The following is a 57671-nucleotide window of genomic DNA, read 5'->3' as shown; positions in this document are numbered from 1 at the left end:
AGATGGGGTTGTCGGTTTCTTGATTTAGAAGTTCCTGACCACTGTTCCTGATTAAATAGCCATTTTGGTCAAACTCAGGATTTAAAGTTCTTTCGTCTGACAGTATTCTGACACCATTAATGGTTTTATGTGTTACAATTTCCTTCTCTATACCTATGCGGTAGTCAAAAGCTTTTATTTTCGGAAATCCCTTAAAGGTAGGAAGGGCTGACTCTGGTAATCCGCTTTTTTGTAAAGTATAGTCCTGCTCAAAAATGAGCTCGTTTTTACTATACTTCTCGTATCTTTTTAAAAGCAAATCGCTGTCTAAAAAGGTATTCTCATTTTCTTTCGAGAAGGTAAACCCTTCATTTGTTTTAACATAATTTAGTGGGATATCATTGTTGTAGTCCACTATGGTTTTATTTCCGGAAAACTTGTTTGTGAAAATCGTTGTGCTGAGTTTTCCTTGGTTATCATAGCGATACTCCCGTACATTTTCATTAAAGTCTTCTAGTGATAATAATTCATTTTTATAGCTATAATTAACCTCGGCTTGGTCTACTAGTGTGATACTTTGGGCTTCGCTATATTTCCTTACCAAATAGCCTTCGGTGTTATAAAAGTATTCATGGGTTACCTTTACTGGGGTTATTTGTCCAGTGATATTAGAATAAGAAGTGTCGTTTTTTGCCTCTATTATTAGGTAGCCATTCTGGTCATAATTGTAAACTCCGGAGTAAATATCGGTTTTGTTTTCGTAAGTATAAACCTGTTTGTATCCTACCAGTCTTTGTCTTTCGGGTGTCGAAACTTCTGATTTCTCACAAGAGAAAAAGAAGAATGAAATTCCCAATAATGCTAAAAACTGTCTCATAGAAGTTTGAAATGACTCCAATGTACAGTTTTTAAGCAAAAGTATCTATTAGTTGACGCTTTAATAGTAATGAGCTAAACTATTATTTCTTTCTGAAAAGTACAGTAATAGTAGAGCCCTCAAAACCGAAACTTTCTCTCAGTTTGTTTCTCAAGAATCGTTCATAATCTTCACGAATATACTGCGGAAGATTACAGAAGAATACAAAAGTAGGCGAAGGTGTAGGTAGCTGCATGATGTATTTAATTCTGATATACTTACCTTTTACGGCAGGCGGAGGAGTGCGTTCAATGTGAGGAAGCATCACATCATTGATTTTTGATGTAGGTATTTTTAAGCTTCTATTCTCATAAACTTCCATGGCCTTTTCTATTACCTGAAATATCCTTTGCTTATGAAGTGCAGAAGCAAATATCATTGGCATGTAGTTCATAGGAGCTAGCCTTTCTAGAATCTCCTTCTTCATCTGGTCAGCTGTTTTAGAGCTTTTTTCCACTAAGTCCCACTTATTCATCATTAGCACAATTCCCTTCTTAGAATTATGAGCTTGAGCAATAATGTGCATATCCTGAGCCTCTAAACCCCTTTCTGCATCTAGTAAAACGATACATACTTGAGAGTTTTCCATGGCTTTAAGGCTACGTAAAACAGAGTAAAATTCTATACTTTCTTGAACCTTGGCTTTCTTTCTAATACCAGCGGTATCTGTTAAAATAAAGTGGTTCCCATAAAGTTTGTAGTGCGTGTCTATTGAGTCTCTAGTGGTGCCTGCTATGTCGGTTACTATACTTCTATCTTTACCTAAAAGTGCATTAAGGAAAGATGATTTACCTGCGTTTGGTCTTCCTAAAATTGATATTCTCGGTATACCATCATCAGGGTTTTCTATGCCATCGTCCTCAAAGTGTTTTACCACTTCGTCTAATAATTCACCAGTTCCAGAGCCATCCGTTGATGATATTGGGAAAACCTCACCCATTCCCAAGGAGTAAAACTCAGGAGCTACTAAAGATTGTCTTTCAAAAGTCTCCGCTTTGTTGGCAACCACTATTACTGGTTTTTTAGAACGACGAAGAATATTGGCAAAGTCGTTATCTAAATCAATTAGGCCTGTCATGGTATCCACTACAAAGAGCACAACGGTAGCTTCATCCAAAGCCATGGCTACTTGGTCTCTAATGGCACCCTCAAAAGTGTCTTCAGAGCCTACCACATATCCACCAGTGTCAATAACCGTAAAATATTTTTCTGTCCAGACAGACTCGCCATAGTGACGGTCACGGGTAACTCCAGAAACGTTGTCAGTTATGGCCATACGTTGCTCTATTAACCTATTAAATAAGGTTGATTTACCTACATTCGGGCGACCAACTATTGCTACTATATTTGCCATAATACTTTAATACTTTTCTAAAATTAATCCCTTTTTCTGAAAAGGGCTGCAAAGATACTGAAACAACGAGGATTATGCTTCGCTAAGTTCCTTTTTCACTGCACCTAGCGAATAAAGGTGCAGTGCTATCACGTAATAGTACAATTAAGGCTTAGCTTATTTCTCAAAACAAGCTAGAAAGCTCTTGGTAAGAGATTAGAAACAAGGCGACTATGGCCATTATAAAGCCTAATTTGTTTATTTTATTGAGCTTCTCCTGGAAAAAGATAGCGGCAACACTAGCTGAAAATATGATGACGCCAATGTTATAAATAGGGTAAACGAAAGCCCCACTATTACCAAAGGACGTAAGAGCCAGTATCAATAAATAGAATGACAGGAAGTTTGGAACGCCAAGAGAAATGGCCGCCAAAGCGTTTTTCCATGCCCAAGCTTCTTTGTTTTTAATTAAGCTGAAGCTCAAAAGAATAAGACCAGCTATTGCTGCTCCTAAAACCATGACCAATGTTACTGGAATAGTCAATTCAGGGTTTGGAATAAACTCCAGGTTCAGGTAATTAATAGCGGCATTGGTGATTCCATACATTAGAAACACACCTAATGGCAAATACCAGCTAGAAAGTGAAGAGTTTAGGCCATCTTCTGATTTTTGATAGGTGGCTATGCCTACCGCCAAAATAGCCAAGAAAAGACCTAGATAATTTAAGAAGTCAAAAGTTTTGCCTTGCGTTTCCAATAGTAGCAGACTTACAAGAACTGGAATGACCAGAGAAACATTATTTGCCAAAGAGGTAACGGTAATACCAGCTTTTTGGGTAGAGAGTCCTGATAAAACAAAAGTGATTATAAAGCCAACGCCTAAGGTCAAACAGTACCAAGTCCAGTTTTGAGATAAATCTAGAGCGAAAGATTGCCCTGCGGGCATCAAGAGCATTCCTGTAGCGAAACAAACTATATAGTTGAGAGAAATGGCATGAAGCGTATTAACACCAAACTTTGGGAATAACCTGAAGTTGACCAATAGTAAAACAGAGAAAAGAATGCTTGAAAGAAGGTAAATCATTTTGATAGATTAAAAGACTCTAGACATAAGACAAAAGTAGGGCCAATAAACACTAGGTATCAATCATCAAGCAACTGACACCCAACATCAGACACCCTAATACCCAAACCGCTTAACCTTATCTCTTTTTAATCGCCAATCTGCCTCCACCTTTATGTATTGCTGCAAGAAGACTTTCTTTTCAAAAAACGCCTCCATCTCCTCTCTAGCTTCTGTACCTACCTTCTTAATTCTTTCGCCTTTATGGCCTAAAAGTATGGCTCTTTGTGAGGAGCGTTCTACGTATATTTCAGCGTAAATCTTTATGATGTCATCATCTTCTTTAAACTCTGTCACCACCACCTCACAGCTATAAGGAATTTCCTTTTTATAGTTGGTGAAGATTTTCTCACGCAGCATTTCTGCTGCAAAAAAGCGTTCAGGCTTATCTGTTAGTTGGTCTTTTGGGAAATATGGTGGGTGTACGGGTAGAAGTTTGACAACAGTTTCAAGAAGCTCAGAAACCCCTAAATTCTGCAATGCAGAGATTGTCAATATCTCCCTAGGGTTTAAAACTGTTTTCCAGTGATTTATTTTTTCTTGTATTTGCTCTTCCGTAGCTAGGTCAATTTTATTGATAATTAACAAAAGTGGAGCGTCAGACTTTCCAAGTTTTTGGATAACGTCTTCTTCGTCGTATTTCTCAAAAATGTCTGTAACAAAAAGAACCACATCAGCATCTTCTAGCGAGCCATGAACAAACTCCATCATAGAGTTATGCAGCTCATACATCGGTTTTATAATACCAGGTGTGTCGGAGTAAACCAGTTGGAAATCATCACCATTCATTTCGCCATTTACTATTCCCATTATTCTATGACGGGTAGTTTGTGCCTTTGAAGTGATGATAGATAGTTTTTCGCCAACCAGTTGGTTCATCAAAGTAGATTTCCCCACGTTTGGTTTACCAATAATACTTATGAAGCCAGCTCTATGTGTTTTTTGCATGGGGCAAAGATAGGTAGTAGTTTAGAAAATAACTTGTAACTAATGACGATATGGTTTTTACTCCCTAAGTTGTTTCTAGTCTTTTACGAGGATATACTTGGGGTATTCCATAATCGAGAGTTGGAAAAGGTTTTTCGAGTTAATATTTATCTTGATTTGGTTGTGGCTTATTAACGAAAAAAATAATTTGGCCAAAATAATAGTTTTAGTTCTGTAATAAGGTTGGGCTTTGTCCGATAATAGAGTTGATATATATAACAATTCGAAGATGTTGAGATTATCTTTTTTTTACTTAATGATGCTTGGTATAAATCTTAGCAGTCAAGCTAAGTTTGAGTTTGTATATACCGGGGAGGATACATATAAGCAGGAACAAATTTGGTCTTTTGAAAATGGACAGGCAAAATTAAAAGTACTAGGTACTAAGTCAGAGTTAAATAGTCGCTCAGTTGATTGGTTTAAGTCTTTGCTAGAATATGGCTCAGAAGTTGATTTGGTAATTGTCACTAATGATTTTATACGAATAAAGAATGAATTTGAATTGCATTACTTGTACACTAAAAACTCATTAAGAAACTTTCCAGTAAAGCTTGAGTTTGACTTGCACTTTTCAGAAGATGAGATTATCATGAGTGTAGTTAGCTTTGGGACTAATTATCCAGAAGAGAGGTTAGATATGTTTTTTGCGAATGAAGATTTAATAAGACTAAAACCTTTTAAACTTGTTAGGAAGAAGCTAAAGAAAACTAATGAGTACAATCAAATGGTTCGGATACAAAAAATCATGAATGACTATTTTTTGTCATTAAAGAACTTTCTTTGACATCTTTTCGACTCGTAGATGGAGTATACTTCTATTCCTGCTTTCCTTAGGTCAAGGATAAAGGAATGATCTATATTCTCATCCGCAAGTATCATTAAACGGTAATAAGGATTTCTTCATTAGCCAAGCTATCAGCAGCATATGCCATCGCAGCTTGAATTTGTTTTAAATTCAAGCTAGGATACATTTCTAAAAGGGCATTCATGGTAGCACCTTGAGATAGTTTCCTTAAAATGAGTTCAACAGATATTCGTGTTCCTTTTATTACTGGCTTGCCAAGCAATATATTATGGTCAGAAGATATTAAGTCGATGTACTTTTTCATAAGCTCAATCAATATATTCAAATTTACTTAAAATATAGATTTGGCAGCAATAATTAAACACAAAAAAAGAGGCCAAATGACCTCTTTTCTGTTTTTAGTAGCGGGAGTAGGACTCGAACCTACGACCTTTGGGTTATGAGCCCAACGAGCTGCCAACTGCTCCATCCCGCGATATTGGACTGCAAAAGTACAAATTATTTTTGAAACTCCAAATTGTGGGTGATAAATAATTAATGTTTTTTTGTTTTTATAGCTAAAAGGGCTTCACGTACCTATATTGCTATCTAAACCTTTATTGAAACTCGATTTGATTAATATAGTAGAAAGAGCTCAGGCTCATTTAGAAAGAGTAGCTGTCCGCAGTGAAAACAAAGATTATACGTATCAAGACCTTTTAAATAGCTCAGAAAATATTTCGCTTGCTTTGTTGCAGGGTAGGAAAGACCTAAAAGAGGCTAGAATTGCTTTTATAGTAAACCCCGGTTTTGACTACGTAGCCATACAGTGGGGAATTTGGCGTGCTGGTGGCGTGGCAGTGCCGCTTTGCGTTAAGCACCCCTATGAGTCATTGAAATATGTGATTGAAGATACACAGGCCAAAACCATTATTCATTCAGATGAATATGAACCTTTGGTTTCCAAGTTTAACAAAGAGTTATTACTAAACAGAAAGAATGTTTTAGCCACTTCAGGTTATTTGCCAGATATAGATGAAAGCAGAAGAGCCATGATTCTCTATACCAGCGGCACCACGGGAAACCCGAAAGGTGTGGTGAGTACGCATGCAAACATTGAGGCTCAGGTTACCTCATTGGTAGAAGCCTGGGCATGGCAAAAAGAAGATAGAATATTGAACGTGCTACCGCTGCACCATGTGCATGGTATTATTAATGCTACTTGCTCTCCTTTATGGTCTGGGGCTTGTGTAGAGTTTATTCCTAAGTTTAATCCAGAAAGTATCTTTGAGGTTTTCTGTAAAGGTGAAGTCAATATTTTCATGGCGGTGCCTACTATCTATTTTAAACTCATAGCTCATTATAATACGATGGAAGAAGAGGCTCAAAAAGACGTTTCTGATGCACTGAATAAGTTTAGGTTCATGGTTTCAGGTTCGGCGGCTCTGCCAATATCTGTTTTAGAGCAATGGCGTGCCATAAGTGGTCAAACACTTTTAGAAAGGTACGGAATGACAGAAATGGGAATGGCCATTAGTAATCCTTATGAAGGAGAGCGTAAACCCGGTTATATAGGTCAGGCTTTGCCAAAAGTGACAGTTAGACTAGCTGACGAAGAGGAAAATGAAATTACAGACGGAAGTCAAGGGGAAATTCAAATAAAAGGGCCAAACGTCTTTAAAGAATATTGGCAGAAGCCAGAAGCTACCACAGAGACTTTTACGGTAGATGGTTGGTTCAAAACAGGAGATATTGCTGTTTTTGAAGAAGGAGCGTATAGAATCTTAGGTAGAAATTCGGTTGATATTATTAAGTCTGGTGGGTACAAAATTTCGGCATTAGAAATTGAAGAAGTACTTAGGAAATATCCCGGCATAAAAGACTGTGGTGTAGTAGGTGTTCCTGACGATGAGTGGGGAGAAATTATTGGAGCCAGCCTAATTGCAAAGGAGTCGGAGATTGACCTAAAGGCACTAAATACTTGGCTAAAAGAAAAGCTTCCAAACTATAAAATGCCGAGGAAATACATATTTCAGGAAGATTTACCAAGAAATGTCATGGGCAAAGTGACTAAGAAAGAATTGAAAAAACTACTCTAAATAAGACGAAGGATTATGAAAATTTATGGAGTAGCCTTATTGGCCTTTTGTTATTTAATAGGCAAACTTATTGGTACATTTTTAGGCGAAACCATTGGTGTAAATGGCGATGTTGGTGGTGTGGGTTTTGCAATGCTTTTGCTGATTTTGCTTAATGCCTATATGAAAAAGAAAGGCTGGTTAGAAGCCGAAACTGAGAAAGGAATATTATTCTGGAGCTCCATGTATATTCCTGTGGTGGTGGCTATGGCTTCCATTTTAAATGTAAAGGCTGCCCTTTCAGGTGGTTGGGTCGCTGTTATGGTAGGTGTTTTGGTGACTTTGGGTTCGTTCTTATTGGTTCCTGTCATTTCTAAAATTGGGAAACCTAAAGCCTAACCATGGAGTTACTAAAAACCCTTATTGATAAAAACGGACTAGTCTTCGCCTTTCTTCTAGTAGGTGTTATTATGTTATTTTCTTTCTGGTTTTCTGGAAAGTTCTTACGCAAAAAAATACCAGGAGTGGCCATAGCAGTATTAATTGGCTTATGGCTGGCCACTTTTGGCGGAGAAAAAGGAATTTCTAATGTGCCATATTTTGCAGGGATGGCATTGCTTGGAGGCTCTATGCTCAGAGATTTTACCGTGGTAGCCACAGCCATGGGAGCAGATTTAGATAAAATCAAACATGCAGGCTTGGCCGGTGTGGTCGCATTATTCGTGGGTGTAATCTTCTCATTCTTTTTTGGAGTAGTAATAGCCGCGGCTATGGGCTACACAGATGTAGTAAGTTTGACTACTATTGGGGCCGGAGCATGCACCTATATAGTAGGGCCAGTAACGGGGTCCGCACTAGGAGCCAGCTCTGATGTGATAGCCATAAGTATAGCTATAGGCGTAATAAAAACAGTGGTTACCACCATAATAACACCTTTAATAGCAAAACGAATAGGTTTAGATAATCCGCACTCGGCCATTGTTTTTGGTGGATTGATAGGTACTTCTAGCGGAGTGACAGCAGGATTAGCCGCAACAGACCCCAAATTAGTGCCTTATGGAGCCTTAACGGCTACTTTTTATACAGGCTTGGGTTGTTTGCTTTGCCCATCCTTGTTTTATATCATTTTGAATGCACTTGTTTAAGTCATTTGCCCTCATATTTCAATCACAAGCTTATATTTGTGGCAGATTTGAATTTTACCCTAACGCTATATAAATAATTTTATGAATTTTTCAACCTTAGATTACGTCATTTTTGCGGCTTACGCTGTTCTAATCCTTGGGGTTGGGCTGTGGGTTTCTCGTAAAGGCGAAAAAACATCTGAAGACTATTTTCTTGCCAGTAAATCACTTCCATGGTGGGCTATTGGAGCATCTTTAATTGCGGCGAATATCTCAGCCGAACAGTTTATTGGGATGTCTGGTTCTGGTTTTGCTGGTGGTTTGGCTATTGCTTCTTATGAGTGGATGGCAGCTATAACTTTGCTTTTGGTAGGTAAGTATTTCTTACCAATTTTTATCGAAAAGGGGCTTTATACTATTCCGGAGTTTGTTGAGAAGCGGTTTAGTACACAGTTAAAAACTATTTTGGCTGTTTTCTGGATAGGTCTTTATGTTTTTGTCAATCTTAGTTCAGTGCTTTATTTAGGTGCTTTGGCTTTAGAAACTATCATGGGTGTGCCTATGATGTACGGTGTGGCAGGTTTAGCACTTTTTGCAGCAGCATATTCGCTTTACGGTGGGCTTTCTGCCGTAGCTTGGACAGACGTGGTTCAGGTGGTATTTTTGGTTCTTGGTGGTTTGTGTACTACCTATTTGGCTTTAAATACACTTTCAGATGGTGCGGGTGTGATTACAGGTTTCAAGCAAGTGTTTGCAGCTGTGCCTGAAAATTTCCACATGATTTTAGACCAGTCAAATCCAGAGTATCAAAACTTGCCAGGTATTTGGGTTTTAGTTGGAGGACTTTGGGTGGCTAATCTTTACTATTGGGGTTTTAACCAATACATCATTCAAAGAACCTTGGCGGCAAAGTCGCTTCAAGAAGCTCAAAAAGGTATTGTTTTAGCAGCGGCTTTAAAATTGGTGATACCGTTTATAGTGGTAATTCCTGGTATTGCGGCATATGTTATGGTCAATGACCCTGAAGTAATGGCTAGGTTAGGGGATTTGGGTCAATCTAACCTTCCAAGTTTAGAGCAGGCAGATAAAGCTTATCCTTGGTTGTTACAACTATTGCCTTCGGGTCTTAAAGGAGTTGCGTTTGCGGCGTTAACAGCGGCTATCGTTTCCTCTTTAGCATCCATGCTTAACTCTACTTCTACCATTTTCACTATGGATATTTATAAAGAGTATATCAATAAAAATGCTTCAGAAGGGAAATTGGTTAACATTGGTAGAATCTCTGCTTTTGTAGCTTTAATCATTGCTTGTATCATGGCTCCACTTTTAGGAGGAATTGACCAAGCGTTCCAGTTTATTCAGAAATACACAGGAATGGTGAGTCCTGGTATTTTGGCGGTATTTATGTTAGGTCTTTTTTACAAGAAAACTACCAATAGAGGTGCTATTTGGGGAGCATTGCTTTCAATAGTTATAACGGCTTCTTTCAATATTTTCACAGACTTACCATTTATGCATCAAATGGGCTTGTCGGCCGTATTGGCTGCATTGGTAATTGTGATTATTAGTCACTTGGATAGCAATGGCGAAGAAGACCCTAAGGGTATTGAGTTATCAAAGAAAACGTTCGAAACAAATGCGACTTTCAATATCTCCGCTTTCGCTATCGGAATAGTGGTGATAGCATTATATGCTTTGTTTTGGTAGGTCAAATTAATTGACGGTCTATAATCCGTGTTCCATAAATCAATAAGAACACGGATTTTACGCCTGCCTGTCGGCAGACTAGGATTGGACATGGATTTTGTTTTAGGATAAGTAGGATTAGATTCCTATAAGAATTAGAACTATTCTCTAAATTGTCTGGAGTTCGTAATCTTAAACATTTATAATTAGTCCAGAATGAAACGAACTTTCAAATATTATGTATTGCTTATTTCAGGCATTTTACCTTTGGGATGTTTTGGGCAAAAGAAATTGACATTAGAAAATTATCGGTCTTTTGTCCCTCCAAATATGATTCAAGTAAATGATACTCTTTTTTGTGACCAAGTTGAGATGTCAAATATCGATTGGTTGCTTTATGACTATAATACTAAAGAGGTTAATGGAGATTCTTCAAAACAATACAACTCGCTAAAGTTAGATTGGGACGGAGTGATAGGGTTAGAAAAAGACTATTTAAGATATCCAGGTTATAGAGACTTTCCGCTTATTTCTGTTAGTCTAGATCAAGCCAAAGGATTTGCAGATTGGAGAACGGAAACACTCTTTAGTTATATTTTAAAGGAGTTAAAATTGGTTTCGGAGGACTTTTTTAAGAAAGGGGAGAGTACTAGTATTAATGAAATTTTTAAGTCTCATCCTGAACTGAAGGATAAGCTATACTATTTTGAATTTAGGATTCCCACAGAGAAAGAGTGGCGGGTTTCCCTAAAATATGCCGACGATATCGATGGGAGATATAAGAAAAAAAATAGGCACATATTGGCAGAGAATTACAATTTAGAAGGGAGTACTATTGAAAACGGCTTGTCTAATGTTTTTATAGGTTATCAAGTGACTAGGAATAGAAACCCAATACTTAAAATGAACGATAACGTCTCGGAAATAATCCTGGAAGAAGGTTATTCTATGGGTGGAAATTATTATGAGAAAGAACCTGAAAGTATTAAGAATAAATTTGAAGGTCCCAATGCGTGGACAGGTTTTAGATGCGTAGGTTCTTGGAAGAAATGGGGGGAATGAAAGTTTATTTATTTGTGATATAGCACACAGATTTTGCTTTTACGGCAAGTACGATTTTCCAGAAGAACTTGCCACCGTGTGTGCCGCTAGGCATCCGTGTCTAATCAAAAAAATCCGTGTTCTATAAATCAATAGGAACACGGATTTAATTTTAGTGGAAGTTAATCCCTACTAATCTCTTTCTTCAATATTTTTCCGGTAGCACTCATAGGAAGTGCATCCATAAACCTTACTTCTCTTGGGTATTTATAGGCGGCTATACGCTCCTTTGTCCAAGCTATTAAATCCTCTTCGCTGATGGTTTGACCAGGTTTTAAAACCACGCAGGCTCTTATTTCTTCGCCTCTCCTTTCGTTTGGTATGCCTATTACGGCCACCATAGAAACCATGTCATGCTGCATGATTACCTCTTCTACTTCTCTAGGATAAACATTTAAACCACCTCTGATAATCATTTCTTTGGTACGATCTACGATGAAAAAGAATCCATCTTCATCTTTGATAGCAACATCGCCAGAGTAAAGCCAGCCATTTTTAAGTGTTTTGGCGTTTGCGTCAGGCCTGTTTAAATAACCTTTCATCACATTGTGCCCACGGTAAATAAGTTCTCCTTTTTCGCCTACAGGTACTTCGTTATCTTCGGCATCCACTATTTTGACATCAACTCCCCAAACAGGTTTTCCTACGGAGCCAGGTTTTCTTCCAAGGTCTAATTGATTAAAAGTCACCACAGGTGAGCCTTCGGACATGCCATACCCTTCTATAATATCAACTTTAAAACGAGCTTCAAATTCCTCTAAAACATTTACAGGAAGAGCCGCACCACCGGACACACAAATCTTTAAATTTGAAGCTATTTGAGCATAATCGAAATTCTCTTCTTTATAGTTTAATAGCCCCCAATACATACTTGGTACACCGGCAAAAACGCTCACTTTGTGCTCTTGCATAAGAGAAAAAACAGATGCTGCATCAAACTTTGGCAATAAAACGGACTTTGCTCCTCTGTAGGTGGCTGCATTCATAAGTACAGTCATGGCGAAAATATGAAACAATGGAAGAACTATTAGCAGAGTGTCATCAGTGTTCATAGTAACCAAATCTGCCGAAAGAATGGCATTTTGAAGTAAGTTACTATGTGTTAATTCTGCACCTTTTGGCTTTCCTGTAGTACCCGAAGTATAAATTACCACAGCGGTGTCTTCTGCACCAGTTTGAACGGTGTCAAACAGTGGAGATTGTCCATTCATTAAGCTGCCTAAAGTTTGTGTGCCTTCTATGCTAGAGGGCATTTCTGGCTTTGGCATAATCATGAAGAAATGCTCACAAGAGTTTGCTTGTTGGAAGCCATCGTAACCCATTTTTCCCATCGGCAAATCTTCAGTACCTATAAAACAGAAATATGCCTTGGCACCACTATCAGACAAGTGATAAGCTATTTCGTCTTTTTTTAGTAGAACACTTAAAGGCACTACGGCTGCCCCAGCTTTTAAAATACCATAATAAATGATTGGAAAGTAAGGGAGGTTAAAACAGCTCAAGGCAACTTTGTCTCCTGGTTTTATCCCTTTGGCCACTAAGCCATTCGCTACTTGATTGGCAGCACCGTTTATTTGAGCAAAGTTCAATTCAGTTTCGCCAAAGATGTAGGCCGTGCGAGTAGGGTATTTTCTAGCACTTTCTTGGAGGCAGGTTGATAAATTAAGCATAGTCTTAAAAGTATTTTAATGTAAGGGCAATTAGTTTTCTTTTGAAGCCTGTGTAGGGAGGCATAATCATTTCAATAGCACCAGGGATAATTTGTTTGTAAACTCCTCTTGCATTTGAAAAGGCAAGGAATCCATAGTAGCCATGTGATTTCCCAATACCGCTATTATTAGAACCACCAAAAGGAAGGTTTCCGTTAAAAAACTGGACGTCGTTATTGTTGATACAAGTGGTGCCAGCTCTTGTGTTATTTAATATATAATCTGTGTTTTTATTACTGTTGCTATAGATATAAAGTGCCAGTGGTTTTTCTCCAGCGTTTATTTCACCTATGACTTCGTCAATATTTTGAAAGGTAAAAATGGGTAAAACGGGGCCAAATATTTCATTCAACATTAATGAGCTGTCTTTAGCCACATCTGTTATCAATGTAGGGGCAATGTATTTTTCATTTGACTGACCTCCTGCTATTACTTTGGCACCTTTAGCTACAGCATCTTTGACATAGCCCATTACTCTTTCGGCATGTTTGGTGTTGACCATTCTGCTGTAAGAATCAGAGTTTTCTGGGTTTTCTCCAAAAAACTTTACCAAGACATTTTTCATCTCAGCTATGAGTTCCTCCCTCTTATTTTCGTGTACATAGAGATAATCAGGAGCAATGCATATTTGACCCGTATTTAGGAATTTACCCCAAATAAGCCTTTTTGCCGTTGATTTAACGGAAGCGGTTTCGTCAACTATGGTTGGTGATTTTCCGCCCAGTTCTAGCGTAACAGAGCATAGGTTTTTGGCGGCAGCCTTCATCACTATTTTACCTACGGCAGGAGAGCCTGTGAAAAATATATGGTTAAATGGTAGCTCGAGCAAAGCCGTTGACGTTTCAACCGCCCCTTCAAAAACAGCAACCTCATTAGGGTCAAAAAGTTCTTCCACTATTTCTTTAATAATAGCAGAGCTGTTAGGTGTCATTTCTGAAGGTTTTATGATAACCGTGTTTCCTGCTGCAATGGCCGAAACCAGTGGGCCAAATGTCAGGTTAAAAGGGAAATTCCATGGAGAGATAATCAAGCAAACCCCTTTTGGTTCATACTTTATATATGATTTAGAGCCCAAAAGACTTATTGGAGTACTTACCGCTTGGTCTCTGGTCCACTGTCCTAAATGGTGAAGTGCTTCTTTAACCTCGTTTTTGATGATAAAAATTTCATTAAGGTCAACATCTTCTGCTGGCTTTTTGAAGTCCGCCATCATGGCTGCTCTAATTTTATCTCTATAGGTAAATTCTACGGCATTATTTAAAGCCTTAAGCTTTGCTTTTCTTTCCTTAATGGTGCAGTTGGCAATAACATACTGATTGGCTTTTTGAGCAGCAAAAGTGTCACGAATTTGTTCTGTCTTATTTGAGTCTGCTACTTTATCCATTTTTATGTTGTTTTTAAAACTTATAAACGAGGGCATTACAATGCATGCCAGCACCTACCGAAGCCATTACTACGGTCATTCCTTTTTTTATTTCGTAGTCGCCTAGCTGTTTTTTCAAAATCAAAGCGAGCATGGTTGGAACAGTAGCTACCGAAGTATTTCCGGTAAACTGAATGGTGGTTGGTATTTTACCTTCAAACGAAGTGCCTTCCATGCCATACATTTCAGCTAAATTGTTTGCAAAAGCATGCAGCATTTTACCGTTGGCTTGATGAAACAAAAACATATCTACGTCTGCAACGGTTAGTTTGGCTTTATCGAGAGCTTTTTTTATAACCCTTGGTACCCAAACGGTGGCATATCTATAAACATCCTTACCATTCATTTTGAATAGTGTAGGAAGGTCTAAGTCAGGATTATTTGATTTGTCTAAATAAATGCAGCCAAGGTCTTCTTGAGCATGAGAAAATGTGGCATATGATAAAATTCCTAAATCGGTTTCTTCTGAAGAGGATATTATGGCTGCACCACAGCCATCCGCCAAAATCATGGAATCTAAATCATGAGGGTCTAAGAGTCTAGAGGCCACTTCAATGCCGAGTACCAAAACGTTTGTGGCATCGCCAGCTTCTATCGCCTGTTTGGCTTGAATTATTCCTTGAATCCAGCCTGGGCAGCCAAAGAGAATGTCATAAGCAAAACACTCATGATTACTTATTGCGAGCTTGTTTTTCAAAATAGCAGCCATATTAGGCACGGTATGAAAACCAGCGGTGCCTTCTAGCATGTTACCAGCATTATGAGCCACTATGATACCGTCAATCTCGTTTTTGTTGAGCCCAGAATCTTGAATGGCTTTTTGGGCAGCAGCTACCATTAGTGGAGCTGAGTCTCCTTCTTTTGCAATGTAGTGCCTTTCTTTTATTCCTGTAATAGCTTCTAGTTTGGCTATTATTTCTGCTTGCGGTTTGGGATTTGGAACGCCATCAGGGCTCATGAATTGATGGTCAAGGAAGTAGTCGTTCTTTATGACTCTTTCTGGAAGTTCTGTTCCGGTACCTTTTATGACTATGCTCACGGTTTTTTATTATATTTTTCGTTTTCAGGATCTCGATATGCTTCAAAAGGAATTTTTAAGAGGGAGCCAATATGCTCGTTTTCCTCAGGAGACATGTAGGTATCTATTCCATAGATTAATTTATTTTTTTCTAAACTACTATACGTACCGAAAATTCTGTCCCAAATAGAAAAAATATTTCCATAGTTCGAGTCGGTATATGGTTGTGTGTAATGGTGATGCACATGGTGCATGTTAGGTGTTACTATAAAGTAGCTCAGTATTTTATGAACGTTATTTGGTAGGTTTATATTGGCATGATTAAACTGAGAAAGCACCACCGAGATAGATTGATACATGAAAACCATCCACATGGGTGCACCCGTTATCACTACTGCTATGGTAGTAAATACAAGCCTAAAAACGCTTTCGCCAGGATGGTGTCTATTTGCTGAAGTGGTGTCCACATTAAGGTCGGAATGATGAATTAAATGAAACATCCACATCCATTTTACTTGATGCTCTAGCCAGTGAATAAAGTATGCTCCTATTAAATCAAGAATCATTAAACCCAAAATGGCGTAGGCCCAAATGGGCATTTCTGGAAGCCAATTAATAATACCGAAGTCATTTTTTACTACCCAGTCTGATGATTTTACAAGGATAAAAGCAAGGGGAAAATTGACCAGAATGGTGGTTAGGGTAAAGAAAATGTTTAGACCAGCGTGTTTGACCTTTTTATACTTGAATTCAAACAAAGGAGATATTGACTCCAAAATCCAAAAGAAGGCTATTCCTCCTACAAGAATTATGGTTCTATGAAGGGGTGGAATGGTATCAAAGTAGTTTATGATGTTTTCCAATTTTTAGTTTAGCTTGATGAATGAATCAGAAAAGTACAAAATATTGTTTGAATAATTAAAGCTATGCCCTGTTTTGAAATTAATCCTTAAGAATAGCAGCTGCCCCTTTTTCAGCAATCATATAGATGGGAGCGTTGGTATTACCAGAAACTATGGTCGGCATAATGGAACCATCAATTACTCTCAAGTTTTCAATTCCTTTGACTCTTAATTTTTCGTCTACAACAGCCATGTCGTCAGCCCCCATTTTGCAAGTTCCTACAGGATGGTAGACCGTTTCTACTTGTTTTAAAATGTGGTCCATAAATGCTTCATCAGAACTATAATCTGGCGGAGTTAAATGGGCCTTCATGTGTTTTGAGAAGGCATTAGAATGTAAAATCGCTAAAGCTTTTTTGCCAGCGTTTAAAAGTAGAAGTCTGTCTGCTTCTTCTGAAAGGAAATTGGGTTGGATAAGTGCTTGGTCAAAAGGATTAGAACTCTTAAGGCTTATCTCCCCTCGACTTTTAGGTCTTAAAAGGGTTGGTAAAATGGTGAAGCCATCTTGCTTTGGAAGTGATTTGTGATTGTAAATATCCACGGTGTAGTCATTTCCAATGTTTATGGCTGCAAAGTGTAATTGATAATCAATTCTATTCGGACTAGCGGCGGTGCAGCCAAAAGCTACAGACTCTAATGGGCCAATGGTCAATGCTCCCTTTTTGGTAAAGAGGTATTGAATGAAATCTTTGGTTTGATTGAATAAAGATAAATGGTGGTTTTGACCTTCTTGTGTATTGGCAAGGCCACTCACACCATAAAAAAGGTGGTCTTGTAGGTTTTTTCCTACACCATCCAGTTCTTTAATGCATGTGATACCGTGTTTTTCTAATTGACTTTTTTCGCCAATTCCAGAAAGCATCAATAACTGAGGAGAAACAAAAGAGCCAGCCGAAAGAATAATCTCATTAGTAGCCTGAAAGGTTTGAATATTGTTTTTTCCAAGTTCTACTTCTACGCCTGTAGCTTTATCATTTTCTATAATGACCTTCCTAACAGTAGCTCTGGTAATTATGCGGAGGTTTTTTCTTTTAAAAGCGGGTTTAAGAAAAGCAGTAACTGCACTGTGCCTTTTACTGTCTTTTATGCTAAACTGAAATTTACCTACACCTTTTTGCGAAGCTCCATTATAATCAGGGTTTAGCTCAAAGCCCTGTTCTATGGCAGAATTTATAAACGCTTCTGAAAATGGCGTTCCGAAACTCTGATTAAAAGTAATATTCAGCTCACCGCCACTACCATGATATTGGTCTTGATGGTCTTCATTATGTTCTGACTTTTTAAAATATGGGAGTATATCTTTATAGCTCCAGCCTTTGTTCCCAGCGGCCGCCCAGTCATTATAATCTTCCTGGTTTCCTCGTACATATGCCATGGCGTTTGTAGAGCTACACCCTCCTAGCACTTTCCCTCTTGGGAGGTATATTTTTCTATTTAGTATATGCTCTTGCGGTTCTGTATAGTAGCCACCGTCCACTTTAGTTCGGTGAAGTTTTGCATATCCTGCTGGAATATGAATTTCTAGCTTTTTATCAGGTCCGCCGGCTTCTAAAAGCAAAACTTGATTCGCTGGGTTTTCAGAAAGCCTGTTGGCCAAAACGCATCCAGCACTTCCAGCTCCCACTATTATGTAGTCGTATTTCATCAATTTTAGGGTTTGTTGATTTATAGCGAAGTGTGGTAGGCTTTGAAGTTAGTCGTTTTTCTTCAATATTTCCCAAATTAGATTACTTTCATACCCTTTTTGCATGGCATATTTAGCTGCTTTCTGATTTTTGACAAAAGGGTTTGATTCCGTTCTTAAGGAGTGAAGCTTCTTGTGAAGCAATGCCTGTAACACAAGAAAATACTCTTCCTCGTCAATTTCGGACATTCCTTTTTTGATACAATAATCTGTAAGGCCACGTTTCTTTAGTTCTAGCAAGATTTTTCTTCGTCCCCACTTCTTAACTCTAAATTTGCTTCCAGCATAAACTTTAGAAAACCGTTCTTCATTCAGGAAATTTTCTTGAATCAATTCCGATATAATTTCTTCGGCAGGTTCGCCATAAGTGTGCCATTCTTGGAGTTTTTGACGCACTTCATCTTGGGTTCTTTCTTGATAAACACAAAAATTACAAGCTTTAAGGAATATTCCTCTGTCCATTAAAATTGTTGAAATAAGGTTTTTGGGTGTGCAAAATACCATTTATCAATAAAAACATGATACAATCTTAACCAATCTTACTTTTGTATCTCTATTTTTGATTTATCAAGATTCATAATAATAAAAGCACATGCTTCAATTTTTCAAATACGTTTTGGCCACAGTGGCAGGGTTGTTCGTCTTTTTTATCCTATCACTGATTCTTTTAGTAGGTATTGGTTCTATGTTTTCTAGTTCCGATTCTGTAGTCACAGTGAAAGAAAACTCGGTTTTAGAGCTTAATCTTAACCAACTTATAGTAGAGGACGCCCCTTCAGAGGATCCTTTAGCGGTGCTTTTTGAAAACGGGCCAAGTAAAGTAGGTTTAGTTAGTTTAAAGTCGGCTATTCTTAATGCTAAAGAAGATCCGAATATTAAAGGTATATTTTTAGATTCTGGATATCCTCAAGCGAGCTTTGGAACATTAGAAGAGCTTAGAAATGTACTGGAGGAGTTTAAAGAATCAGGTAAGTTTATCTATGCCTATTCGGAGGTGATGTCTGAACAGGCGGTTTATATCAATTCCGTGGCAGATAGAATATTCTTGAATACAGCTGGTGGTTTAGAGTTTAATGGCTTGTATGGAGAAGTGACATTCTTCAAAGGACTTTTTGATAAAATTGGTGTTAAGCCGCTTGTCTTCAAAGTAGGAGACTATAAAAGTGCAGTGGAGCCATTTATCAGAACTAATATGTCTGATGCTAATCGCGAGCAAGTAACTTCTTATATAACTTCAATAGCAGACCATATCTATCATCAAGTGGCGGAGTCTCGTGGAATGACAGATGAAGAAATAAAAGCGATACTTAACGATAATATTAGCTCCTCTAAAGACGCTTTAGAAAGAAAGTTAATTACGGATGTAGGGTATTTTGATGAATTTGAAGCTGCTTTAAGAGAAGCTTTGGAAATAGAAAAAGATGATAAAATCAATTTCATTTCAGCCGAGAAATATGGTAAGGCTAAGAAAATGATTAAAAGTGGGGATAGAAATCAAAGAATTGCGGTAATAGTAGGACAAGGAAGCATAGTTTCTGGTGAAGGAACCAATGAGGTGATAGCATCGGAAAGTTGGATAAAGGAGCTTAGAAAAGCCGCAAAAGATAAAAAAGTAAAAGCCATAGTATTAAGGATTAACTCTGGCGGAGGAAGTGCTTTAGCTTCTGATATTATGTGGAGAGAAGTTCAACTTGCTAAAAAAGAGAAGCCAGTATATGCCAGTATGGGAGACTATGCTGCATCAGGGGGTTATTATATGGCAATGGGCTGTGATACCATTTTTGCAAACCCAACAACCATTACTGGTTCAATTGGTATTTTTGGAATGCTGGTTAATACAGAAGAGCTGCTGAATAACAAATTGGGTATAACTTTTGACGGAGTGGAGTCTCATGAACATTCAAATTTCCCTTCTCTGGTGGGAGATATGTCTGATGTAGAGAAAATGATGATTCAGAAGAGTGTAAATGAAGGTTACGAAGAGTTTACCTCAAAGGCAGCTGAAGGCAGAAATATGTCAATTGAAGATTTAAAGTCTGTAGCGAGTGGACGTGTTTGGACGGGTTTGCAGGCAAAAGAAAATGGTTTAGTTGATGTGCTTGGAAGCTTAGAAGATGCTATTCAATTGGCTGCCGAAAATGTAGGTATACAAGACGATTTTCAGGTTAGATATTACCCAAAAGCGAAAAGTGAGATAGAGTTTTTAATGGAAAAACTGTCGGAGCAAAGTTCTCTTAAATTAGATCAGAAATTAGGCATTTTAGCACCCTATCTTAAAGAGATAAATGAGCTGCAGAAAATGGAGAAACTACAAGCCAGAATGCCTTATGAGATTAAAATCAAGTGATTTTCTTTTATTAAGGTTTGTCCTTAATGTCAAACCTTAATGAAAATTTTCTTTTGATACATCCATCTTAATAGAAGCCATTCCATTATCAAAATAACAGTTCCCGAAACTAATGTTTCATAAGGCATCCCAAGAAAGCTAGTATAGTTTTGTCCAATATGTATTTGAAAGCTTTTGTGTATAAAACTGTCAATGGTATGAGCCATGACATAGGCTGCTAAAGAGTTCATGCCTATTATTTTAAGCCAGTTAAACGGCTTGATAATTTCTTTTTTATCAGCTAACCAATGGAAGAATGCTAAAATAAAAAAGCATAAGCCACCACTAAATAAAGTCCAAGATGGCGTCCAGATTCTTTTTACAATGGGGTTTATTCCTGCAAAATGAAGGATTAGGCTGATAGCAATTAAGCTGCCACCAATTTTCAAGAAACTTATTACTTTATCAGAACTATCTTCCAGTAGTATCCTTCCAGCAAATAGCCCAAGAATCATGGTGCTAAGTGTCGGTATAAAACTTAAGGTAGCATAACCACCACCATTAAAATTAAAAACGGATTCTCTTGAAAAGAGGTTGAGAAACCAACGGTCAAAAGCCCATGCTAGATTAGTGTTCTTGTTCCAATGTGAAGCTAGTCCTGAATAATTATTTTGCCAGTCTGCAGGAACACCTGTATTAGCAATAGTGTTAAGCGATGGAGGTATTTCATATATAAAGAATGCGAGCCAATAAGCAGCTAGAAGAATTGAAAATATAATCCAAAGTTTTCTGTTTTTGGTGGAGCCCAAAAGGAAAAGGATTGGGTATCCAAGTCCAATTTGCGACAAGGTATCTTCAAAAGTCCAGTTTGTAATAGAGCTATACATTGATCTTAAAAACACTCCTAAGAGAACTAATATAGCCGCACGTTTGATTACATGTAACCACAAATTTTTAGAGTCATCTCCTTTACTAATTCTTCGTGACACAGAAAATGGCAGGGCAACACCTACTAAAAATGTAAAGGAAGGCTGGATTAGGTCATGTAAAGAACAGCCAGCCCATGCTACGTGAGATTGGTTAAAGGCTAAAAAGCTCCAAAAGCTACTTTGGGGTAAGTTTGAAGAGACCTTACTCAAGTGCCAAACCTCTGCCATCATCAAAAACATGACCAGGCCTCTATAAATGTCAACAGAGAGGATTCTTTTTGAACTTGCCATTCGTTTTTTCATTTCATGAATTAATGGGGGAAATTACTTATTTTCTGCGACTTTAGTTTTTGCCGATTTGTCATAAAAATTGACTATTTTTACGTGGTAAAACAAGAGCCCATTTTTATGGGCTTTTTAGTACGAGAAAATTAATCTAAACTACAAAAATAAACCCTTTAGAGTATGTCTGACGGAGCAGAGAATAGGAAGGATTATTCAGCTAATAATATTCAAGTTTTAGAAGGTCTGGAAGCCGTGCGTAAGCGTCCAGCCATGTATATAGGTGATGTAGGGGCTAAAGGTCTTCATCATCTAATCTGGGAGGTAGTGGATAACTCTATTGATGAAGCCATGGCCGGCCACTGTGATACCATAGGTGTAACTATTGAAGAAGATAATTCTATCACGGTTCAAGATAATGGAAGGGGAATTCCTACAGGTTATCACGACAAAGAAAAAAAATCTGCTTTAGAGGTAGTAATGACAGTCTTACATGCCGGTGGTAAGTTTGATAAAGATACTTACAAAGTTTCTGGTGGACTTCACGGTGTGGGTGTTTCCTGTGTAAATGCTGTATCTAAATTATTGAGAGCGGAGGTTCATAGAGAAGGCAAAGTTTTTGAACAGGAGTATAAAGCTGGAAAACCTCAGTATGACGTTAGAGAAATAGGAACCACAGAAAAGAGAGGTACTTTTATTCAGTTTTGGCCAGATGAACTCATCTTTGAAACCACAGAGTATAAGTATGAAACAGTTGCGAACAGGCTGCGTGAGCTTTCTTTTCTAAACAAAGGCATTACCCTTAAACTTACCGATAAGAGAAACCTTGATGACGATGGGAATCCAATATCTGATGAATTCCATTCTGAGGGTGGCTTGGTAGAATTTGTAGAATACATAGATCAAAGCAGAGAACGTCTTATTCCTATGCCTATGCACATGGAAGGTGAGAAAGATGGTGTACCTGTGGAGGTATCTATGATTTACAATAATTCTTATGCAGAGAATGTATCTTCTTTTGTAAACAATATTAATACCATTGAGGGTGGTACCCACGTTTCTGGTTTTAGAATGGCTTTAACAAGGACATTGAAAACCTATGCAGACAAGTCGGGAATGTTGGCCAAGGAAAAAGTAGAAATTTCGGGTGACGACTTTAGAGAAGGTTTAACAGCAGTAATTTCTGTAAAAGTGGCCGAGCCTCAGTTTGAAGGTCAAACTAAAACTAAGTTAGGTAACTCTGAAGTTACATCCGCAGTAAGTGGATGTGTTCAAGAGATGCTTGAAAACTACCTAGAGGAAAATCCGAAAGAAGCCAAAACCATTGTAGATAAGGTTATCATTGCGGCTAAAGCCCGAATTGCGGCTAAGAAAGCCAGAGAAATGGTTCAGCGTAAAAACGTTTTAACGGGCTCTGGTCTTCCTGGGAAATTAGCAGATTGTGCTAATTCTGACCCTGCTGTTTGTGAAGTTTACCTTGTCGAGGGAGATTCTGCAGGTGGTTCTGCTAAACAAGGAAGAGATAGAGCATTCCAAGCTATTTTGCCACTTAGAGGTAAAATTCTTAATGTGGAGAAAGCCCAAGAGTATAGAATTTATGAGAACGACGAGATAAAAAACATTATCACAGCTTTGGGCGTGAGAATGGGTAGAGACGGTGACGAAAGAGCTCTGGATATGGAGAAATTACGTTATCACAAAATTATAATCATGACGGATGCCGATATTGACGGTAGTCACATTCGTACCTTAATTTTGACTTTCTTCTATAGGTTCATGAAAGAGCTAATTGAAAAAGGCTATTTATACATTGCTCAGCCTCCGTTCTACTTAGTGAAGAAAGGAAGTAAGTCTGAATATTGCTGGACAGAAGAACAGCGTATAGCCGCAGTAAAAAGATTGGCTGGCAATGGTAAAGAGGAGTCCGTAGGTGTTCAACGTTATAAGGGTCTTGGAGAGATGAACCCGGAACAACTTTGGGAAACCACAATGGATCCTGAAGGAAGAACCTTAAAGCAAGTAACAATAGAGTCAGCGGCAGAAGCTGACCATTTATTCTCTATGTTAATGGGAGATGAAGTAGCTCCAAGGAGAGAGTTTATTGAGAAAAATGCAAAATATGCTCATGTAGATGTATAATTAAAGCTATCATCTTTCAAAGGTCGCTCTTTTATCAAGGGGCGGCCTTTTTGCATTAAATAGGGAGACTTTTATAGGTAATGCTTATTAATAGGTGTTTTATCATAAAGGAATCTTTTATGCTATCTTTTGAATGATTAAATTAGAGAAGTCTTCATTATATTTGTCATATCGACTCCATGAAAAACACTAATTTTACTTCAATAAATACAAACTAACAACACCTATAAAGAAATGACTGATATGAAACCCTGGCTTAAAAATTACCCTGAAGGGATTCCGACTGAAATAAATCCGGACTTACATAATTCTTTAATAGATTTAATAGAAGAGGGTTTTAGCAAGTTTGCATCACATTCGGCTTACTCTAATATGGGTAAAGAATTGACCTTTGCCGACATAGATAAACACTCCCTACATTTTGCCTCATACCTACAAAGTTTAGGCCTAGTTCAAGGTGATAGAATAGCTATTCAAATGCCAAATTGCCTTCAGTACCCCGTAGTTTTATTTGGAGCTTTGAGAGCAGGCTTAGTAGTGGTTAATACTAACCCCCTATACACGCCTAGAGAGATGAAACACCAATTCAAAGACTCTGGAGCTAAGGCAATTGTGGTGGTAGCTAATTTTGCTTATAACCTAGAAAAAGTCATTGCAGATACCGCTATTGAGCATGTAATATTGACCGAACTGGGCGATATGCTGAGTTTTCCGAAAAAACAGTTGGTAAACTTTGTAGTGAAAACGGTAAAGAAAATGGTGCCTCCTTTTTCTTTACCTACGGCTGTTAAGTTTTCTGCGGCTTTAAGCCAAGGGGCAAATCAGACCTATGTCAGACCTTCGGTAGAAAGAACAGACTTAGCATTTATTCAATATACTGGTGGTACCACTGGCGTGTCAAAAGGAGCAATGCTGTCTCATAGAAACTTATTGGCAAACTTAGAAGCAAACGATGCTTGGCAAAGTGTAATCATGGGTGATATAGAAGAAGACAAAGTAGTGGTGGTAGCAGCATTACCACTTTATCATGTTTATGCACTTACTGTAAATGCCCTTACAGCCTTGAAAACTGGTGTTATGAATCTTTTGATTACTAACCCTAGAGATATGGCAGGATTTATAAAGGATTTAAAAAAGAATCCTCCCCATATTTTCACTGGTCTTAATACGCTTTATAATGGCTTGTTAAATCATCCAGACATAGTTGGGGTAGACTGGAGTAGATTGAAAATTACATCGGCCGGAGGAATGGCTTTACAAAAGGCTGTGGCTAACAGATGGAAAGATATGACAGGCTGCTTACCTGTAGAGGGTTACGGGCTTTCTGAAACATCGCCAGTTTTAACTTCAAATCCTATCAAAGGAGACAATAGAATAGGAACCATAGGTGTACCATGGCCTAGTACAGATATTAGAATATTGAAAGATGATGAAACTTGGGCTAAACCTGGCGAAGTAGGAGAGATTTGTGCCTATGGGCCACAGGTTATGTCGGGATATTATAATAGACCAGATGAAACAGAGAATACTTTCTTTACAGATCCTTCTGATGCTAGAAGATGGTTTAAGACTGGAGACATTGGAGAAATGAGTGAAGATGGCTATTTCAGAATAGTTGATCGTAAGAAAGATATGATTATAGTATCTGGATTTAACGTTTACCCTAATGAGGTGGAAGATGTTATAGCAGAGCATCCAGGTGTATTGGAGTTAGCTTGTGTAGGTGTTCCTGACGCAAAGTCTACAGAAGCTGTAAAGGTGTTTGTGGTAAAGAAAGACCCAAACATAACGGAGGCAGAAATTAAGACTTTTGCAAGGGAAAACCTTACTCCATATAAATGTCCTAAACATGTAGAATTTAGAGATGAATTACCAAAAACTAATGTTGGTAAAATCTTAAGAAGGGCTTTGAAAGACGAAGCTAAATAAGCTTTTTTATAAAGATAAATACCCCGCCGGAAATTCCGACGGGGTATTTTTTTGCACAGTTTATTAAAATATTATTAATGGAATCGGTAGTTGACACCGTAGTTTATTCCTAAGTATCTTGGTTTGAAAGAGAAACCCTCTGTTTGTTCTACGCCAGAAGTTAAGGTTTGCTGTAAGTTTGTACCTATAGATACTTGCCAGTTGCTTCTTATAGCATAATTAACTTTTAAGCCGGCCAGTCCGCTAAGGTTAACTGGTTTATAAGCTGAATTTCTTGATGTAAGCTTACTGCCTCCTTCTGATAAATTATCAAAAACGTTATTGATGATAAAGTCACCCGAGACACCAGCAGTTAAAGAAGCCTCTAATTTCTTGGTCATAGGCAAATGATAGCCAATCTGGAGTGGAATCATTAAAAACTGATAATCACTATCAATATCTTCTCCAGAAGAAATGACTGTATTGTCAAAAAGTCCAGCGTCTTGACGAATGTAATTAGACTCTAAAAAGCTTTGAACTCTTCCTGTAAACGGGTTGTAAGAGTAAACATTACTGGCTACTAGTGAGTTTCCAGCTAAGTATCTTGCTCCACTTTCTATAGACCAGTGTTTCTTAAATCGTTTTCCGTAATTAAGGCTGATATTGACAGACCGACCAGCTTTAACGTTATTGTAAGGTTGAGAAAGCGGAATGGCAAAAGTCTCACTTTTTATAGGATTAGTAGTTTCTCCCACACTATTTGCCTGAAAAGGAATATCACTGGCAGAAACTAAAGCAGCTCTTTCAAAATTGTTAATCTTAAAATTTGGGTCAAAAGGAGAAACTCCTGAGAACAAACCAAACCAAGACCTTTTTAAGAAAGAGGAATTATCTGCAAGAAGTTTGTCAGGGGTTTGATAAGAAAGCTTATTTCTTTTCAAGACAAACCTGTTACCATATTTGTCAAATCCCTTTTTCACTAGTGATTTTAAGTTATCAATTGAATTCTCAATCGAAGTTTCTATAGTATTTGAGAATGCTTCATTTTTTTGCTCACTTTCAATTCCCAATGTAGAGAAAGACTCAACTGATAAATCATTTTCAGAAACTCTTGATAGTTTAACTGAAGGCTTTTTTGAAGTTAATGCCTTAGTATTATAAGCTGTCGAATTTGATATTTTCTGAGTCTGTTCAGAAGAAGTGCTTTCAAAAGAAGGAGAAGTCGTATTCTCAGAATCGCCAATATTCTTCTCTGATTTTAAAGGGCTAATTTTTGAAAGTTCTTTAGAGCCTTCTGAAATACTATCAGAATTATTAAAAACTGAAAAGCCCAAGGCTAAAAGTAGTAAAGCGGCTATTCCGGTAGCTGCATATTTGTTTAGCCAAAAAACAATAAATGGTTTTCTATCTTGCTCTTTGTCAAGTTCCTTTTCTATGTTTAACCAAACAGAATTGTCGGGCGTTTCTGACGCAGACAAAAGCATATTTTTCATTGCCGCTTCCGCCATCATTTGCTCATCAAGCTCTCCCTCAATTTTTCTCCAAACATCAGCTGGAGGATTCTCCTCAGCACTTCCTAGTGCTTTCTTCCACTGATTTTCAAAAGAATGATCCATTACTTACAGTTTTGCTGGAATTTTTCCAGTCTTCTTATAATTTTCCTTTGCAAGTTTCTCTTGCAATAAAGACTTAGCTCTAGAATACTGCGATTTCGAAGTTCCTTCGGTCACGTCAAGCATTTTAGCAATTTCCTGATGTTTAAAACCCTCAATGGCGTAGAGGTTGAAAATAGTTCTACACCCTTCCGGTAATTCTCCAATGATTTCCATCAGATGTTCGTAAGCAAGGTTTTCAAAGCCAGCGTTACTGTGATGAAGCTCTTTGCTTATCATATAATCACCCTCTAAGCTTTGTGTAAGTTTTTTGTCTTTTTTTAGGGCTTTTAAAGCCGTATTAACCACAATCTTTCTTAACCAAGCTTCCAGTGGACTGTCAAAACGGAAAGTGTCTAGATATTTAAATATTTTGACAAACGAATCTTGCAAAACATCTTGAGCACTTTCTCTGTCTTTCATGTACCGCAATGCCACTACAAATAATTTACCCGAATAAAGCTCGTAAAGCTTTTTTTGGGCACCCCGATCCTGCTTTAAGCAGTCTTGGATTATTTGAGTTTCATTGGCCATTCGATATTGAAAATTGCTATTATCAGCTTAAAAAATCTAATAAATGGCAAGCCCCTATCGAAGGAATCCATTTATCAAGACTCATCTGCTGCGGTTATGGTTGGAATTCTCTAGAAAAAATCCGTAAAAAGTCTGTTCCTAAATCAATATTCTCTATTTCCAGTAAGTTTTTAGGAATTTGAGCTGCATTTAACCCTTCAGGGATAATTAACTTTTTACTCTTAAAAACTCTGATTTCATCATAAAAGTTGCTTTCAATAAACATTTGATGAAGCCTAGGGCCTCCTTCCACCATAAGAGAGGTGATATCTCTGCTGTGAAGTTCCTTTAAAATGAAATCTAGAATATTCGAATTTACACTAATCTTTATAAATTCAAGATTGCCATTTATCAAAGAATGGCTTTTGTTAAATACGTAAGTTTTAATATTTTGGTCGAGTACACGGTATTTAGCTTTAATATCTATGTCTGGAAAGAGTACCACTCTTATAGGGTTTCTGCCTTTCCAATGCCTTGTGGTAAGGCTTGGGTTGTCATTTAAAATAGTTTGGCTGCCTACCATAATGGCGTCCTCGGTAGCTCGCCATTTGTGTGAATGTAATTGGGCAAAGTCTCCGCTTATTGACACAGGTTTTCCATCAGAACTTGCAGCACATCCATTAGCAGACTCTGCCCACTTTAAAGTAACATAGGGTCTTTTTGAGGTTTGGGATTTAAAAAACCTTCTGTTTAAATATGAACCTTTACTTTTTAATATTCCTGTAACTACTTCTAGCCCTGCATTTTTTAGTTTCTGAATTCCACTGCCGTTTACTTTCTCATTAGGGTCGGTATTACAGATAACTACTTTTTTAACACCTTCTTTGATTAGCAAATCTGCACAAGGAGGTGTTTTGCCAAAGTGAGAGCAAGGTTCTAGGCTTACATAAGCTGTAGCAAATGGAAGTAAGGGCTTGTCTATTACGGAGTTTACGGCGTTAACTTCGGCATGTGCTTCTCCGTATTTTTTATGCCATCCTTCTCCAATGATTTTATTATTGTGTACCAGTACACAGCCAACCATTGGGTTTGGACTTACATAGCCTTCACTCTTTTGAGCGAGCTCTAAAGCCCTTTCCATAAAATGCTCGTGCTTCATCCCGAAATATAAATTTAATTTTTGTAGAAGGAAAGCTTATTGTAGCTTGCTAAGGTCGTCAAAAGAATTTTCGAACGTTCTTTTTTGCTCTAAAAGGGAAGTACAAAAGGCTTGATTTCTTATTTCGGCAATCTCAAAATCCTCAGGGCTTATCTTACCAAAAGTTTTTTTGATACGAAGTATAGTAAGAGCTACTTTTTTGCCAAGGTAGTTTACCCACCATTTTTTTCTCAATTTATCAAAAAAAGTAAGAAGGCCTTGTGCTTTTTTATATTGATAGGCGTAAGGCAGTACAAAAACATCGGCTTCGCCAAAGCCATATATCATAGCCTTTAGCCTTTCCCAAGTAAGCCTATCTGACTTGATAAGATGCTGCGTGTTTATTTGGTTAGAATAGAATATCTGATAGCCCAGGAGCCTTGACGCAAGGGTTAATTCAGAGTCGCCACCACCAGATTGTTTTTTGCCAACTCGGTCAGAAAGGTAGGGTTCCCAGCCTTTCTCGTCCAGCTTCTTGAAAATTTCTTTTCTCATAGACATACCAGCACCATACACCAAACCAGCATAGGTTACATTGCCAAAATCTACCTCGTATAGCTTGCCGGTGGCAAAGGAGAGTTTATGCTTTTCGTACCAATCTGGTATAGGATAGTCAAACTTTCCAATGGAAGTACAACCCAAAACACCTACTTCTTGATTTTTAAAAACCTCATGGACATAGGCCACCCAGTTTTCAGGAATGAGGTTGTCGTCGTCTACAAATGAGATAATGTCAAATTGAGACTCTTTTATTCCTCTTAATCTAGCATTCGACAGACCGGGGTTTTCTTCTTTAAAAACCTTTAGATTCGGGTTTTTATCAAAATCCCAAAAAGACTTAACTACTGCCGACGTGTTATCTGTAGAGTTATTGTCAATCAAGATAACCTCCCAATTGACATTAGAAACCACCTGTTTTTCGACATAAGAAAGTGTCTGCTCAATTATTTCTTCGCTGTTATAGCAGCAGATTATTAGGCTTATTCCTTTCATTTAGATTCTTATGAGGCTAATGTTTATGGTAAAAGTTTATTGACAAGTGGGCTGAGGGTATAAAATACCTTTGCAGGAAAAGGCATTATTCTTAAAAATTGTTTCTTGTCTTTTATTTTGCTATTTCTAAGTTTTTGAACCCAATAGAAAATAACTTTTTGCTTTTCTAAGAAACCAAAGGTTTGCTGTTTAAAAATATGATTAACCACTTTTAAACCTTCAGAAAATTGAAGCCCTTTTGATTCTGCTTCAAAAGAGACATTATTGGCATGTCTTCTAAAGGAGTTGAGCCTTTCGCTACTTCTTTTTACCTCTGTATTTTTTATTAGGTCAACCCAAAAAAGCCAGTCACCACAGTATTTATATTCTATTACTTCTTTAAGTGTATTTTCTGGGACCAGTGATTTTTTAAAGACACAGGAGCTGGCATTATAAATCAGGTTTCCTTTTATGAATTCGTTCTTTAAAAGTGTATTTCCCGCGGCGTGGAGTTCGACCTCGTGACCTGGTTCATGAATTTTAGTTCCTTTTTCGTCTATCCAAACCGATGCTGAGAAAGAGACACCAAGGTTCTCGTTATTTTTAAGCTGCGAAATATGGTATTCTAGGAAGTTTGGAGCCGCCAAATCATCACTTTCTGCTATCCAGATGTATTTCCCCGAGGATATTCCAAGGCCTTTTTGCCATTGAATAAAAGTGCTTCCAGAGTTTTTCTTGTTGAAAATTATAGACTTTACTTTGGGGTGGTTTTCGTAAGAACTCAAGATGCTAATGCTTCCATCAGAAGAGGCATCATCCAAAATTATAAGTTCAAAGTCTTGATTAGTTTGCGTCAAAATACTCTCAATTCTGTCTACCAAAAAATTGGCGTGATTATAATTGGGTAAAATGACACTTACTGTGGGCATTGGAAACTTTTGGAAGTTTAAATACAAGATTTCAAACTTACGTAAAGGTTGAATTGATTAAAATCGAAATCGAATTTATTTGAACGAATTATAAAGGGCGTCTCGTGTTTTCGCACATTTTTCAATTTGATATTGGTCTGTAATCAGTTTTTGCGAAGCATCAATAAGTTTTGAACAAAGTTTATTGTTTTCTATTAGTTGTATGGTTTTCTCAATGAACTCTTCGGAATTTGATGCTAACATGCAGTTTTCGGCATCTTCCATGGGTAAGCCTTCAGCTCCTTCTATGGTGCTTACTATTGGCATCTTCCAAGATATGCCCTCCAAGATCTTCATACGCATTCCACTAACAATTCTCAAAGGTACTATCATAATGGAACCATCAAAAACAGTAGAAAGGTCTTCTACAAAACCCAAGAATTCAACATTCTTTCTTGATTTATGTAGGTTCTGGAATTCAGTGGTCCATTTTGAAACTATCTGTAATGTAAGGTTTGGATGAGCCTGAGATATTTTGTCCCAGCATTCTTCTAGAAACCAATTGATACCATCTAGGTTGGGGTAATGATTTTCCGGGCCAAGAAAGACCAAGTTATTCTTAAATTGGAATGGCTGGTTGATATCGGTTTCTTTAAAATTGATAGGTAGCGTAGAGGTGTGAAGTAGTTCTTTCTTAATTCCCGCCTCTGCCAAAAACTTGTTATCAGTATCAGTAACTGTTACCACTTTGTCATAATGGTTAAGCAAGGCTATTTCTAGGTCTTTAGTAGCCGCAATATGCCATTTATCTTCCAGCGACTTTGTATTCAGTGTCTGGTATTCCATCTCTAACCTTTTGAACCTGAGTTCATGATGGATAAATATTTTTTTTAAGTCTTTTGGAAGAATATGAACCAAGCCAGCAAATTCAATGAACTCGACCTGAACAAGGTCAAAGTTTTCTGAGGTAACTTTATCTTTGACCAATTTCAATAGTTCTGGATAGTAAACTTTTGAAAGGTCATTAATATAAAGATGGGTTTTAGGGTAGAAATAATCGTCCACTTTGCCCTTCAAAAACTTATTGATTTTAAGAACATTCTTATAGAGTTTGAGCGAACGGCTTTCTCCTTGGTTTTTATCAGTAGTTAAAATCTCAACATTTGGCCATAACTCATGAAGTTTCTGCTTGTTCTCGGCCTTGACGTTAGGGCAAATAAACGTAATGTCATGTTTATGCCTTAATGAGTCAATCATATTAAATGTAGCCGCACCGCCACCATTGTCAATGGGGTATGGGAACACTATAGAAACTATGGCTATTTTCATCTTTTTAGATTAAATAGGTAATCTTTCAAAAAACGCAAAGACTCTATAAGAGACTGACATCAGTGTCTTTTTTAGGAAGCTTCTATCGTCTATTACTACATCTCCTTTGGCGTAAACGCACTTAAACGTTTTAAAGTATGAGTTAGAGAATGCTTCTAGCTGCTCTCTATAAGATTTAAAAAGAGGAGCAAGGTCTGGTCTTTTTGCTATGTCAAAACGGTTTTGCCATCTTGAAATATTATTTGGGTCATTGGCATTCATGCCACTGTAGTGATAAAATATAAGTGGCTCGCCATTTACAAAATACTTGCCGTCTTTTTCCGAAACTGTACGCTCATGCAGGTTCCAGTAGGAAATATTGTAGGCAGGGCTTTTTTCTATAAAAACGTTGTCAAAGTAAAGAGGAACCATGTTACAGTAGAGTTGGTCTACAAACATTCCTTTCTGAATATCCATGTAGCATTCAGTTCGAAGTTTTATCATCCACCATTTCATAAATTCTGAGGTAGATTTAGACCTTTTTACCGCCAGAAAACCAAGGTTGTAAATTCCGTTGACAAACATCTCTTGTTCGGTTCTGGAATAGTTATCATAAACCGGTGTACAAAAGTGAGGTGTTAAAACAATGTCATACTTAGATAAGCTATTTTGAATTCCGGTGAATTTGTCAAATATTTCAATGTCAGGGTCGATATAATAAAAGTTATCAAGCTCTGGCCTTGAATTAAGGAAGTAGTTAAAATAGAAAGGTTTTACGGCGGTGTTAAGCTCGGTGATGTCATATCGCTCGCACATGTCATCAAAACCTTCAATGCCGATTTTGTCAACCTCGACGATGTTTAAACCTTCAAGTTTTGATTGGTCAATATCTCGGCCTTCCATTTTATCACATAAACCAATAATGAATTCAAAATCTGGATTGGTTCTTAAAAGTGATTCAGCAAGTATTTTGGCTTGTGCCAAATAGTTGACAGAGCAAATAGTAAAGGCGAGCGTTTTAGGCATTAATTGAAGGGTTAATAAGGCGTAACAAATTTACAAGGAAAATTGCGTTTGAAAAAAGCTAAACTCGTTTAAACGCAAAACCACCAAAGCTGTTATTTATTTAGCTTTGGTGGTTTTAATAAGCCTCAAAATTTAGGCTAATTCTGTTTGACGACTGTTACGTTTTCTCTCGTTTTCGTCAAGGAATATTTTACGCATTCTCAAAGACTTAGGTGTGATTTCTAAGTACTCATCTTTTTGGATATACTCCATACATTCCTCTAAAGAGAATTGAATTTTTGGAGCAATCTTAACCGAGTCATCAGCACCGGAAGAACGCATGTTACTAAGTTTCTTAGTTGTTTGTAGGTTTACCACAATGTCATTCTGACGGTTGTGCTCACCTACTACCATACCCATGTAAATTTCTTCTCCAGCGTCAATAAAGAATGACCCTCTGTCTTGAAGTTTATCAAGAGAGTAAGGAATAGCTGGGCCATTAGACATAGAAATTAAAGAGCCGTTGGTTCTACCAGGTAGAGTTCCTTTATACGGTTCGTATGCTTTAAACCTATGGTTCATGATAGCCTCACCTTGTGTTGCTGTCAATACATTACTTCTAAGTCCAATTAAACCTCTAGAAGGAATATTAAATTCTAAGTGTTGCAAATCACCTTTTGGTTCCATGATAAGAAGCTCACCTTTTTTCTGTGTAGCTAGCTCAATCACTTTTCCAGCAGTTTCTTCTGGTACGTCTACTACTAAAGTCTCAATAGGCTCTAGTCTTTCACCGTTTTCTCCTTGTTTAAAGATAACCTGTGGTTGACCTACTTGTAATTCGTAACCCTCTCTACGCATTGTTTCTATCAATACAGAAAGGTGAAGAATACCTCTACCATAAACGATAAACTTATCTTCAGATTCACCTTGCTCTACTTTTAATGCTAGGTTTTTCTCCATTTCTTTCATTAATCTGTCTCTCAAGTGACGAGAAGTAACAAATTTTCCGTCTTGTCCGAAGAAAGGAGAGTTATTAATAGTGAAGAGCATGTTCATTGTAGGCTCATCAATAGAAATTCTTGGAAGTGCTTCAGGATTTTCAACATCAGCTACTGTGTCGCCAATTTCAAAACCTTCAATACCTGTAATGGCACAAATTTCTCCAGAAGAAACCTCAGATACCTTTACTCTACCAAGACCTTCAAATACATGAAGTTCTTTGATTTTGTTTCTCTTCATTTGGCCATCTGCAGTGCAAAGCATTACATTTTGACCTTCTTTTAAAACACCTCTTGCTACCAATCCAATAGCAATTCTTCCTACGAAAGAAGAATAATCTAAAGAAGTGATTTGCATTTGGGCAGAACCCTCTTTTGTTTTTGCAGCAGGAATATGCTTAATAACTGCATCCAATAGAGGAATGATGTTATCTGTTGGTTTTTGCCAATCTTCACTCATCCAGCCTTGCTTAGAAGAACCATAAAGTGTTGGGAAGTCTAATTGGTTGTCTGTAGCGTTCAAGTTGAACATTAAATCGAAAACCATTTCGTGAACTTCGTCAGGTCTACAGTTTTCTTTGTCTACTTTATTAACTACTACTATTGGCTTTAGGCCTAAATCAAGTGCTTTACCAAGTACAAAACGCGTTTGAGGCATTGGGCCTTCAAAAGCATCTACTAAAAGGATAACACCATCAGCTAGTTTCAAAACACGTTCCACTTCACCACCGAAATCGGCGTGACCAGGAGTGTCAATAATATTGATTTTTGTGTCGCCGTATCTTACTGATACATTTTTAGAGACGATGGTAATTCCACGTTCTCTTTCCAAATCATTGTTGTCAAGAATTAGCTCGCCAAATTCCTGATTTTCACGAAAAATTTTCGATGCGTGGATTATCTTATCCACTAAAGTAGTTTTGCCGTGGTCAACGTGGGCAATTATCGCGATATTTCTAATGTCTTGCATAATATTAAATTTCTAGAGGGAACGTTTTGTTAACTAGAAGCCTATGAAAAAGTCCGCAAAAGTAACCATAAAAATTAGTAAACTCTATTGTGCTATTTTAATATATTATTAATCTATTGATAGTTAAATAATTAGTTGGCAGAGTGCAATCCTGTAAGCCATTGATTCTGAATAGGCTAAGCCACGCAGTCAAGCTTGTTTAGCAAATTTTGATTTGTTCGGCATCATAGCCTCTGAGTAAATCATCAATACTCAAACGTTTTTTACCTGGAATTTGTAGGTTTAGAATGGTCAAAAGTCCGTCGGAAGTAGCAATGTGGAGGAATGTTTTATTGTCAGTAAATATTTCGCCAGGTAAATGCTTTTCTTCTGAATCTAATATTTTAGAATCAAAAATTTTAAGGCTTCCTGTTTCGCCAGTTTTTTGATTTTCAAATTTAGTCCAAGCACCAGGGTATGGACTTAAACCTCTTATGAAATTGAATATTGATTTTGAGTTTTTTGACCAATTAATCTCACAGTTTTCTTTAAAAATTTTTGGAGCTGGTTTTAGTTCCTCAAATTCTTCCTGTTCTATTTGAGGATAGTCATTTTTTTCAATGGCTTTCACCGTTTTAAGAACTAACTGTCCACCTATTTCCATCAATTTATCATGGATACTTCCTGCATTATCCTCTTCAGTAATAGCTAGCTTCTCTTTGAAAATAATTTTCCCAGTATCTATCTCTTTTTCAATAAAGAAAGTAGTGACACCTGTTTCTGTTTCTCCATTCATTACAGCCCAATTGATAGGTGCCGCTCCTCTATATTGCGGCAAAAGCGAACCATGAAGATTAAATGTCCCAAATTTTGGCATATCCCAAACTAATTCTGGTAGCATTCTAAAGGCTACCACTACTTGTAAGTCGGCCTTGTAACTTTTAAGAGTTTCTAAGAATTCTGGATTTTTTAGCCTAGGAGGTTGTAAAACAGGAATACCTTGTGAAAGAGCATAGGTTTTTACCGGAGACTGCTGAATTTTCTTTCCTCTGCCTGCCGGCTTATCAGGAGCAGTAATTACGGCCACTACTTCACAATTCGCTTCCACCAAGACTTTAAGGCTCTCTACAGCAAAGTCGGGTGTTCCCATAAATATTAATCTCATCTCTTTTAAAACCTTTTTGTGGACTGCAAAGCTAGAAAAAATGAAATTCGAAAATTGTGTTGGGTGTTGATTTACTCAGAATAATTTGTAATTTTGGATTGTAAAGATTAAAAATGAGGCAAGAGATATACTTATTTAAATTTAAAGAGCGACTCTGAACAGGATTCCATAACACATAATATGTTTGTTTGGAACGGTTCGATTTTCGCCGTTCTTTTTTTTTACCCACCTGCGAAGGCGGGCAATTTTTTTTTAAGAAACACATAATAAAAGATTTATATATGTCAAAATATCAATATTACACGAAAGAGGGCTACGAAAACTTAAAGAATAAGTTAGCTGATTTAAAGGGGAGAGGTAGGCAAGATATAGCATATCAAATAGCAGAAGCTCGAGATAAGGGTGACTTGTCTGAAAATGCCGAGTATGATGCAGCTAAAGATGCTCAAGGCCACATGGAATCTGAAATTTCAAAGTTGGAGACTTTAATGTCTGTAGCTAGAATTTTAGACGAGTCGGCTATTGACAATTCTAGGGTTTCTTTACTTAATAAAGTTACCATTAAGAATTTGAAAAACGGGGCTCAAATGGTTTACACTTTGGTGGCAGAAGAAGAGGCTGATTTAAAGCAAGGAAAGATTTCTGTAAACTCTCCTTTTGCTAAAGGTTTGTTAGGGAAAGCTGTAGGCGACAAAGCTGAAATTCAAGCACCAGCAGGAATTGTGGAAGTAGAAGTTGTAGATATTAGCATGTAATTTTAAAATATATGGCGACTATTTTTTCTAAAATCATTAACGGTGAAATTCCCTGTCATAAAATTGCGGAAACGGAAGATTATTTGGCCTTCTTAGATGTGTTTCCTTGTGCAAAGGGACATACATTGGTGATACCTAAAAAGGAAGTTGATTATATTTTTGATATGGAAGACGACCTGTATCTAGGATTAATGGCTTTTGCTAAAAGCTTGTCGCCAGCCATCAAAGCAGCAGTGCCTTGTAAAAGGGTAGGTGTAGCCGTAATTGGACTTGAAGTGCCTCATGCCCATGTTCATTTGATACCTCTAAATAGCATGGCGGATATGGATTTTTCTGATAAAATTAAAATTTCACAGGAAGAGCTTTCTGAAATAGCCGCTGCTATTCAGAAGGAGCTTTAAATTGGCATTGCTGATTTAAAATTCTTACCTTTTCATCTCATAACAAACTAAAATAATAAGGTATGGCAATTGTAAAAGTAATTGAACTAATAGCATCGTCTGAAATCAGTATTGAAGATGCAATCCAAAACGCAGTAACGTCTGCCTCCAAGTCTATTCATAACATAGACTCAGTATATGTAGAAGATATTAAAGCACATGTACAAGATGGGAAAGTAACTACTTACGGGTGTATCTGTAAATTGTCTTTTAGGGTAGATGCATAATGTTTAAGAAAGTTTTACTTTCAAAGAATTAAACTCCTTTTTTAAGGAGTTTTTTTTGTATAAAATAGCATGAGCAAAATTTACAATGGGTAGCTCAACTTTCGCTTTCTGGTTTATTTCATAAATGCTTTTTACAGCATAGTAGCCTTCTGCTACCATATTCATCTCCATCTGAGCGGTTTTGACGCTATAACCTCTCCCTATCATATTGCCAAAAGTGCGATTTCGGCTAAACTGAGAGTAGGCTGTTACTAGTAAATCTCCTAAGTATGCGGAGGATATTAGCTCTCTTTCTAACGGAGCTATCTGGTTTACAAATCGCTTGATTTCTAGCATGGCATTTGAAACCATTACTGCCTGAAAGTTATCACCAGCTCCTAAGCCATGTGTTATTCCGCAGGCAAGAGCCACTATATTTTTCATCACAGCCGAAACTTCTACACCGTATAAATCTGTAATGGCGGACGTGTTGACATATCTGCAAGAAAGTAACTTGGCAAATCGTTCACCTACTTCTAAGTCAGGAGCTGCTATAGTAAGGTAAGATTGCTTTTCTGCAGCTACCTCTTCGGCATGGCATGGCCCAGCTATAGCACATTGATGTGAAAGTGGAATGTCGTATTGATTTAAAAGAAAGTCTGATATCAGTTCATTAGTTTTCGGAATCATTCCTTTTACTGCAGAGACTAAGAATTTGTCTTTGAGGTCTTCTTTCTTGATGGAAGAAATAGCTTCCGCCAAAAAGGCAGCAGGCACAGCCAAAATCACCCAGTCGGTGTTTTTAATGGCCTCTTTTAAGTTATAGTATGGTTTAACTCTCGATGGATGAAATTCAATACTACTGAGGTATTTTGGGTTATGATGATGCTTTCGAATATGTTCTACTGCATCATGATTCCTCATCCACCATTTTACTTTGGTTTGATGGTTTTCACTTAAAACTTTAACTAAAGCGGTAGCCCAACTTCCTCCTCCTATCACTGTGACTTTCATAAAACAAATATATCTCTATACAAGCAAAAAAGAGAAGACCAGGGGCCATCTCTTTTTCAATGTATTTCAAAAAGTGTTATTTATTCTTTTTTTCTTCTTCTTTCTTTTCTGTTACGCTATCACCGTCTTTAAGTCTTTTTGATACTTCTACAAAAGGGCCTGAAATGATTACATCACCCTCTTTTAATCCTTCTATTACTTCAATGGTTCCTGCTTCGGTGTCTGTAATACCTGTTTTTACTTCTCTTATTTTGGCTATTCCGGCTTCATTAATGAAGACAATTTCTTTTGGTTTTTCTTTAGAAATAGTTTCTTCTTTAATAGCTCCTAAGCTAGGTCCCATATCATTATTATCTTCGGACTTTGTGCTCTTTTCTTCTCCTGTACGAGTAGTTACCGCTGATATTGGCACTGTTATTACGTCAGTTTTAGTTTCGGTAATTATATCTACAGTAGCAGTCATACCAGGTTTAAACGGATATCTATTTCTAGCCAAAAGTTCTTTATAAGAATCTGATAAAATCTTGATTCTTACCTCAAACTCGGTAACAGCTTCTGTAGAGTTTGCATTTGCAGATAATGAACCTCCAGAACCATTGGCCGAATTGGCTATTTGAGTAATAACTCCCATGAACTCTTTGTCGTCTGCACTATAAGCGTCTACGTCAATAATTGCTTTATCGCCATCCGCCACTCTTACTATATCGTTTTCGTTCACATTGACCCTAACTTCCATGTTGTTAAGGTTGGCTATTCTTAGCATTTCGGTACCTGCCATTTGAGAGGTTCCCACCACTCTTTCCCCAAGCTCCACATTTAGCATAGAGACGATGCCGTTCATTGGGGCATATATATTGGTTTTACGAAGGTTTTCGGAAGCATCTTTCAAATTTGCTTCTGCACTTCTTATGCCATATTTGGCGGCTTCATAATTAGCTTTCGCGGCTGCTAAGTCCTGTTTTGCTACACCATAGTTGGTTTCAGAAATTTCATATTCTGATTGAGAAACTACTTTGTCGTTAAAGAGTTGCTTTTGTCTTTTAAAGTCTAATTCGGCACGAAGTAGCTGTGATTCGGCTCTTGCTATTTGCGACTTAGACTGTTCAGAGGAAGCTTTGGCTTGGTTTACGCCTGCTTTAAAACGCTCTACTACAGAGATATAGTTTTCAGGTTGAATCCTTAGCAATAGTTGACCTTTTTTGACAGAGTCGCCTTCTTCAATATAAAGGCCAATGATTTCTCCTGGAACATCGGGTGTAATGCTAACCTCTAATTCAGGTTGTATTTTTCCTGAAGCAGAAACGGTTTCCACTAAATCTGATTTGGTTACTGTGGTAAACTCTACCTCCGTTGCCTTCTTTTGACCTATCCAACCTTGTTGTTTGGCTAGTAGCAAAGCAGCTATGAATACCACAGCAATGCCGCCTACTATCCACCATATTTTATTCGATTTCTTATTCATTACTATTAGTTTTTATATCAGAATTCTAGCGGTTTGTTTTGATAAAAGTCTAAGATTTTAATTTTAAAAAGGTAGTCGTACTTTGCTTGTATTTGGTTTGCCAGTGCTCTATCGAGGTTGGTTTTGGCCAAATTGTAATCTACATAATTAGAAGCACCTGCATTATAACTAGCATCGGCTGCTTCAAAAGCCCTTTGAAGTGCGTCAACCTGAACACTGTTGGCACTGTAAGTTTTTGATGCGTTTAACATATTGATGTATGCTTGGTCAATACTTTGACGAATACCTACTTTAGTGTTTTCTGTGGTTAACTCAGACTGTTTTTTTTGAATTTGAGCAGCCTGCATTTGATATTTCTTATTGTAACCATTAAATATTGGGATTTGCATCGATACGCCAATGTTGACATTTTGGTTATTACCAATTTGATTAAAGTATGGAATACTTTCTCTAGTAACACTTTGCTCAGGGAAATTCACCACAAACGGAATTGTTTGCCCTTCAAATTCAGCAGAAACCGCAATTGGGTTATAAACGGTAGCTCCAGGTATTATGTTTTTTGCAATAGTAGAGTAGGACGAACCCCAGCCAAGATTAGCACTAATACTCGGTAAGCCTACCGCTTTGGCAATTTGTATATTCACCTCCGCCATTTTTTCTCTCATAATAGATGATTTTACCTCTGGGAGGTAGTTAAGAGCTGCTTGGTAAACCTCTTGAGGGGTTTCTGGGTAAATTCTCATGGAAGGGTTTGGTACCTCTACTCGCTGAATGGCAATAGCATCATAATCTTGCAGATTCATGTTCTGCTTTAATGTCAATAGATTGGATTGATATCCATTTTGAGCATTTACTAGTTGTAGTTCGTCGTTTGCTAGCTGAGCATTCAGGTTAAAAATATTTGTTTCAGGAAGTGCCCCGGCTCTAACTAGCTTTTCAGTTCTGTCTAGCTGTAGTTTAGTGACATTTACATTCTGATTAGCCACCTCTATCATATCTTCGGAAGATAGGATGTTAAGGTAAGCTACCGCAATTTGTAAAGAGATGTTATTCTTTTGGGTTTCTACATCTAGTCTGGCAGCCTCTAGGTCTAATTCGCTTCTTAAAATTGTGTTTTTTAGACGGTAGCCATTGTATAAAATCATGTTAGCACCGGCTCCCAAAGAGTTAGTACCAATGGTACTGGTTACTACATCATTCGAGAAAGGGTCAATATTTCTACCAAAGTTAGTGTTCGCGTTTATTTGACCATTCACGCTTGGAAGAACTGCCGCTTGAGATTGTTTAAGTCTTATGGAGCTACTTTCAATCGCAAGTTCACTTTGACGCAAGGTGATGTTGTGCTCTAAAGCATAATCAATGCATTCGTAGAGGGTATAGGTTTTGGTTTCCCCAGCACCTGAAAGTTTTGTTTGAGCCGAAGCGGTCAAAGAACCTAAAAATAGTAAAAATAGAAGTCTATAGTTCATCTGCATCTCTTGTTTTCGGTAGCAATGTTACTAAAGAATACATATTCCTGAGTATCTAATTAGTATAAACGGCAGATTGACTAAATGAAATAGGTTATTCTCTATGTTGGCTTATAACGCATTAGTTGAGTTTACTTTTGATTGCCCCTGAATCATACTTCAGTCTTTAAACTAATTAAAGAGATCTTAATGGGTCATGTATTTTTATGTTTTTCTGGTTCAATGTTTATGAAATTGGCTCTCATTTTTAAGGATATAAATAACTGATATAGCTAGTTGATAGTGTTCCAGATAACTAGTGAAAATTAGCTAGTTTCTTGTTTTCTAGTTATCTAGATAGTATTAGTTTTTTACTGTGATACTCATCTTTCTCACTTCCAAAAAAAGGTAAAAATTTGCTTTTAGGTAACCTCAGTCTATTCTTTGATACTAGCATAGAGAAATTAGAAGTTAAAGATGGGGCGTAGAAATGGATAAAATAGTGTCAAAAGAGGAACCTGTACTAATAGTACTATGCTTATAAAAGTTTTAACTTTGCATAGTGATTGAATTCATGTCTAACCCTCGTGGATTTTGAGATATTTTAAACTCTTTTCTTTAAATAATTTTATTCAATTAATTTAAACCTTAATTTTTATGAGAAAAAAACTACCTATATGGAAAGTTTTTATCTTCTCCCTTATTTCGTGTTATTCAATGGCTCAGTCAATGAATGTTACGGGTACGGTAGTAGAGGATGATGGAGCCCCGCTTTATGGGGTAAATGTTACGGTAAAAGGTACCACCAATGGTACTATTACAAATGATGCTGGCGAGTACAGCATAGCAGTAACCAAAGGTCAAACAATAACCTATAGTTATGTTGGTTTTGAGTCACAGGACATTACGGTGGGTAATGCTAATGTTATCAATGTGACACTTTCTGCCGACGCTAGTACATTAGGAGAGGTAGTAGTGACCGCTTTAGGTGTTACTAGAGATAAAAGGGCCCTTCAGTACTCCGTTACGGAAGTAGGTGGGGAAGAATTTACTAAGGCTCGTGTGAATAATCTAGGTTCATCGCTTTCTGGACGTATTGCCGGTGTTAATGTGACTACTCCTTCTGGTGGAGCTGGGGCTTCTTCTAGAGTAATTATTCGTGGTAATAAATCCCTTGGAGGTCAAAATCAGCCTTTATATGTGATTGACGGAGTACCAATGGATAATAGCCAAGGAGGCTCTGTAGGTTTATGGGGTGGTTCAGATGGTGGTGATGGTTTGACCAGTTTGAACCCAGATGATATAGAGTCAATTACTGTGTTAAAGGGTGCAAATGCCGCAGCTTTGTACGGCTCAAGAGGTGGATATGGTGTTATTAATGTTACCACTAAGAAAGGGACAAAGAGAAAAGGTGTTGGTGTCAGTTATAACGTCAATTTTGTAGCAGATGAGTTATATGATTTATCTGAGTTACAAACTACCTATGGCTCTGGAGCCTACGTTAATGGTGTAGCTACTGCACCTACTTCTGTGCAGCAGGCTTCTGATTGGGGTCGTCAAGGATGGGGGCCGAAAATGGATGGGCGTCAGGTAATGGGCGTAGATGGAATTCAAAGACCTTATAGTTATGCCGGTAATAATTTTGATAAATTCTTTGAGACGGGTAAATCACTTACTAATTCTATTGCCTTATCTGGTGGTAATGGTAGTCAGAACTTTCGTTTAGCATTAGCAGATTTAAGGTCAAATGCTATTACACCAAATTCAGGTTTTGACAGGACCAACGTTTCTTTCTCAACAAATTCTAAATTTGGAAAGAATTTTACTGTTACTGGTAAGATCTTATATTCTAAAGAGAGAACAAAAAACCGTGCTAGAGTATCTGATTCCCCAGGGAATTCGAACCAGGCAGTATGGTTTCTTCCAGCTAACGTGAATGTAGAGGACTTTAAAGGAGATCCTAATAATCTAGGGCGAATTCCTGATGACTGGGATCCAGATCTTTATGCCGCTGGAGATCGTTATCCTGGTTTAGAGTTTTTACCTACATATTCTAACTTTTGGGGTTCTAATGCATATTTCTCTGCGTATCAGTATACTAATAATACTAATAGAGATCGTATAACGGCTTCTGCATCTGCAAGGTACGACATAACAGATTTCTTGTATTTACAAGGACGAATAAGTGCTGATAACTACTATACTAAAAGAGAAAGTGTTACGCCACAAGGAACAGGATATCAAACTGGTGGAGGTATTTCTGAATCATTCCAACAGAATCAAGAAAATAATATTGATTTTATGTTAGGCTATGATGATGTTTTTGGTAAGATATCGGTCAATGCTTTTGTAGGTGGCAACCAGCAGAGAGGATCTTATGAGAATATAGCTGCGAATGGTAATGGGTTCTCTGTGCCGTTTGTTGATGTCTTAGCTACAGCTAATAATCGTAATTATGGTTATGGGTTCTCGGAATCTGGGATAAATTCATTGTATGGTTCTGCGGAGTTAGGCTATGACAACTATTTCTATTTAACAGCGACAGCTAGACAAGACTGGTTCTCTATTTTGAATGGCAAAAGTATACTTTATCCTTCTGTAGGAGCAAGTTTAGTATTTAGTGATATGTTGCCAGATGCTATGCCTGATTGGTTAAGTTTTGGTAAAGTACGTGCTTCATGGGCTCAAGTGGGTCTTACAGGTAATTTAGGACCGTATGCTCTTACGCAGCCTTATGATTTGAATGCTAACCAACACCTTGGTCAATCAATGGGTAAATTTGCAAACCAAGCAACCATTGCTAATCCTAACCTTGAACCTGCTTTATCAACAGAGCTAGAATTTGGTGTTGACTTGAGATTCTTAGGTGGTAGACTTGGATTGGATGTTGGTTATTATGACCAAAAAACAACAAATGATATACTTAATGCCAATATCTCACAGGCATCTGGATTTAGTTCTACCTCAGTAAATATTGGTGAGTTACAGAATAAGGGTATAGAGGTTTTAATAAATGCTGTGCCATTTAGAAAAAATAGTTTCGAATGGGCAACTTCATTAAACTTTGCTAAAAACAATAATGAGGTTATTTCATTATCTGGTGGAGCTACGGAAGTGACCTTTGAAGAATCTAGAACTCGTACTACGTTTATTAAACATATCGTAGGGCAGCCATTCGGTGTTATTACTGGATTAGTTCCTCAAATGATAAATGGTCAAATCGTTTATGACGAAGAAGGAAGACCTGTAGTAGGAGATTCGTATGAAATTATTGGACAGTCTGTAGCGGCTTTTACGGGAGGTTGGAATAATAATGTATCATATAAGGATTTTAGCTTAAGTTTCTTAATAGACACTAAAATAGGTGGTGATATTCACTCTGGAACTAATCAATTAATTGATGGTTCGGGATTTTCTGAGCGTTCATTGCAGGGACGAGAGGGCGAAGAGCCTTTAACGGTTTCAGGTGTAAATGCTGAAGGTTCTCCACTTACTATGACGTTGACTCCTCAGCAGGCTCAGGCATATTGGGGTGCACTTGGTGGAAGAGATTCAAGAGAATATTTATACGATGCTAGTTTTGTTAAATTACGTCAGGTTACGCTTGGCTATAATTTACCAAAGTCGGTAATTTCTAAGACGCCATTTAACAATATAAATCTTTCTTTTGTGGCTAGAAACTTAGCTATTCTTTATAAGAATACACCGAATATTGATCCGGAATCAGGTTATGCATTTAGTGCAGGTGCCCAAGGATTAGAGTTTTTTGGAGTTCCTACTACCAGAAGTTACGGCGTAAATCTTGGTGTATCGTTTTAATGATAAAATATTAGAAAAAATATGAAAAAAATAATATTAATGATAGCTGCCGCGGTGACACTTAATGCATGTGACACTCAAGAGCTAAAAGATTTAAATGTAAACCCTCAGGCTGTACAAGAATTGAACACTAACTTTTTCTTTACCTCAGCGTTGCTAGGTAATGCATCTGGAGGGTCTAGAGGAGATAACCGTTATATAGACTGGCGTACCAATATTGGTGTGTTCGGACATGCTATCCAGCAAATTGCAAGCGTAAATGTGGGGGGTAATTCCTCGGGTGACAAGTATTCAGATAATGCTGAAGCTAACACAGCTCCATGGGAGTTTACCTATACAGATGTTCTTCAAAACTTAACTGAAGTCATTAGACAAACTGGCGAAGGAGGATATGAAGAAGGTAGAAGGAAAAATATGCGTGAAGCGGCTCGAATTGTAAGAGCTTATAGTTTCATGCGTTTGACAGATTATTATGGTAATATTCCTTATACCGAAGCAATGAAAGGTATTTCAGATGGAATATTTTATCCTAAATATTCAACCCAACAAGAGGTTTATACTGATTTATTAAAAGAGGTTTCTGAAGCTACTAAGGCTATGAGTACTTCTAATCCTGATGAAGGATTTTCTGATTCAGATTTGTATTTTGGAGGAGATGTAGCTAAATGGAAGAAGTTTGGTAATACCTTACTATTAAGAATGGCTATGAGGATTTCTAATGTAGATCCTGCAGCAACAGCGACATATGCCGCTCAAGCTATTTCTGGTGGTTTAATGACATCTAATGATGATATCGCCATGATAGGGATGGACTTAGGACCCTCTGAGTGGACTAACCAGAATGGTATATCTCGTGCTTTTGCCCAAGGTGATGGTGGGCAACCTTCACCTTTAAGTGCAACTTTGGTGGATTTTTTAAAGGCTAACAATGACCCTAGATTAATGATTCTTAGTGGTGGTGTTGGCGGAGTAGACATGGATCCTGCAAATCAGAAAGGTCTTCCTAATGGCTTGGATGGCGGCACGCTTGAAACATTTTTAGGCAAAACGGGGGCTAATGTTTTAGAAGAATTTTCTATAATCAACCCTAAACTTTTGGATGATGATGAAAGCTATGTTTTTATGAATTATTCAGAGGCAGAGTTTTTATTGGCAGAAGCCGCTCAAAGAGGAATTGGTGGAGCTACAGATGCCGAAGGGCATTTTAGAAAAGGTGTTCAGGCTGCTGTTCAGCAATATGCTCTCTATGATCCTTCACTTGCTGTTAGTGATGCTGAAGCCTCAGCGTACGCTGCTAGTATTCCTTATAACGGTTTAGAGTCTATTGGTGAGCAAATGTGGGTTTCTAAGTTTTTTAACTGGTGGGACGCTTGGGCTGACTGGAGAAGAACTGGTTACCCTCAATTAACACCTGTGAGCTACCCAGGAAACGTTACTGGGGGAACTATCCCACGTAAGTTGAAAATTCCTAATAGTGAATTAGCAATTAATCCTGATCAGTTCCAGGCTGGAGGAACACTACCAAATGACTACACTACTCGTGTGTGGTGGGATGGTGGTAATTAATTTTATAAGTTAATTTAATATTGGAGAGAGGTGCCTATATTTGGGTACCTCTTTTTTTTGATTTTCCATCAGTTAAGCAGCTTTTATATGAAGTCCTTGCATTTGTATTTTCTTTTGCTATTTGTGCCAACTTTTACAATGGCTCAGGGAAATCAATTATCAGGTTATTATGTAAACATTAAAGGAGACTCTGTTTCCTGTTTATTTAGTAAAAATGATTTCCGTGAAATCTCAGAGAGTTTAACCATAAAACAAACTGGAGATAGAAAACAAATGGTTTTAAATCCAAATAACTGTCTTGGATTTGGGATAAAAGGTTCGAAAGAGTATCGAACTATTAGAACTAAGCTAAACTATACCTCAACAGGATCGCAAATGTCCAAGTGGGATGTGTCAGAAGAGACTCTTGTTTTTATGGAGGTTTTGGAAGATAATCCGCTGGCTCTATACTCATATAAAATTAATGAGAAAGATGATGTATTTTTTGTTGGTAAGGTAAAAGGATTGGCCACGCAGTTAATTAATCATTCATATTATCAATCAAATGGGCAACTGGTTGAGAACGAATATTTTAGAAATCAGATTTATCAATTGACCATTGATAGAATTATTCCAATTAATGGTCTAAAGTATGATGCATATTCTCTAAAGAAATATATAGCGAAGTATAATAACCTTAACGATAGTTTAGGTCGATCCGTGAAGTTTCGTGTGGGTTTAGGAGCCAATTATAATTTTGTTCATAAAGTGTCATCTTATAGTAGTTTGGCAGAGTTTGATGCTAATGTTTCTCCTTCTTTAGAAGTGGATTTAAATGCACCCTTATCAGCAAAAACTGGTGAAGACTTTATTAAAGCAGGTCTGAATTTTAATGCGATAAAATTAAAAAGGCAAGATGCAGCTACAATTTTCACAAGACTTCAGTCTTTTTCTGCATATAATTTATTTGGTTTTATAGGATACCGAAAGGGCTTTAAGGTTTCGGATAATATTAACCTATATACTTCTTTGAATTTCGGGCCTAATAGTTCTTTTGGAGGTAAAACAATAAGCTCTAATGGCGAGCAGATAAAAATGGAGGAGGGAGATACCCAAAGTGGTGATTTTAAATTAAGAAAAACCTCGATGAGGTGTTTTGCTTCATCGGGTCTTGATATTGGTGATAAAATTGAATTGGAATTGAGATTTGATCGTATTCAGCGGTATAACTTTAAGTCGGATAATGGTGGTAAATCTTCATTGAATTTTCTTGGTTTGTTTATGTTTTACAAATTGAACTAAGTAGTAGTTAATACTATTCAAAAACCAGCATCTTAGCATTATTCCGAGCCATAAAAATCCTATTGCCGAAGCTTAAAGCATCTCTAACCTGCCCAGTAATACTGATACCACTTTCTTTATTAGAAATAGCTTTAAACCTTTGGTTTCCTATGCCTTTTAGTAAAACTCCTCTGCTGGCGTCATGTCTGCCTACTTGTGGTTTCAGCCCGTAAAAGTTGCCACCAAGCCAAATATCCATTTTTCCATCTTTATTAAAATCCCTCGCGATTATTCCAAAAATGGGAGATACCTGAGCTTCAATTGGCAAAGCTTTAAAAGTGAATTTACCTCCTTCATTCCATAGAATTCCAGTGCTTAGATTTTCAGCTTTAAAGGCCTTGGCTTTATCCACTTTTTCTGCATCAAAGAGTTCTTGATATTTCATTCTGCCAAACTGGTCATACTTTAAGTTCTTCTTTTTAAGGCTAGGCATTTGCATTGTCAAATCCATTTTACTAGCAAAGGGAAAGCTTTCAGAATCTAAAGGAGCTTTCCAGTTAATAATGGTTTCGGATTTACCGTTCCCGTCAAAGTCACTAACATACATGGATAGTGGGTTTGAGGCCGATGCTTGAAATTTGCTGTTTTGCCCCCAATTACCAAGAATAAAGTCCATGTCTCCATCGCCATCTAAGTCTTGAGACTCTACCCTAGTCCACCAACCAGTGCTGTTTGGTATTATTTCAGGAATGGATAATATACCTCCATTATTTCTGAAAATATGAATGCCCATCCATTCTCCTACCACTAATAAATCCATGTCACCATCTTGGTCTGTGTCTTCCCAAATAGCATCCGTTACCATGCCAATATTTGCTAATGCTTCTGTAGCCACATCAGTCCAAACGCCTCCATCATTTCTAAAAAGGAAGCACCTAGGGGGTAAACCATAGTTTCCTGGGACGGTTCTGGCACCCAAGAAAAAATCTGGGTCACCGTCTTTGTCATAGTCGCTTACTTCTAAGGTTGAAAAGTTACCAACTGCTGGTGGGATTTTTTCTGGACTTACAGTGAAGTTTCCTCTTCCGTCATTTGTGTAAAGTCTAACAATAAAATTGACTTTTTCTACATTTACCTGATTTCCACCCGCTCCAACAAGAAGGTCTAGGTCACCGTCCATATCGAAGTCAAGAAAGCTTCCACAGGTACTTTCAAAAGCCTTGTCATTGTTGAATGCTTTGTTGTTTCCAAGTTTAAAGCTTCCATTTTTGCTTTGAAGAAAGAGTTTGTCAGGGTCATCTTTGGCTCCTAGAAGTATAAAATCGTCTAATCTGTCTCCATTGACGTCACCCACCACCAGCCTAGGACCTTCGGTAGAAAGCATGTTGGTGAGTAAAATTTCTTGGTCAAAATCATTGTAGCGATTCTCAACATGTGTCGCATTGCCATAAATGGTTTCATTTGTAACATCTTTAAACCATGGCTTTGCAATTGCAGTATTTTCAGGAGCAGTTAGTTCGTTTGCCTTATTATAGTCGAGTGTTAAGGCTTGATTAATGCCGACATTAGACATTTTTTCTGTTTTGCCATCTGGCCAAATAACTGTCAGTTCGGTAATAGTTTCTTTTCCTAAGCCAAAAATCAATGAAGGTTCAATGCTACTTTCAAACCCTCTATTCATGTAGTTTTCCATGACTTGTGTAGAGCTAGAGGTTTTGACGCTTACTTTAGCTCCAAGACCTTTCGAGTTTCCCTTGGGCCCTTTAAAATTAACTTTGAGGTAGTTATTTTGATATAGCGTTTCTGCATTGTTTTGATAAATAAAGCTAGGCATGTTGACATTGTTTATCACCAAATCTAAGTCACCATCGTTATCTAAGTCGGCATAAACAGAACCATTACTAAATGATGGCGTTCCTAGTCCAAGGCTATCCGTAGCATTACTAAATTTCAGATTACCTTCATTAAGGTAAGCCACATTCTTTAAAGGATTTGAAGGTATTTGCTCGCTGAGAGCTACAAAGTCAAAAGTCTCTGGGGAAGTGGCAAGCTCTTTTTGAATATCAGTGCTGCTCATAAAATCCCTGAAGTCACCTGACATAATATCTTTATTGATGCCATTAGCAACAAAGATATCTTTGGTACCGTCGTTTTGGAAGTCAAAAAGAAGAGCACCCCAACTCCAATCTGTAGCCGCCACACCGGAGAGTAAGGCCACTTCCTGAAAATTGGCATCGCCATCATTTAACTGAAGACAGTTCTGAATCATTTGATAGTGATAATTGGCTCTGTATTTTAAATCTTCTAAATGAAATGGGTCAAAGTTTACCATAGATTTTATACGGTAATTATCACCAGCTAGCATATCTGTGGTGAAAATTTCAGGGAAACCATCGCCGTTAATATCGGCTATGTCTGCTCCCATACTAGAGACCGATGTATAGTTTATCCTGTTGGTTAAATCTTCCTTAAATGTACCATCGCCATTGTTTAGATAAAGGTAATCTCTTTCCCAAAAATCGTTAGAAATATAAATATCAGGTAGGTTATCTTGGTTTAAATCACCAATGGCCACACCAAGTCCAAAGCCGATTTCGCTGCTGTAAATACCTGCTTCTGCAGAGGCGTCTGTGAATATACCATTGTCATTTCTCATGAGCCTATCTCCGCCAGCAACATCTGGCTGGTCTCTCATGCTTTTATATAATTCAATTCGTGATGGGTCTTTAAAGCTATTGTTTAGAATGTAGCAGTCTAAATCTCCATCTTGGTCGTAGTCAAAAAAGGCGGCATGTGTGGTATATCCGGTGTTGTCTAGATTGAGTTCTTTTCCTTTTTCAGTAAATGTTAAATCACCATTATTTAGGAAGACTTCATTTTCTTTATTTTGACCTTCAAGTCCTCCTGAGTTACACACATAAATATCCAGAAAACCATCGTCATTAATATCGGCCATCACTACGCCAGTGCTCCATTCCTTATTTCCGCCTACTCCAGCTGTTGCTGTTATATCTTCGAATTGAAAATTTCCTTTATTAAGGTACAGCTTATTTTGATGTTGATTACTGGTGAAATAGATATCTGGAAGCCCGTCATTATTGATATCACCTACGGCTACACCTCCGCCGTTATAAAAATTTCGGTAGGTATGAATGTTAAATTCTTTGGTTTCTTTGACTTGATTAATGAAGTCAATACCCGTCTCTTCTGCTGTTTTTAGTTCAAAGAGCTTTTTTTTCTCATTCGATTTTTGGCAAGAAATGAATTGAAAAACTAAAAATAAAATCGGGAGAATGATTCTCATGTAAACAAAAGGTTTTGATAAAAAGTAGTCTTTCAAATTTACTTTAAAATAAGAAGTTTTGGACGGTCAATTCGTTAATTTTAAGGTCAAAACTTTTTGTTAATTAATTGTCTTTTAAAATCATAGGTGCCAAATATTGTAATAGTTTTTCTACGGCTTTAGTTACGCTATGCTTACTATTGGTTTCGTTATTCTCTTTCTCTCAAGATTCATGGACCACAGTTTTACCTACCGTGGGTACATTTTCTTCGCCAAGGGTTTCAGATTTAAATGGTGACGGTGTCAAAGACATAATTTTAGGAGCAGGGCGGTTGGAGTTTGAGGCCTGTGACTCCGCCATGATTGCTCTGGACGGTACTAATGGCGATATACTTTGGAAGGTGCCTGCTATAGATCAGATTTTTGTATCTGCAGCTTTATTAGATATTAACCTTGATGGCGTAGATGATGTCTTTTTAGGAGGGCGTTCTTCAGAATTAAAAGCTATCAATGGGAAGACAGGAGACGTTTTTTGGTCTTTTGATACACTAAAATATTCGGAAAATGGGGCCAAACGTTGGTTCAATTTTTATAACCCTCAGTTTATTCATGATGTTGACCAAGACGGAATTCAAGATATTTTAATTGCAAATGGTGGTGATATCATGGTGGAGCCACATGACCCCAATAGGGCAGCTGGTAGGCTCTGCATTATTTCGTCAAAAACAGGTGTATTACTGGCAGATGCCACTATGCCAGATGAGCATGAAATTTATATGTCTGCTGCAGTCGATATGGATTTAGAGAACCCGCTAGCTTCTAGAGTTATTTTTGGAACTGGTGGTGAAACCACCCCAGGAAACTTGTTTGTTGGAACACTGGACATGGTTTTAAAAGGAGACCTTAGTGCTTCACAAAAGTTGGCTAATGGCTTTGAAAAAGGTTTCATATCGCCTCCGGCTTGGGTAGATATTAATGAAGATGGAATAAGAGACATTGTTAGTAGTTCTGTAGATGGCAGGTTATTGGCATTCGATGGAAAAACCAATAAAGACCTTTGGCAAATGCGTTTGCCAAATACTGAGGCCTATTCCTCCATGGCAATAGGTATGTTTAATGAAGATGAAATTCCAGATTTTTTTGTTTCTTATGCTCAGGGTGTCTGGCCTGATTTATCATGGACCAGGCAAGCTATGGTGAATGGATTAAATGGTGAGATAGAATACTTAGATTCTCTCGGTTACTATCAAACCTCCAGTCCAGTGGTTGTTGATTTAACTGGAGATGGTATTGACGAAGTGGTTTTGAGTGTAGGCTATCAGGTATTAGACAGTTTAAACAGAATGAGCTTTTATTCCACACTGTATGCCATAGAGTTTATTCAGGAAAACGTATTGCCAATGGTAGACGGTTTGCCGGGTCATAATGAGGCCTCTACACCTTGGCTCGGCGATTTAGACGGTGATGGCTTGTTAGATATTGTTTACTGCCATGGTATAAATAAGTACCAGACCTATACCTTTGATGGTTTAAGAGTGAATTGTCTTAAAACTACCGCACCCATTTCAAAACCCATAAAATGGGGTGCATATATGGGTAGTGATTATAATGGCGTGTACAAATAGAAATAAATATGACAACGGTTTTAACTATTCTGGAGTGCTCAATTTTGTTAATATTAGGCATCATTCATTTTAATTGGGCTGCGGGTGGAAAGTTTGGAATGGAAGGAGCTGTACCCACCACAGAAAAGGGTGAGTCGGTATTAAACCCAGGGGCAAAGGATAGTCTAATCGTGGGTTTAGGTTTGACCGTTTTTGCCTTATACTTTGCTGTTTCTGGAGGTTTAATTTCTGTAAAACTACCTGTTTGGGTTGCTAAATATGGAGGTTGGGTTATCTCTATTATTTTCCTCTTGAGAGCCATGGGCGACTTTAATTATGTAGGTTTTTTCAAGAAAAAAAGGAACACCAAATTTCACAAGATGGATACCAAACTTTATATCCCACTGTGCCTAACACTAGGCCTTATTGGCCTTTATCTTACTTGGTAAATACACCATTACCTTCGGGTCCCATGTATGCACCCCATTTCACAGGAGCATCCATTTTAATAGAAGTACTAATTCTTTTTACTTGCATGCCAAGAAAGGCCAGAAGGTTAGCACTTGGGCTAAAGTATTGACAATGAATAATATCAAGATAGCCGTCACTGTCTAAGTCACCTATCCACGGCGTGCTAAATATATTTTTGAAAAGGGCAAGTTCTTCAATCTGCTGAACTTTGTTATTCCTAAAATCTAGGGCTAATAGTTTGGTCTTAACTTCAATCTCCTCAGGAGAGGTAAAACCTAGGTCACAGTCATATTCATTAATACTTATAATGGCTTCGTCAGCCCCATCATCATTAAGGTCATAGATTACGGGAGAAGAAAAACCGGTACATCCCAAAGTATTGGTATAAGCCACGTTACCAGTTTTTCCGTCAAGCATGATTTGTAAAGAGCCCGTGCTTTGAGGCCAAATGCCTTTGCTCACAAATGTGAAAAGGTCGGGAGTTTTATCCCCATTAAAATTACCTACGGCAAAACCATTGCTAGACTCAGTTTCGGGAATGCTTTGTGTCCAAAGTGAATTTAAACTTTTGCCGTCAACGGCCGCGATTTTACTTCCATGAGAAATGGAAACAATATCATAAAAACTATCGCCATTTAAATCAACAGCCACAGAAGGGGCAATATAGCCATGTCCGCTAGTGTCAGAGCTGATGATTTTAGCTCGGCTAATGTCATTACTTTTTAAATCTTCTAGTGTGGTGAGGTATAAATTACCGTTTATGGTTTCTCCACCAGTACCAAAAACAATGTGTTCACTTCCATCAGGTTGTTTGAAATAAAGTGGAGGCATATATGACTCACCGCCATCAGGCATAGTATCAGCAGCTATAACGCTTCCGTCTTTACTATTTAAAATCATGAGAATTCCAGCATACCTATTCTCTGTAGTATTTGGAGCGGCTTTGGAGTTTCCGCCAGTAACTACTAAAAGGTCTTTGGTGTTATCATTGTTTTGGTCCGGAATAATGACTGTATTATGGAAGTTATATTTGGCATTTTTTAATTTCGGGTGATTTTCATATTTGTATTCCCATCGCCAAATGCCCTCTCCAGTTTTTCCGTTTATGGCGTAAAACTGGTTTGACCTACCTCCTATAAAAACATCTTTTACTCCATCTTCATTTACATCAAGTAAAGTGGCGGAGCCATAAATTTGGTCAATAGTAGCATGCTGCCAAATAAGCTCTCCCGTTTTTCCGTCAAAGGCTATAACGCCTTGACTAGATTCTTGATATTCGTTTTTTCCGGCCCCCATTATAATATCAAAAACGCCATCATTATTTAGATCAGCAGCTTTTGGAGAAGACTGTGAACCAATTTGAGATAAGTTTTTTGTCCAGGTTAGCTCTGTTTTCTTTGAGGAGCATGAAAGTACAGTGAGGGTGATTAGTGCAATCGAAACGTATTTTGTCATCTTGATTCTTAGCATTGTTTTGGTTTTTAAAACACGCCACAAGTTACTTTATTACTTTTTAAATTATTGCACCTGCTTTAGCTTAAAAGCTTTCAAAAAACTAATTTTATGTTTCTGTGAAATCTGAATGTGCCTTGTCTCAAATGAAAAAATATATTGTTTTTTGTCTGTCTCTCTTAGTGCTGTCTTGTCAAAAGTCAAATGACACGTTGTTTGTTGCTTTAGACGCTTCTGATTCGGGCGTTAATTTTATAAATAGCATCGTCGAAACCGACGACTTAAACGTCTTGGTTTATGAGTATTTCTATAATGGAGGAGGAGTAGCTGCCGCCGATTTTGATAATGACGGTTTGGTTGATTTATACTTTACAGCTAATCAAGGGGCTGATAAGGTGTATAGGAACCTAGGGGAATTAAAATTTGAAGATAAATCTGAAATTGCGGGTTTGACCTGGAATAATGAGTGGAAAACAGGAGTAACTGTAGTAGATATTAACGCTGATGGACTTTTAGATATCTATGTATCTGTTTCAGGAAATGAAGAAAGACCAGACCTAAGAAAGAACAAATTCTATATAAACGAGGGCAACTTTAAGTTTACCGATAGGGCGGGAGAATACGGTTTAGATTGCGATGGTTTCACTACCCAAACTGCCTTCTTTGATTATGATAAGGACGGCGATTTAGATGCCTATGTGATGAATCATAACGTTAAAGACTTTAAGCGTTTTGATGTGGAGGCTATTCACTTTATGCGAGACCAGTATGCAGGAGATAAACTTTTCAGAAATGACGATGGGAAGTTTATTGATGTAAGTAAAGAAGCGGGTATTAAAGGCAATCCTATAGGTTTTGGTTTGGGAATAAACGTCTCTGATTTGAATGAAGATGGCTGGCCAGATATTTATATTTCTAATGATTACTTGGAGGGAGACTATCTCTATGTCAATAATCAAGACGGAACGTTTTCTGATAAAATAGCGGAGATGGTAGATCATACCAGCTATTTCAGTATGGGGAATGATGTGGCTGATATTAATAATGATGCCCTGCCAGACATTTTTACGGCAGATATGCTTCCTGAAGATAATAGGCGTCAAAAGTTACTTTTTGGGCCAGATAATTATGAAGGCTATTTGAACATGCTTCAAAATGGATTTCATCCGGAAGTGATGCGAAATATGCTACACATCAATGAAGGCAATGGCAAGTTTTCTGAAATGGGTCAGCTGGCAGGTATATCAAATACGGATTGGAGCTGGTCTCCTTTATTGGCCGATTTTGACAACGATGGTTTTAAGGACATGTTTGTTTCAAATGGTTATCTGAGAGATTATACCAATAATGATTTCGTCAAATTCTATTCTGAACAGCGTAGCGAAGGCAATGACAATGTTTTAGAGATTATAAACAAAATGCCGTCTACCAAAACCGCCAATTACGCCTTTAAAAATAAGGGAGGACAGACTTTTGAAAATGTACAAGAAAGTTGGGGTTTTGAAGATGCTCGAATTACCAATGGTGCCATTTATGCTGATTTGGATAATGATGGAGACCTGGAGATTATTACCAATAACCTCAATGAAACGGCAAACATTTTTGAAAATAAGACCAATGTTAAAGTCAGTTATATAGGCATTGATTTAGAAGGAAGCTCTAGTCAAATATTAAATACAAAAATCAAGGTTTATGCTAATGGCAGCTCGCAATACAGTGAGTTTTCTCCAAACCATGGATTTCAAAGTAGCTATTATGGTCCGCAGGTTTTTGGTTTAGGTGCGAGCACCTCTATAGATAGGATAGAAGTAGTTTATCCAAATGGGCAAGGTCAGGTATTGAGTAATCCAGCTGTCAATACTTACCTCATTATTCCTTTTGCACCACAGGATATGGAAGCATTAGAAGAAGAATTTCCAATTTTTAAAGAGATTGATTTTCAGGCCATAGCACATTCCCAAAAGCATTTGAATGACTTTAATCGTCAAATTCTTTTGCCTTGGATGTATTCTTTTCAGGGTCCATGTTTGGCAAAGGGAGATATTGATAAGGACGGCATTGAAGACTTTTATTTAGGAGGAGGGAAAGGTTCTCCGGGTCAATTAATGAAAGGCTTAGGCAATGGGAAATATCTGGCTGTAAGTGAAACAACATTTAAAAAATGGGAGCTATGCACCGATGTAGATGCTGAGTTTTTTGATGCTGATAATGATGGTGATTTAGACCTTTATGTAGTAGGTGGTGGATATGAATATTTGCCAAACGACCTCATGTTGCAAAACAGACTTTTCCTGAATGATGGCAAAGGAAATTTCACTAAAACAGACTCTGCTTTTCCTGCTGATATCTTTTCAGATGCTGCCGTGGAGGTTTTTGACTTTGATAATGATGGAGACCAAGATGTTTTTGTTGCGGGATTTGTAGTGCCTGGAGATTATCCAAAAGCAAATCCCTCAAGAATGTATATTAACGAGTCTGGTGTTTTTAAGAAACTGGATTTAGAGCTATTTGAAAATTTAGGACTGATTACTGACGTAAAAGCCGCGGATTATAATGTTGACGGAAATATGGATTTGATATTAGCGGGTGAGTGGACAGCCATTAAAATTCTTAAAAATACTGGTGGCAGTTTTGAGGAGGCAAACGAGGCCATTTCTAGCGGAACAGGGCTATGGCAACGTTTACTTTTGGAAGATTTTGATGGTGATGGAGATATGGATTTGGTCGCAGGAAATCTTGGCTTGAACTCGCAGTATTGTGCCACTGAAGCGGAGCCTTTGCAGCTTCATCTG

The 57671-nt window shown here is 37.6% G+C and carries 44 protein-coding genes and 1 tRNA gene (2 of these 45 running past the window's edge); 18 read left to right on the top strand and 27 right to left on the bottom strand.

The window, feature by feature from the left end:
• The 4 genes from AADJ06_RS18590 to era all read right to left on the bottom strand — a co-directional run.
• Positions 1-856, bottom strand: partial view of a hypothetical protein gene (locus AADJ06_RS18590; RefSeq protein WP_341227994.1) — the 5' portion only. 41 nt of this gene lie to the left of the window's left edge; only the first 856 of its 897 coding nucleotides appear in the window; it begins with the start codon at positions 854-856; the stop codon falls past the left edge of the window.
• Between the two features lie 82 nt (positions 857-938).
• Positions 939-2249 carry a ribosome biogenesis GTPase Der gene (gene der / locus AADJ06_RS18585; protein WP_341227993.1) on the bottom strand — a complete coding sequence of 437 codons (1311 nt, stop codon included), beginning with the start codon at positions 2247-2249 and terminating at the stop codon, positions 939-941.
• A gap of 163 nt (positions 2250-2412) precedes the next feature.
• Positions 2413-3312, bottom strand: coding sequence for an EamA/RhaT family transporter (locus AADJ06_RS18580; RefSeq protein WP_341227992.1), 900 nt, complete (start codon positions 3310-3312; stop codon positions 2413-2415).
• A gap of 96 nt (positions 3313-3408) precedes the next feature.
• The gene (gene era / locus AADJ06_RS18575) at positions 3409-4299 is read right to left on the bottom strand and encodes a GTPase Era (protein ID WP_341227991.1); all 891 of its coding nucleotides are present in this window, start codon (positions 4297-4299) and stop codon (positions 3409-3411) included.
• A 295-nt stretch (positions 4300-4594) separates the two neighbouring features.
• Between era and AADJ06_RS18570 the strand changes: the two genes are divergently transcribed.
• The gene (locus tag AADJ06_RS18570; RefSeq protein ID WP_341227990.1) at positions 4595-5122 is read left to right on the top strand and encodes a hypothetical protein; all 528 of its coding nucleotides are present in this window, start codon (positions 4595-4597) and stop codon (positions 5120-5122) included.
• Between the two features lie 94 nt (positions 5123-5216).
• Here AADJ06_RS18570 and AADJ06_RS18565 read toward each other — a convergent pair whose 3' ends face one another.
• Both AADJ06_RS18565 and AADJ06_RS18560 read right to left on the bottom strand, forming a co-directional pair.
• A complete protein-coding gene (locus AADJ06_RS18565) occupies positions 5217-5447 on the bottom strand; it encodes a DUF433 domain-containing protein (RefSeq protein WP_341227989.1) in 231 nt (76 codons plus the stop codon).
• Between the two features lie 98 nt (positions 5448-5545).
• Positions 5546-5618: transfer RNA gene (locus tag AADJ06_RS18560), tRNA-Met, on the bottom strand.
• 136 nt (positions 5619-5754) lie between these two features.
• Here AADJ06_RS18560 and AADJ06_RS18555 point away from each other — a divergent pair.
• The 5 genes from AADJ06_RS18555 to AADJ06_RS18535 all read left to right on the top strand — a co-directional run bounded on the left by AADJ06_RS18555 (position 5755) and on the right by AADJ06_RS18535 (position 11072).
• Entirely contained in the window at positions 5755-7221 is a 1467-nt protein-coding gene (locus AADJ06_RS18555) for an acyl-CoA synthetase (protein ID WP_341227988.1), read from the top strand.
• A gap of 15 nt (positions 7222-7236) precedes the next feature.
• Entirely contained in the window at positions 7237-7599 is a 363-nt protein-coding gene (madL, locus tag AADJ06_RS18550; RefSeq protein WP_341227987.1) for a malonate transporter subunit MadL, read from the top strand.
• A 2-nt stretch (positions 7600-7601) separates the two neighbouring features.
• Positions 7602-8345 carry a malonate transporter subunit MadM gene (madM, locus tag AADJ06_RS18545; protein ID WP_341227986.1) on the top strand — a complete coding sequence of 248 codons (744 nt, stop codon included), beginning with the start codon at positions 7602-7604 and terminating at the stop codon, positions 8343-8345.
• An 81-nt stretch (positions 8346-8426) separates the two neighbouring features.
• Positions 8427-10031, top strand: a complete 1605-nt coding sequence (locus AADJ06_RS18540; protein WP_341227985.1) for a sodium/sugar symporter — start codon at positions 8427-8429, stop codon at positions 10029-10031.
• A gap of 195 nt (positions 10032-10226) precedes the next feature.
• Positions 10227-11072 (top strand): hypothetical protein, encoded by an 846-nt coding sequence (locus AADJ06_RS18535; protein WP_341227984.1) that lies wholly within the window; start codon positions 10227-10229, stop codon positions 11070-11072.
• 161 nt (positions 11073-11233) lie between these two features.
• On the opposite strand, the gene AADJ06_RS18530 is transcribed toward AADJ06_RS18535, so the two are convergent.
• The 6 genes from AADJ06_RS18530 to AADJ06_RS18505 all read right to left on the bottom strand — a co-directional run bounded on the left by AADJ06_RS18530 (position 11234) and on the right by AADJ06_RS18505 (position 18309).
• Positions 11234-12781 carry a long-chain fatty acid--CoA ligase gene (locus AADJ06_RS18530; RefSeq protein ID WP_341227983.1) on the bottom strand — a complete coding sequence of 516 codons (1548 nt, stop codon included), beginning with the start codon at positions 12779-12781 and terminating at the stop codon, positions 11234-11236.
• Between the two features lie 4 nt (positions 12782-12785).
• Entirely contained in the window at positions 12786-14204 is a 1419-nt protein-coding gene (locus AADJ06_RS18525) for an aldehyde dehydrogenase family protein (RefSeq protein ID WP_341227982.1), read from the bottom strand.
• A gap of 13 nt (positions 14205-14217) precedes the next feature.
• Positions 14218-15282: a 3-oxoacyl-ACP synthase III family protein gene (locus AADJ06_RS18520; RefSeq protein WP_341227981.1), complete on the bottom strand. Its 1065-nt coding sequence runs from the start codon at positions 15280-15282 to the stop codon at positions 14218-14220.
• A complete protein-coding gene (locus AADJ06_RS18515) occupies positions 15279-16124 on the bottom strand; it encodes a sterol desaturase family protein (RefSeq protein WP_341227980.1) in 846 nt (281 codons plus the stop codon). The genes AADJ06_RS18520 and AADJ06_RS18515 overlap by 4 nt, the downstream gene beginning before the upstream one ends.
• Positions 16125-16203: 79 nt before the next feature.
• Positions 16204-17808, bottom strand: a complete 1605-nt coding sequence (locus AADJ06_RS18510) for a GMC family oxidoreductase N-terminal domain-containing protein (RefSeq protein WP_341227979.1) — start codon at positions 17806-17808, stop codon at positions 16204-16206.
• Positions 17809-17856: 48 nt separating this feature from the next.
• On the bottom strand, positions 17857-18309 hold the full coding sequence (locus tag AADJ06_RS18505; RefSeq protein WP_341227978.1) for a regulatory protein RecX: 453 nt from the start codon (positions 18307-18309) through the stop codon (positions 17857-17859).
• A 130-nt stretch (positions 18310-18439) separates the two neighbouring features.
• Here AADJ06_RS18505 and sppA point away from each other — a divergent pair, with 130 nt between their 5' ends.
• Complete coding sequence (gene sppA, locus AADJ06_RS18500) at positions 18440-20194, top strand: signal peptide peptidase SppA (protein ID WP_341227977.1); 1755 nt, start codon at positions 18440-18442, stop codon at positions 20192-20194.
• A 29-nt stretch (positions 20195-20223) separates the two neighbouring features.
• Here sppA and AADJ06_RS18495 read toward each other — a convergent pair whose 3' ends face one another.
• Positions 20224-21393 carry a DUF5009 domain-containing protein gene (locus AADJ06_RS18495; protein WP_341227976.1) on the bottom strand — a complete coding sequence of 390 codons (1170 nt, stop codon included), beginning with the start codon at positions 21391-21393 and terminating at the stop codon, positions 20224-20226.
• Between the two features lie 174 nt (positions 21394-21567).
• Here AADJ06_RS18495 and gyrB point away from each other — a divergent pair, with 174 nt between their 5' ends.
• Both gyrB and AADJ06_RS18485 read left to right on the top strand, forming a co-directional pair.
• Entirely contained in the window at positions 21568-23523 is a 1956-nt protein-coding gene (gene gyrB / locus AADJ06_RS18490) for a DNA topoisomerase (ATP-hydrolyzing) subunit B (protein ID WP_341227975.1), read from the top strand.
• 234 nt (positions 23524-23757) lie between these two features.
• On the top strand, positions 23758-25452 hold the full coding sequence (locus AADJ06_RS18485; protein ID WP_341227974.1) for an AMP-binding protein: 1695 nt from the start codon (positions 23758-23760) through the stop codon (positions 25450-25452).
• Positions 25453-25526: 74 nt separating this feature from the next.
• On the opposite strand, the gene AADJ06_RS18480 is transcribed toward AADJ06_RS18485, so the two are convergent.
• From AADJ06_RS18480 to fmt, 9 genes are all read right to left on the bottom strand, one after another.
• Positions 25527-27047 (bottom strand): hypothetical protein, encoded by a 1521-nt coding sequence (locus AADJ06_RS18480; protein ID WP_341227973.1) that lies wholly within the window; start codon positions 27045-27047, stop codon positions 25527-25529.
• A 3-nt stretch (positions 27048-27050) separates the two neighbouring features.
• Positions 27051-27617: an RNA polymerase sigma factor gene (locus AADJ06_RS18475; RefSeq protein ID WP_341227972.1), complete on the bottom strand. Its 567-nt coding sequence runs from the start codon at positions 27615-27617 to the stop codon at positions 27051-27053.
• 94 nt (positions 27618-27711) lie between these two features.
• On the bottom strand, positions 27712-28755 hold the full coding sequence (gene ribD / locus AADJ06_RS18470; protein ID WP_341227971.1) for a bifunctional diaminohydroxyphosphoribosylaminopyrimidine deaminase/5-amino-6-(5-phosphoribosylamino)uracil reductase RibD: 1044 nt from the start codon (positions 28753-28755) through the stop codon (positions 27712-27714).
• A gap of 36 nt (positions 28756-28791) precedes the next feature.
• Entirely contained in the window at positions 28792-29787 is a 996-nt protein-coding gene (locus AADJ06_RS18465; protein WP_341227970.1) for a glycosyltransferase, read from the bottom strand.
• Between the two features lie 23 nt (positions 29788-29810).
• Positions 29811-30695, bottom strand: coding sequence for a glycosyltransferase (locus tag AADJ06_RS18460; RefSeq protein ID WP_341227969.1), 885 nt, complete (start codon positions 30693-30695; stop codon positions 29811-29813).
• A gap of 75 nt (positions 30696-30770) precedes the next feature.
• A complete protein-coding gene (locus AADJ06_RS18455) occupies positions 30771-32003 on the bottom strand; it encodes a glycosyltransferase (RefSeq protein WP_341227968.1) in 1233 nt (410 codons plus the stop codon).
• A gap of 9 nt (positions 32004-32012) precedes the next feature.
• Positions 32013-33008 (bottom strand): glycosyl transferase, encoded by a 996-nt coding sequence (locus AADJ06_RS18450; protein WP_341227967.1) that lies wholly within the window; start codon positions 33006-33008, stop codon positions 32013-32015.
• Between the two features lie 132 nt (positions 33009-33140).
• Positions 33141-34955, bottom strand: coding sequence for a translational GTPase TypA (typA, locus tag AADJ06_RS18445; RefSeq protein ID WP_341227966.1), 1815 nt, complete (start codon positions 34953-34955; stop codon positions 33141-33143).
• A 199-nt stretch (positions 34956-35154) separates the two neighbouring features.
• Positions 35155-36099 (bottom strand): methionyl-tRNA formyltransferase, encoded by a 945-nt coding sequence (gene fmt, locus AADJ06_RS18440; RefSeq protein WP_341227965.1) that lies wholly within the window; start codon positions 36097-36099, stop codon positions 35155-35157.
• Positions 36100-36380: 281 nt separating this feature from the next.
• On the opposite strand from fmt, the gene greA reads away from it, so the two are divergent.
• The 3 genes from greA to AADJ06_RS18425 all read left to right on the top strand — a co-directional run bounded on the left by greA (position 36381) and on the right by AADJ06_RS18425 (position 37521).
• A complete protein-coding gene (greA, locus tag AADJ06_RS18435) occupies positions 36381-36854 on the top strand; it encodes a transcription elongation factor GreA (protein ID WP_341227964.1) in 474 nt (157 codons plus the stop codon).
• A gap of 11 nt (positions 36855-36865) precedes the next feature.
• Positions 36866-37255 (top strand): HIT family protein, encoded by a 390-nt coding sequence (locus tag AADJ06_RS18430; RefSeq protein WP_341227963.1) that lies wholly within the window; start codon positions 36866-36868, stop codon positions 37253-37255.
• 62 nt (positions 37256-37317) lie between these two features.
• A complete protein-coding gene (locus AADJ06_RS18425) occupies positions 37318-37521 on the top strand; it encodes a dodecin family protein (protein WP_341227962.1) in 204 nt (67 codons plus the stop codon).
• Between the two features lie 3 nt (positions 37522-37524).
• Here AADJ06_RS18425 and AADJ06_RS18420 read toward each other — a convergent pair whose 3' ends face one another.
• From AADJ06_RS18420 to AADJ06_RS18410, 3 genes are all read right to left on the bottom strand, one after another.
• Positions 37525-38514, bottom strand: coding sequence for an NAD(P)H-dependent glycerol-3-phosphate dehydrogenase (locus AADJ06_RS18420; RefSeq protein WP_341227961.1), 990 nt, complete (start codon positions 38512-38514; stop codon positions 37525-37527).
• A gap of 76 nt (positions 38515-38590) precedes the next feature.
• A complete protein-coding gene (locus AADJ06_RS18415) occupies positions 38591-39976 on the bottom strand; it encodes an efflux RND transporter periplasmic adaptor subunit (protein WP_341227960.1) in 1386 nt (461 codons plus the stop codon).
• A 17-nt stretch (positions 39977-39993) separates the two neighbouring features.
• Complete coding sequence (locus tag AADJ06_RS18410) at positions 39994-41445, bottom strand: TolC family protein (RefSeq protein ID WP_341227959.1); 1452 nt, start codon at positions 41443-41445, stop codon at positions 39994-39996.
• 636 nt (positions 41446-42081) lie between these two features.
• Between AADJ06_RS18410 and AADJ06_RS18405 the strand changes: the two genes are divergently transcribed.
• The 3 genes from AADJ06_RS18405 to AADJ06_RS18395 all read left to right on the top strand — a co-directional run bounded on the left by AADJ06_RS18405 (position 42082) and on the right by AADJ06_RS18395 (position 48090).
• Positions 42082-45243: a SusC/RagA family TonB-linked outer membrane protein gene (locus AADJ06_RS18405; RefSeq protein ID WP_341227958.1), complete on the top strand. Its 3162-nt coding sequence runs from the start codon at positions 42082-42084 to the stop codon at positions 45241-45243.
• A gap of 21 nt (positions 45244-45264) precedes the next feature.
• On the top strand, positions 45265-46809 hold the full coding sequence (locus AADJ06_RS18400) for a SusD/RagB family nutrient-binding outer membrane lipoprotein (protein ID WP_341227957.1): 1545 nt from the start codon (positions 45265-45267) through the stop codon (positions 46807-46809).
• Positions 46810-46947: 138 nt separating this feature from the next.
• Positions 46948-48090: a hypothetical protein gene (locus tag AADJ06_RS18395; protein WP_341227956.1), complete on the top strand. Its 1143-nt coding sequence runs from the start codon at positions 46948-46950 to the stop codon at positions 48088-48090.
• A 13-nt stretch (positions 48091-48103) separates the two neighbouring features.
• Here AADJ06_RS18395 and AADJ06_RS18390 read toward each other — a convergent pair whose 3' ends face one another.
• Positions 48104-51373: a VCBS repeat-containing protein gene (locus tag AADJ06_RS18390; protein ID WP_341227955.1), complete on the bottom strand. Its 3270-nt coding sequence runs from the start codon at positions 51371-51373 to the stop codon at positions 48104-48106.
• A gap of 107 nt (positions 51374-51480) precedes the next feature.
• Here AADJ06_RS18390 and AADJ06_RS18385 point away from each other — a divergent pair, with 107 nt between their 5' ends.
• Together AADJ06_RS18385 and AADJ06_RS18380 are read left to right on the top strand one after the other, a co-directional pair.
• Positions 51481-52977: a PQQ-binding-like beta-propeller repeat protein gene (locus AADJ06_RS18385; RefSeq protein WP_341227954.1), complete on the top strand. Its 1497-nt coding sequence runs from the start codon at positions 51481-51483 to the stop codon at positions 52975-52977.
• A gap of 8 nt (positions 52978-52985) precedes the next feature.
• A complete protein-coding gene (locus tag AADJ06_RS18380) occupies positions 52986-53405 on the top strand; it encodes a DUF3995 domain-containing protein (RefSeq protein WP_341227953.1) in 420 nt (139 codons plus the stop codon).
• Here the strand turns inward: AADJ06_RS18380 and AADJ06_RS18375 are convergent.
• A complete protein-coding gene (locus AADJ06_RS18375; protein WP_341227952.1) occupies positions 53395-54897 on the bottom strand; it encodes a PQQ-binding-like beta-propeller repeat protein in 1503 nt (500 codons plus the stop codon). The two genes, AADJ06_RS18380 and AADJ06_RS18375, sit on opposite strands and share 11 nt — an antisense overlap.
• 128 nt (positions 54898-55025) lie before the next feature.
• Here AADJ06_RS18375 and AADJ06_RS18370 point away from each other — a divergent pair, with 128 nt between their 5' ends.
• Positions 55026-57671, top strand: the 5' portion of a protein-coding gene (locus AADJ06_RS18370; protein WP_341227951.1) for a VCBS repeat-containing protein. The gene runs 561 nt beyond the window's last position; 2646 of the gene's 3207 nt are visible here — the first part of the coding sequence; its start codon is at positions 55026-55028; its stop codon lies beyond the right edge, outside the window.

The organism is uncultured Arcticibacterium sp. (genome assembly GCF_964021845.1).
In the GTDB taxonomy this organism is placed as follows: domain Bacteria; phylum Bacteroidota; class Bacteroidia; order Cytophagales; family Spirosomataceae; genus Arcticibacterium.
Note: the sequence above shows the minus strand (reverse complement) of the source record. Positions and strands in the feature narration are given on the sequence as shown.

Bases quoted from the DNA above. Each gene is read 5' to 3' on its own strand.
- AADJ06_RS18430 (WP_341227963.1), top strand. From the start codon at position 36,866: ATGGCGACTATTTTTTCTAAAATCATTAACGGTGAAATTCCCTGTCAT.
- AADJ06_RS18570 (WP_341227990.1), top strand. From the start codon at position 4,595: ATGATGCTTGGTATAAATCTTAGCAGTCAAGCTAAGTTTGAGTTTGTA.
- AADJ06_RS18450 (WP_341227967.1), bottom strand. From the start codon at position 33,008: ATGCCTAAAACGCTCGCCTTTACTATTTGCTCTGTCAACTATTTGGCA.
- AADJ06_RS18565 (WP_341227989.1), bottom strand. From the start codon at position 5,447: ATGAAAAAGTACATCGACTTAATATCTTCTGACCATAATATATTGCTT.
- AADJ06_RS18455 (WP_341227968.1), bottom strand. From the start codon at position 32,003: ATGAAAATAGCCATAGTTTCTATAGTGTTCCCATACCCCATTGACAAT.
- sppA (WP_341227977.1), top strand. From the start codon at position 18,440: ATGCTTCAATTTTTCAAATACGTTTTGGCCACAGTGGCAGGGTTGTTC.
- AADJ06_RS18410 (WP_341227959.1), bottom strand. From the start codon at position 41,445: ATGAACTATAGACTTCTATTTTTACTATTTTTAGGTTCTTTGACCGCT.
- AADJ06_RS18405 (WP_341227958.1), top strand. From the start codon at position 42,082: ATGAGAAAAAAACTACCTATATGGAAAGTTTTTATCTTCTCCCTTATT.
- ribD (WP_341227971.1), bottom strand. From the start codon at position 28,755: ATGAAGCACGAGCATTTTATGGAAAGGGCTTTAGAGCTCGCTCAAAAG.
- AADJ06_RS18485 (WP_341227974.1), top strand. From the start codon at position 23,758: ATGACTGATATGAAACCCTGGCTTAAAAATTACCCTGAAGGGATTCCG.
- AADJ06_RS18530 (WP_341227983.1), bottom strand. From the start codon at position 12,781: ATGCTTAATTTATCAACCTGCCTCCAAGAAAGTGCTAGAAAATACCCT.
- AADJ06_RS18535 (WP_341227984.1), top strand. From the start codon at position 10,227: ATGAAACGAACTTTCAAATATTATGTATTGCTTATTTCAGGCATTTTA.
- AADJ06_RS18465 (WP_341227970.1), bottom strand. From the start codon at position 29,787: ATGAAAGGAATAAGCCTAATAATCTGCTGCTATAACAGCGAAGAAATA.
- greA (WP_341227964.1), top strand. From the start codon at position 36,381: ATGTCAAAATATCAATATTACACGAAAGAGGGCTACGAAAACTTAAAG.
- AADJ06_RS18415 (WP_341227960.1), bottom strand. From the start codon at position 39,976: ATGAATAAGAAATCGAATAAAATATGGTGGATAGTAGGCGGCATTGCT.
- AADJ06_RS18390 (WP_341227955.1), bottom strand. From the start codon at position 51,373: ATGAGAATCATTCTCCCGATTTTATTTTTAGTTTTTCAATTCATTTCT.
- der (WP_341227993.1), bottom strand. From the start codon at position 2,249: ATGGCAAATATAGTAGCAATAGTTGGTCGCCCGAATGTAGGTAAATCA.
- madM (WP_341227986.1), top strand. From the start codon at position 7,602: ATGGAGTTACTAAAAACCCTTATTGATAAAAACGGACTAGTCTTCGCC.
- gyrB (WP_341227975.1), top strand. From the start codon at position 21,568: ATGTCTGACGGAGCAGAGAATAGGAAGGATTATTCAGCTAATAATATT.
- AADJ06_RS18395 (WP_341227956.1), top strand. From the start codon at position 46,948: ATGGCTCAGGGAAATCAATTATCAGGTTATTATGTAAACATTAAAGGA.
- AADJ06_RS18505 (WP_341227978.1), bottom strand. From the start codon at position 18,309: ATGGACAGAGGAATATTCCTTAAAGCTTGTAATTTTTGTGTTTATCAA.
- AADJ06_RS18425 (WP_341227962.1), top strand. From the start codon at position 37,318: ATGGCAATTGTAAAAGTAATTGAACTAATAGCATCGTCTGAAATCAGT.
- era (WP_341227991.1), bottom strand. From the start codon at position 4,299: ATGCAAAAAACACATAGAGCTGGCTTCATAAGTATTATTGGTAAACCA.
- AADJ06_RS18475 (WP_341227972.1), bottom strand. From the start codon at position 27,617: ATGGCCAATGAAACTCAAATAATCCAAGACTGCTTAAAGCAGGATCGG.
- AADJ06_RS18480 (WP_341227973.1), bottom strand. From the start codon at position 27,047: ATGGATCATTCTTTTGAAAATCAGTGGAAGAAAGCACTAGGAAGTGCT.
- madL (WP_341227987.1), top strand. From the start codon at position 7,237: ATGAAAATTTATGGAGTAGCCTTATTGGCCTTTTGTTATTTAATAGGC.
- fmt (WP_341227965.1), bottom strand. From the start codon at position 36,099: ATGAGATTAATATTTATGGGAACACCCGACTTTGCTGTAGAGAGCCTT.
- AADJ06_RS18380 (WP_341227953.1), top strand. From the start codon at position 52,986: ATGACAACGGTTTTAACTATTCTGGAGTGCTCAATTTTGTTAATATTA.
- AADJ06_RS18460 (WP_341227969.1), bottom strand. From the start codon at position 30,695: ATGCCCACAGTAAGTGTCATTTTACCCAATTATAATCACGCCAATTTT.
- AADJ06_RS18420 (WP_341227961.1), bottom strand. From the start codon at position 38,514: ATGAAAGTCACAGTGATAGGAGGAGGAAGTTGGGCTACCGCTTTAGTT.
- AADJ06_RS18495 (WP_341227976.1), bottom strand. From the start codon at position 21,393: ATGGCAAGTTCAAAAAGAATCCTCTCTGTTGACATTTATAGAGGCCTG.
- AADJ06_RS18510 (WP_341227979.1), bottom strand. From the start codon at position 17,808: ATGAAATACGACTACATAATAGTGGGAGCTGGAAGTGCTGGATGCGTT.
- AADJ06_RS18580 (WP_341227992.1), bottom strand. From the start codon at position 3,312: ATGATTTACCTTCTTTCAAGCATTCTTTTCTCTGTTTTACTATTGGTC.
- typA (WP_341227966.1), bottom strand. From the start codon at position 34,955: ATGCAAGACATTAGAAATATCGCGATAATTGCCCACGTTGACCACGGC.
- AADJ06_RS18400 (WP_341227957.1), top strand. From the start codon at position 45,265: ATGAAAAAAATAATATTAATGATAGCTGCCGCGGTGACACTTAATGCA.
- AADJ06_RS18525 (WP_341227982.1), bottom strand. From the start codon at position 14,204: ATGGATAAAGTAGCAGACTCAAATAAGACAGAACAAATTCGTGACACT.
- AADJ06_RS18375 (WP_341227952.1), bottom strand. From the start codon at position 54,897: ATGCTAAGAATCAAGATGACAAAATACGTTTCGATTGCACTAATCACC.
- AADJ06_RS18540 (WP_341227985.1), top strand. From the start codon at position 8,427: ATGAATTTTTCAACCTTAGATTACGTCATTTTTGCGGCTTACGCTGTT.